Annotated in this window: 44 protein-coding genes and 1 pseudogene (1 of these 45 running past the window's edge); 20 read left to right on the top strand and 25 right to left on the bottom strand. The window is 39.8% G+C overall.

Annotated features, from left to right (window positions below; all coding sequences use genetic code 11):
• From AACZ87_RS18965 to AACZ87_RS18915, 11 genes are all read left to right on the top strand, one after another.
• On the top strand, window positions 1-261 hold the final stretch of the coding sequence (locus AACZ87_RS18965) for a TonB-dependent receptor (protein ID WP_339869512.1). It extends 2,142 nt beyond the left edge of the window; only the last 261 of its 2,403 coding nucleotides appear in the window; its start codon lies off the left edge, out of view; it ends in the stop codon at window positions 259-261.
• Between the two features lies 1 nt (window position 262).
• Complete coding sequence (locus tag AACZ87_RS18960) at window positions 263-1,099, top strand: DUF4249 family protein (protein WP_339869510.1); 837 nt, start codon at window positions 263-265, stop codon at window positions 1,097-1,099.
• Between the two features lie 47 nt (window positions 1,100-1,146).
• Window positions 1,147-1,485: a metalloregulator ArsR/SmtB family transcription factor gene (locus tag AACZ87_RS18955; RefSeq protein ID WP_339869508.1), complete on the top strand. Its 339-nt coding sequence runs from the start codon at window positions 1,147-1,149 to the stop codon at window positions 1,483-1,485.
• 46 nt (window positions 1,486-1,531) lie between these two features.
• Complete coding sequence (locus AACZ87_RS18950; RefSeq protein ID WP_339869507.1) at window positions 1,532-2,002, top strand: DUF6428 family protein; 471 nt, start codon at window positions 1,532-1,534, stop codon at window positions 2,000-2,002.
• Between the two features lie 9 nt (window positions 2,003-2,011).
• Window positions 2,012-2,635, top strand: a complete 624-nt coding sequence (locus tag AACZ87_RS18945; protein ID WP_339869505.1) for a protein-tyrosine-phosphatase — start codon at window positions 2,012-2,014, stop codon at window positions 2,633-2,635.
• A gap of 119 nt (window positions 2,636-2,754) precedes the next feature.
• Window positions 2,755-3,126, top strand: coding sequence for a BlaI/MecI/CopY family transcriptional regulator (locus tag AACZ87_RS18940; RefSeq protein ID WP_339869503.1), 372 nt, complete (start codon window positions 2,755-2,757; stop codon window positions 3,124-3,126).
• Entirely contained in the window at window positions 3,126-4,472 is a 1,347-nt protein-coding gene (locus AACZ87_RS18935; RefSeq protein ID WP_339869502.1) for a M56 family metallopeptidase, read from the top strand. The genes AACZ87_RS18940 and AACZ87_RS18935 overlap by 1 nt, the downstream gene beginning before the upstream one ends.
• Before the next feature lie 83 nt (window positions 4,473-4,555).
• Complete coding sequence (locus tag AACZ87_RS18930) at window positions 4,556-4,981, top strand: energy transducer TonB (protein WP_339869500.1); 426 nt, start codon at window positions 4,556-4,558, stop codon at window positions 4,979-4,981.
• A 103-nt stretch (window positions 4,982-5,084) separates the two neighbouring features.
• The gene (locus AACZ87_RS18925) at window positions 5,085-5,522 is read left to right on the top strand and encodes a hypothetical protein (RefSeq protein ID WP_339869498.1); all 438 of its coding nucleotides are present in this window, start codon (window positions 5,085-5,087) and stop codon (window positions 5,520-5,522) included.
• A gap of 256 nt (window positions 5,523-5,778) precedes the next feature.
• Entirely contained in the window at window positions 5,779-6,543 is a 765-nt protein-coding gene (locus AACZ87_RS18920; protein ID WP_339869496.1) for a DUF1080 domain-containing protein, read from the top strand.
• Window positions 6,544-6,617: 74 nt separating this feature from the next.
• Window positions 6,618-7,958 (top strand): Gfo/Idh/MocA family oxidoreductase, encoded by a 1,341-nt coding sequence (locus AACZ87_RS18915; RefSeq protein ID WP_339869494.1) that lies wholly within the window; start codon window positions 6,618-6,620, stop codon window positions 7,956-7,958.
• A 94-nt stretch (window positions 7,959-8,052) separates the two neighbouring features.
• On the opposite strand, the gene AACZ87_RS18910 is transcribed toward AACZ87_RS18915, so the two are convergent.
• The 4 genes from AACZ87_RS18910 to AACZ87_RS18895 all read right to left on the bottom strand — a co-directional run bounded on the left by AACZ87_RS18910 (window position 8,053) and on the right by AACZ87_RS18895 (window position 10,342).
• Window positions 8,053-8,442, bottom strand: a complete 390-nt coding sequence (locus AACZ87_RS18910; protein ID WP_339869493.1) for a hypothetical protein — start codon at window positions 8,440-8,442, stop codon at window positions 8,053-8,055.
• Window positions 8,443-8,467: 25 nt separating this feature from the next.
• The gene (locus tag AACZ87_RS18905) at window positions 8,468-8,857 is read right to left on the bottom strand and encodes a hypothetical protein (RefSeq protein ID WP_339869492.1); all 390 of its coding nucleotides are present in this window, start codon (window positions 8,855-8,857) and stop codon (window positions 8,468-8,470) included.
• A 170-nt stretch (window positions 8,858-9,027) separates the two neighbouring features.
• Window positions 9,028-9,522, bottom strand: a complete 495-nt coding sequence (locus AACZ87_RS18900; protein WP_339869490.1) for a hypothetical protein — start codon at window positions 9,520-9,522, stop codon at window positions 9,028-9,030.
• Window positions 9,523-9,673: 151 nt separating this feature from the next.
• Window positions 9,674-10,342, bottom strand: a complete 669-nt coding sequence (locus AACZ87_RS18895; RefSeq protein ID WP_339869488.1) for a CAP domain-containing protein — start codon at window positions 10,340-10,342, stop codon at window positions 9,674-9,676.
• A 300-nt stretch (window positions 10,343-10,642) separates the two neighbouring features.
• On the opposite strand from AACZ87_RS18895, the gene AACZ87_RS18890 reads away from it, so the two are divergent.
• Complete coding sequence (locus AACZ87_RS18890; protein WP_339869486.1) at window positions 10,643-13,885, top strand: PDZ domain-containing protein; 3,243 nt, start codon at window positions 10,643-10,645, stop codon at window positions 13,883-13,885.
• Window positions 13,886-14,308: 423 nt separating this feature from the next.
• Complete coding sequence (locus AACZ87_RS18885; protein ID WP_339869485.1) at window positions 14,309-19,651, top strand: CHAT domain-containing protein; 5,343 nt, start codon at window positions 14,309-14,311, stop codon at window positions 19,649-19,651.
• Between the two features lie 6 nt (window positions 19,652-19,657).
• Here the strand turns inward: AACZ87_RS18885 and AACZ87_RS18880 are convergent, their stop codons facing one another.
• From AACZ87_RS18880 to AACZ87_RS18825, 12 genes are all read right to left on the bottom strand, one after another.
• Window positions 19,658-21,217, bottom strand: a complete 1,560-nt coding sequence (locus AACZ87_RS18880; protein WP_339869483.1) for a glycoside hydrolase family 99-like domain-containing protein — start codon at window positions 21,215-21,217, stop codon at window positions 19,658-19,660.
• A gap of 71 nt (window positions 21,218-21,288) precedes the next feature.
• Entirely contained in the window at window positions 21,289-21,828 is a 540-nt protein-coding gene (locus AACZ87_RS18875; RefSeq protein ID WP_339869481.1) for a GNAT family N-acetyltransferase, read from the bottom strand.
• A 230-nt stretch (window positions 21,829-22,058) separates the two neighbouring features.
• Complete coding sequence (locus AACZ87_RS18870) at window positions 22,059-23,027, bottom strand: transketolase C-terminal domain-containing protein (RefSeq protein ID WP_339869480.1); 969 nt, start codon at window positions 23,025-23,027, stop codon at window positions 22,059-22,061.
• A gap of 34 nt (window positions 23,028-23,061) precedes the next feature.
• The gene (locus AACZ87_RS18865; protein ID WP_339869478.1) at window positions 23,062-23,913 is read right to left on the bottom strand and encodes a transketolase; all 852 of its coding nucleotides are present in this window, start codon (window positions 23,911-23,913) and stop codon (window positions 23,062-23,064) included.
• A gap of 13 nt (window positions 23,914-23,926) precedes the next feature.
• On the bottom strand, window positions 23,927-24,376 hold the full coding sequence (bcp, locus tag AACZ87_RS18860) for a thioredoxin-dependent thiol peroxidase (RefSeq protein ID WP_339869476.1): 450 nt from the start codon (window positions 24,374-24,376) through the stop codon (window positions 23,927-23,929).
• A gap of 24 nt (window positions 24,377-24,400) precedes the next feature.
• The gene (locus AACZ87_RS18855) at window positions 24,401-26,275 is read right to left on the bottom strand and encodes a M23 family metallopeptidase (protein WP_339869474.1); all 1,875 of its coding nucleotides are present in this window, start codon (window positions 26,273-26,275) and stop codon (window positions 24,401-24,403) included.
• A complete protein-coding gene (locus AACZ87_RS18850; protein WP_339869472.1) occupies window positions 26,262-26,873 on the bottom strand; it encodes a fumarylacetoacetate hydrolase family protein in 612 nt (203 codons plus the stop codon). Before AACZ87_RS18850 ends, AACZ87_RS18855 begins: the two co-directional genes overlap by 14 nt.
• A 326-nt stretch (window positions 26,874-27,199) precedes the next feature.
• Window positions 27,200-27,883: a DUF4377 domain-containing protein gene (locus tag AACZ87_RS18845; protein ID WP_339869470.1), complete on the bottom strand. Its 684-nt coding sequence runs from the start codon at window positions 27,881-27,883 to the stop codon at window positions 27,200-27,202.
• A 232-nt stretch (window positions 27,884-28,115) separates the two neighbouring features.
• Window positions 28,116-28,844, bottom strand: coding sequence for an SGNH/GDSL hydrolase family protein (locus tag AACZ87_RS18840; protein ID WP_339869469.1), 729 nt, complete (start codon window positions 28,842-28,844; stop codon window positions 28,116-28,118).
• 10 nt (window positions 28,845-28,854) lie between these two features.
• Window positions 28,855-29,895: an LD-carboxypeptidase gene (locus tag AACZ87_RS18835; RefSeq protein ID WP_339869467.1), complete on the bottom strand. Its 1,041-nt coding sequence runs from the start codon at window positions 29,893-29,895 to the stop codon at window positions 28,855-28,857.
• A 362-nt stretch (window positions 29,896-30,257) separates the two neighbouring features.
• Window positions 30,258-31,550, bottom strand: a complete 1,293-nt coding sequence (locus tag AACZ87_RS18830; RefSeq protein WP_339869465.1) for a D-alanyl-D-alanine carboxypeptidase — start codon at window positions 31,548-31,550, stop codon at window positions 30,258-30,260.
• A gap of 2 nt (window positions 31,551-31,552) precedes the next feature.
• Window positions 31,553-31,954: a DUF423 domain-containing protein gene (locus AACZ87_RS18825; RefSeq protein ID WP_339869463.1), complete on the bottom strand. Its 402-nt coding sequence runs from the start codon at window positions 31,952-31,954 to the stop codon at window positions 31,553-31,555.
• Between the two features lie 650 nt (window positions 31,955-32,604).
• Between AACZ87_RS18825 and AACZ87_RS18820 the strand changes: the two genes are divergently transcribed.
• The 3 genes from AACZ87_RS18820 to AACZ87_RS18810 all read left to right on the top strand — a co-directional run bounded on the left by AACZ87_RS18820 (window position 32,605) and on the right by AACZ87_RS18810 (window position 39,332).
• Window positions 32,605-33,414 carry a polysaccharide biosynthesis/export family protein gene (locus AACZ87_RS18820; RefSeq protein WP_339869461.1) on the top strand — a complete coding sequence of 270 codons (810 nt, stop codon included), beginning with the start codon at window positions 32,605-32,607 and terminating at the stop codon, window positions 33,412-33,414.
• A gap of 6 nt (window positions 33,415-33,420) precedes the next feature.
• Window positions 33,421-35,868 carry a polysaccharide biosynthesis tyrosine autokinase gene (locus AACZ87_RS18815; protein WP_339869459.1) on the top strand — a complete coding sequence of 816 codons (2,448 nt, stop codon included), beginning with the start codon at window positions 33,421-33,423 and terminating at the stop codon, window positions 35,866-35,868.
• 2,294 nt (window positions 35,869-38,162) lie between these two features.
• Window positions 38,163-39,332, top strand: coding sequence for a glycosyltransferase family 2 protein (locus AACZ87_RS18810; RefSeq protein WP_339869457.1), 1,170 nt, complete (start codon window positions 38,163-38,165; stop codon window positions 39,330-39,332).
• A 369-nt stretch (window positions 39,333-39,701) separates the two neighbouring features.
• On the opposite strand, the gene AACZ87_RS18805 is transcribed toward AACZ87_RS18810, so the two are convergent.
• The 4 genes from AACZ87_RS18805 to AACZ87_RS18790 are packed head-to-tail and all read right to left on the bottom strand — an operon-like array spanning window position 39,702 to window position 43,815.
• Window positions 39,702-41,030: an oligosaccharide flippase family protein gene (locus AACZ87_RS18805; protein WP_339869455.1), complete on the bottom strand. Its 1,329-nt coding sequence runs from the start codon at window positions 41,028-41,030 to the stop codon at window positions 39,702-39,704.
• Window positions 41,027-42,163 (bottom strand): glycosyltransferase family 1 protein, encoded by a 1,137-nt coding sequence (locus AACZ87_RS18800; protein ID WP_339869453.1) that lies wholly within the window; start codon window positions 42,161-42,163, stop codon window positions 41,027-41,029. The genes AACZ87_RS18805 and AACZ87_RS18800 overlap by 4 nt, the downstream gene beginning before the upstream one ends.
• A gap of 42 nt (window positions 42,164-42,205) precedes the next feature.
• The gene (locus AACZ87_RS18795; protein ID WP_339869451.1) at window positions 42,206-42,814 is read right to left on the bottom strand and encodes an acyltransferase; all 609 of its coding nucleotides are present in this window, start codon (window positions 42,812-42,814) and stop codon (window positions 42,206-42,208) included.
• 2 nt (window positions 42,815-42,816) lie between these two features.
• On the bottom strand, window positions 42,817-43,815 hold the full coding sequence (locus tag AACZ87_RS18790; RefSeq protein WP_339869449.1) for a glycosyltransferase family 2 protein: 999 nt from the start codon (window positions 43,813-43,815) through the stop codon (window positions 42,817-42,819).
• Window positions 43,816-44,597: 782 nt separating this feature from the next.
• Between AACZ87_RS18790 and AACZ87_RS18785 the strand changes: the two genes are divergently transcribed.
• From AACZ87_RS18785 to AACZ87_RS18775, 3 genes are read left to right on the top strand one after another with little or no spacing between them, the layout of a single operon-like run.
• Complete coding sequence (locus AACZ87_RS18785; RefSeq protein WP_339869447.1) at window positions 44,598-45,836, top strand: glycosyltransferase; 1,239 nt, start codon at window positions 44,598-44,600, stop codon at window positions 45,834-45,836.
• Entirely contained in the window at window positions 45,833-47,089 is a 1,257-nt protein-coding gene (locus AACZ87_RS18780) for a glycosyltransferase (protein ID WP_339869446.1), read from the top strand. Before AACZ87_RS18785 ends, AACZ87_RS18780 begins: the two co-directional genes overlap by 4 nt.
• 27 nt (window positions 47,090-47,116) lie before the next feature.
• A complete protein-coding gene (locus AACZ87_RS18775) occupies window positions 47,117-48,268 on the top strand; it encodes a glycosyltransferase family 2 protein (protein WP_339869444.1) in 1,152 nt (383 codons plus the stop codon).
• Between the two features lie 32 nt (window positions 48,269-48,300).
• Here the strand turns inward: AACZ87_RS18775 and AACZ87_RS18770 are convergent, their stop codons facing one another.
• The 5 genes from AACZ87_RS18770 to AACZ87_RS18750 form a co-directional block, all read right to left on the bottom strand.
• The gene (locus AACZ87_RS18770; RefSeq protein WP_339869443.1) at window positions 48,301-49,722 is read right to left on the bottom strand and encodes an O-antigen ligase family protein; all 1,422 of its coding nucleotides are present in this window, start codon (window positions 49,720-49,722) and stop codon (window positions 48,301-48,303) included.
• A 29-nt stretch (window positions 49,723-49,751) separates the two neighbouring features.
• Window positions 49,752-51,680: a hypothetical protein gene (locus AACZ87_RS18765; RefSeq protein ID WP_339869442.1), complete on the bottom strand. Its 1,929-nt coding sequence runs from the start codon at window positions 51,678-51,680 to the stop codon at window positions 49,752-49,754.
• Between the two features lie 125 nt (window positions 51,681-51,805).
• Window positions 51,806-52,567: a TolC family protein gene (locus AACZ87_RS18760; protein WP_339869440.1), complete on the bottom strand. Its 762-nt coding sequence runs from the start codon at window positions 52,565-52,567 to the stop codon at window positions 51,806-51,808.
• The gene (locus tag AACZ87_RS18755; RefSeq protein WP_339869439.1) at window positions 52,564-53,760 is read right to left on the bottom strand and encodes a sugar transferase; all 1,197 of its coding nucleotides are present in this window, start codon (window positions 53,758-53,760) and stop codon (window positions 52,564-52,566) included. Before AACZ87_RS18755 ends, AACZ87_RS18760 begins: the two co-directional genes overlap by 4 nt.
• Window positions 53,757-54,158, bottom strand: coding sequence for a response regulator transcription factor (locus tag AACZ87_RS18750; protein WP_339869438.1), 402 nt, complete (start codon window positions 54,156-54,158; stop codon window positions 53,757-53,759). The genes AACZ87_RS18755 and AACZ87_RS18750 overlap by 4 nt, the downstream gene beginning before the upstream one ends.
• A 646-nt stretch (window positions 54,159-54,804) precedes the next feature.
• On the opposite strand from AACZ87_RS18750, the pseudogene AACZ87_RS18745 reads away from it, so the two are divergent.
• Window positions 54,805-57,671: pseudogene (locus tag AACZ87_RS18745) on the top strand (hypothetical protein); the annotation flags it as partial.

Raw genomic sequence — 57,671 nt, 5'->3', positions numbered from 1 at the left:
CCAGATTATCATAGAATGGATGCGTCTATTACCTGGAAGAATGCTGACAAAGGAAGGAAATGGAAGGGAAGTTGGAACTTCTCAGTTTACAATCTTTATGGTCGCAAAAATCCCTTTGCTTATGAATTCAGAGAGATTTACAACGATGATTTCCGATACGACAGCGGTGAAGATGGTCCAATAGAATCCACCCGTCAAGGCATAGTGATGACTTACCTCTTCACATTTTTGCCATCAATCACTTATAATTTTCAGTTTTGACATGAATAGATTTTGGATTGTGATACTAGCCTTAGCTGCTTTTTCCTGCCAGGAAGAAGTGTACTTGCCTTTGGCGACTATTGATGGGGATGTGCCGGTGATTGAAGCAGTATGGACAGATAATACGTATTATAATGAGGTGAAGATTTCACTGGCTGAGGATTATTTTGACACCTTGGAGACTCAATTAATATCTGATGCTGAGGTGTTTATCTCTGAAGAAGGAAGCGCTCGTAAAATCCCTTTCGCTTATAATGTGTATTCAAATAGCTATTTGCCACTAAATACCGGAGAGAAAGCAGAGGTGGGGGAGAAGTATCAACTGACTGTGCGTTGGAATAATAATGTGTTTACGTCTTCGGGGACACTTTTGGCGCCACCTACAGTCGATAGTGTGACCTATGAATATCAGGAAGATAGGCTTTTTAGAGACGAAGGATATTACATTAAAGTCTATGGAGAGATTCCATTTGAAGAAGACAACTATTACCGAATTCGGGTGATAGAAAATGACACCTTAAAAAATGACCGGGATGACTATTTACTATTCGATGATACATTTGGATTGAGGTTTTTTGAGGAGGGATTGGAGCTGAATTATTCCTTTGACGAAGGCGATAAGGTCAGGCTTGAACTTTTTCGGCTGAACCAGAAAGCTTACAATTATCTCTCGCAACTGGTCAATTTACTCTATAATGACGGTGGCCTATTCTCTCCGCCTCCCCAAAATCCTGTTTCTAATATCACGGTGATTCAAGGTGAATCTGATGTGTTGGGATATTTCAATGTAACTTCAGTGCTGAGCAGAACTGTGTCGATAGAACCGGAGGAAGATTGAAGATTTTTTGGATAGAATTAATTTAATCGTAATATTGCAATGTAATTATGGGAATAACTAAATCAGATCTATTTACAGCTCAGCAAAACGAACTTTCGCAGCTGGCAAAAGCTATGGGCCATCCAGCTCGGATAGCCATTTTGCAGTATTTGCTTGCTTCAAAGGTGTGTGTGAACGGCACCTTGGTTCAGGAACTGGGGTTGGCTCAGGCTACCATCTCACAGCATCTTCGAGAACTGAAGGAAATAGGACTGATCAAAGGAACTGTGGAAGGAGTGTCTGTGAGCTATTGCATCAATTCAGAAAAATGGGAATCAGTCAAATCTTTGTTCAATGGACTATTCGATCAGCATACAACAGTATGTGTTGATAGGGATTGCTGTTAAAAAAATTTGACTTTATATATCGTAATATTACAATTAAACAAAAACCATGAAATTATCAGAGATTAAATCGACGCTTCCTGATCTGGGAGAACTTCAGTTTGTTTTGCCATCGGGGGCTAAAGTTCCTGCTCATTTTCACATCACCGAAGTAGGGCAGATCAATAAGAAATTTATTGATTGTGGCGGTACTGTTAGAGATGAGAAAGTTATCAATTTTCAATTGTGGGAAGATGGTGATTTTGATCATAGACTTGGTGCAAAAAAGCTGTTGGACATTATTGCCCTGTCCGAAAAGGTACTTGGACTAGAGGATCTGGAAATTGAAGTGGAGTATCAAAGTGATACGATTGGTAAGTACGGACTTGATTTCGACGGCGAATCTTTTGCTCTGACCACAAAAATGACAGCTTGCCTAGCTAAGGAATCGTGTGGTATTCCACAATCTAAACCTAAAGTAAGGTTAGGTGCTTTATCTCCAAAAGAAGCTTCCTGCGCTCCTGGTTCAGGTTGTTGTTAAGTTAATTCTATGGTTGTATATCCAAAACTTGAAGCTGTCATTGAGGGCTTTTCAGCGTATACTCCTTCCAAAGATCGGGAGGAGATACTTTTTTCGTTAGTCAATTACCTTGTCTCAAAAGTAAAATCCAACGGTAAAGCGTCTCTTAATTTTATATGCACTCATAATAGCAGGCGAAGTCAACTTTCGCAGGTTTGGGGACAGACCCTATCGGATTATTTCAAAATTCCTGTCAAGTGCTTCTCAGGAGGAGTGGAGGTGACAGCATTCAATGAGCGCGCAGTGAAGGCTTTGGAGACTTCGGGGTTTCATATTGAAATGGAGGGATGTGAGAATCCCATGTATTCTATTAAATCTGGCGCTGGAGAAGAAGTTATCAAGGCTTTTTCCAAAGTCTATTTCGATCAGAGAAATCCAGATCATGACTTCGCTGCGATCATGACTTGTGATCATGCAGATGAAAATTGTCCATTTATTCCAGGAGCAGATCTGCGAATTCCTTTGAGGTATGAGGATCCTAAAGCCTATGATGATACGGATTTAGAAACTGAAAAATATCTAGAAAGATCTTTGGAAATAGGTTCTGAGTTATTTTTTGCTTTTAGTAGAGCTAGTCAACTGCTTGTAAAATAATAGTTTAACTAATAATTCTTTCTAAGAGATAGGGTTGTTTTCCTGTCTTTCATATTCTTTTATCGTTACAATACGAAAAAATCGTAGGATTATTAAAAATTCGTTTATACATTAGACATATGAACGAATTAAATAGCAACGAAGAAAGGATTATGCGGATTTTTTGGAGACTCGAAAAAGCGCTTGTCCGCGATGTACTTGAAGAGCTTCCTGAGCCAAAGCCACCCTATACAACCTTGGCTTCTTCTATCAAACTATTGGAGAAGAAGGGGTATTTGGATCACAAAGCTTACGGCACCACACACCAGTATTTTCCAATAATTACACAGGCTGACTACAGCAAGCGAAGTGTAAATCAATTGGTAAAGCATTATTTCGAAGGTTCGGTGGGGAATTTCCTGTCATTCATGGTGAGGGAAAATAAGATTTCTGACAAGGAAATTGAGGATTTGCAGAAGATGATCGATGACATGGACAAGCCTACAGAATAATGGATGCTATACTACTATACCTCCTCGAAGCCAGTATTTGCGTTGCAATCACCGTTATCTTCTATAGAGTGGTCTTGAGTGAATTGACTTTTTTCACGCTGAATCGGGTGATTTTAATAGGAATGCTTATAGGTTCATTTATCATTCCTACGCTTTCTTTCAAACTGGGACTTTCCACACTAGCTACTCCTGAGATTCTCCTTCCGGAATTTTTTGTTGGAAAAAATGTGCCACAAAAGGCTGCCGGAATCACTTGGCAAGAGATCCTGTTTTACACTTATTTGGCTGGAGTTGTTGTGATGACGGTACATTTGATTCTTGGATTTTTCACCTCTCAAAGATTGCTTGGTAAATCACGATTGATGCGCTACCAAAACTATTGGATTGCAGTTCATCCTAAGTTTATTCCAGCTTCTTTTTTCAGTTACATCTTGCTTCCTGATTTTGATCCGAATAGATCCGAGCAAAAGCAAATTGTGCTCCATGAATCAGTTCACGTGCGCTTGAAACATAGCTGGGATTTATTGCTAATCCAGTTTGCCAAAATCGTCTTTTGGTTCAATCCACTGATCTACAAATTTGAAAATTCACTTAGAGAAGTACACGAATATCAAGCGGACCAAGGGGTGACTTCTTCCTATTCCAAGAAGGAATATTCCGGGCTTTTGCTCCAGATGATCACTGGCGGCCAAGGCTGGCATTTCATGAATAACTTTAACCAATTTCAAACCAAAAAACGAATTATTATGATGAGCAAACCACAATCTCAGAAACGGGAAATGCGCAGATTTTTGCTGGCAATTCCTGTACTGGCAGCCTTATTCTTTGTGTTTTCCTGTGAGATCACACCAGAAGAAGACATAGACTCACCTACTATGATGGGAGAATCGAAAGCGACCAAGATCGGACCGGCTGACATTTCAGCTAGAAAAATGGCTAAAGATGGAGAACCAATTTTTGATGTAGTAGAAGAACAGCCTAGCCCTCCTGGTGACATGGAAGGATGGAATCAGTACCTAAGTGAAAATTTGACTTATCCGGCTCAAGCTAAAAGTCTAGGGATAGAAGGAACTGTTATCGTAGTATTCGTAGTGAATGCAGATGGTAGCCTTTCAGACGTAGAAGTCCTTAGAGGGATCGGCGGGGGAGCTGATGAGGCGGCTGTGAGAGTTGTTCAAAATTCTCCTGATTGGACTCCGGGTAAGCAGAGAGGAAATGCGATAAACACACGCATGAGATTGCCAATCAGATTTAAGCTAGATGGTGGAGAATCTAAAAGCACAGTCACTCAGACAAAGCCCGCCAATGACTTTCCGGAAACTATCCAGGTTCCGGTCTCCATCTAATTCGCTAAAGAATATTTAATTCAAAATATCTACATGTCGAATTGGATTTTAGATTCTTACAGATTATTCCTAAACCAAAGACTATGAAACTATCAACCCAATTTCCTACTTGGAAAGCAGTGCCTTTCCTTTTGTTGGCCCTAATTTTCACCACTTGCTTTTCTATTTCCGATGCATCTGCTCAGACGGAATCAGAAGAAGTCTTTTTGGAAGTGGATAAAATGCCTACTCCTCCGGGTGGAATCGATGGCTGGACGAGCTACCTCGCAGAGAATATGAAGTATCCAAAAGCTGCGAAAGATGCTAATGTACAAGGGACTGTAATGGCCACTTTTGTAGTGCTGGAAAACGGAGAACTATCCAATCCTGAAATTTTGAGAGGTATTGGGAAGGGGTGTGATGAAGAAGTACTTCGTCTTGTCAAAGCATCAGCAAAATGGACTCCTGGTGAAAAAGACGGAAAAATTGTTAAAACTCAAATGAGACTTCCTGTAAAGTTTCAATTGTAAGCGTTAAGTTTTAATTAGTTGAAAAACATCCGGAGGGTCTTCGGATGTTTTTTTGTTTCTAGGCAAATATCTAGTTTAGCCGATCCAAAATTTATCTCAAGCAATGAAGAAATCTCGAGCAGGAAAATATACTTCTATGAATCAGATTCTACTGGTCTCGCTTCTTTGCCTTTTTTCCTGCAGCGGTGGTTTGGAAGGGGAATTAGTCGGGAATTGGAAGGGGACGGATCATTTATTTCGCAGAACTGAAGGGCCTGAAGTAGTAGTGACAGTCAATGGAGGTTTAGAACAGCATCTGAGAAGTAAGCTAATTCTAAACGATGACGGGACTTTTCAAAAGTTGGTTGGTGAATACGATAACGGAAAAGGAACCTGGACAGTAGAGAAGGACAAGTTGATTACCATGCATGAAAATGGAGATGAACTGATCTATACACTGCTTAAGGTCACGGATAAGGAATTGATCACGCAGCATGAGGTAGAATTAAATTCTCCTGAAGGAACCTTGATAGGAGAAATTATACTTTCCTATAGTCGATAAAACTTTTGCTAAAAAGAGGGTGAATTTGATTTGGCTGCCACTATTTTAAATTCATGGAATTGCGTAAACTTTTGGTCTGAGCATCATAAAATCCATCAACGGTTTTTTGATTGAGGGCAAATTGGAGTAATTTATCGCTTTAAGTTCTTTTCCCTAAATAATCTATCCCTAGAAATCGTGTATCTATCCAGACCTCATACTGAGGATTCTCAAAGTGCAGGATTCCTTACGGACATCAAAATTAAATTATACCCCTATGAAAAAGAGAATTTTCTCGCTAGCTATTACTGCTAGTGCATTGACTTTGAGTTCAATAGCAGTTGCCCAAGATAAAACACCACCAGCTATGAAGCCCGAGGCAACGGAATTTTACACTCCCGTTCCTCCAAAAGTTACTCCAGGTGCCAACAATACAGCACCACCTTCAGATGCCATCGTACTTTTTGACGGTACTAGTCTTAATGGATTTGTAAGCGCAAAAGATGGATCTCCTGCTGGATGGACCATTGAAAATGGCGAATTGGTAGTTACCAAAGGTAAAGGTGATATTCAATCTAAGTTGCCTTTTGGCGATGCACAATATCACGTAGAATGGTCAGCCCCAACTGAAATTGTGGGTGAAGGTCAAGGCAGAGGGAACTCTGGTTTTTTCTTGATGGGAATGTATGAAGTGCAAGTTTTGGATAGCTACGAAAGTAAGACTTATACAAATGGGCAAGCTGGAAGTATCTACAAGCAGCACCCGCCACTTGCGATGGCTTTGAGACCGGCAGGTGAGTGGAATTACTACGATATCATTTTCAAAGCGCCTCGCTTCAATAAGGACGGAATTTTAACTTCTCCAGCTACGGTAACAGTCTTGATGAACGGTGTGTTGGTGCAAAATCATGTGATACTAAAAGGTCCAACCGAATACATCGGTATTCCGAATTATAAAGCACATCCTGAGAAGTTGCCTATCAAGCTTCAGGATCATGGCAATCCAGTTAGATTTAGAAATATCTGGGTTAGGGAGCTTTAATCCATTTCATTTTGAAGAGCAGGTAAGTTGATTATCTGCTCTTTTTTTGTCTATACTCAATAACCCAAAATACTATGTCATCAAGAAGAAAATTTATCCAGAACACCATGTTGCTGGGAGCAGGTTTGGGCATGCCTCAGATTCTAACTGCCTCAGATTTTGGTCTGTTTACCAGAAAAATCAAGCCATCTGATCAACTTAACTATGGCCTAATTGGCTGCAAAGGCATGGGATGGTCTAATATGAATGCTCATCTCAAAATGCCTCAAGTGAATTGCGTTGCCTTGGCAGATGTGGATCAATCGATTCTAGATCAAAGAACAGAGGATGTATTCAAGCTTAGAGGCACCCGCCCAAAGCAATACAAAGATTATAGGAAGCTGCTAGAGGATCCGGATATTGATATCGTGATCATTGGCACACCAGATCATTGGCATTGTCTGATCATGTGTGATGCTGTGTCAGCAGGAAAAAATGTTTACGTAGAAAAGCCAATTGCAAATACCATTGAAGAATGTCAGTTGATGGTAAAAGCTCAGGAGCGTTATGGCAAAGTAGTTCAGGTAGGGCAATGGCAGCGATCAGGATCTCAGTACGCAGAAGCAATTGATTATGTCAAATCCGGTAAACTAGGTCAGATTCGATTGGTGAAATGCTGGGCATACCAAGGCTGGATGAAACCGGTTCCCGTATTGCCAAACGGTCCGGCACCAGATGGAGTAGACTATAAAATGTGGCTAGGACCCGCGCCTGATCGACCATTCAATCCAAATCGCTTTCACTTCAATTTCCGATGGTTTTGGGACTATGCTGGAGGGTTGATGACCGACTGGGGAGTACATGAGATAGATATTGCGTTATATGCGATGGGAGTTTCTGCGCCGAAATCTGTAATGGCCTCAGGAGGTAAATTTGCTTATCCAAATGATGCATCTGAGACGCCTGATACCTTGCAAACAGTTTATGAATACGACGGCTTTAATATGCTCTGGGAACATGCTACAGGTATAGATGGAGGGAATTATGGAACGACAGAAGGCATTGCATTTATAGGGAATAATGCCACACTGGTGGTGAATAGAGGAGGGTGGAAGGTGATTCCTGAAACGGAAACCAAGGATGGAAATAGAGTCCCAAAAGTAGAAGAAGTACCGCATACCAAAGGTGTGGGGAATGCTTTGGATTTACATGCTGTCAACTTCGTGGAAGCTGTTAAGGCCAATGATCCAAGCCTTCTCAATTGCGCGATTCAGACTGGAAGTGTAGCGGCTATCAATGCCCAAATGGGAAACATTGCCTACAAAACCGGAGAGAAAGTATATTGGAATGCTGAGAAAAATCAATTTACCTCATCCGCTGCGAATGACTTGATGAAAGCCCATTATCATAATGGCTGGGAACTTCCGAAAGTTTAGTTGAAAATCTGATAGTCCTCAATTTCTTCTACTTTGAACAAAAAAGCCATGAAATCACATTCCATGGCTTTTACTTTTTTCAGTAGCAAACCCTTTAAAAGGCTAGGGCAGCAAGCCCAAGTTTACTTTTAAGTGGATTAATAGATTTTAGAATCTGTCCAGAATACTTCTTGAATAAATCATTTCCTAAAATGTCTGTGAGGATTTTAGCATGCTTGCTTTTCAAGCCTAGAAATGCATCTTTCTTATCATCATCAGATTTTCCGCTTTTGTCGATATCCATCAGTTCATCTACAAAACTGGAGTTTTCCTTAGTCAGCTTTGATTTCTGATCTGATGATAGATCGAGCCCATCCGTATTATTCAATATTCCCAATAACTGAGAAGTTAGATCCATTTTTGGCACTTTCAATCCTTGGGCATTAACATTTCCAGCTAGGATAAAGAGCAATGAAAAACCTAGGATAAATTTCAATTTGTGCATAATAGTATGTTTAGTTAAAATGTTTTTACAGGACAAACTTAGCCAATTTGTATTTTGTCGTAAACGGACGTATTTGTTTTTTTATTTTTTTGCGGTATTCCTTAACGGTTTTTTCTCCAAGGATACTTTCAAACATAGAATTTTGCTCTTTTGCCAGTCCAGTGATCTTGGCTATCTTTTTATCATCGGATTCATCACTTCCTGCTATGCCCGTTACCTTGTCGAAAAAGGAAGAGTTGCTTTTGCTCAACTTATCTTTTTGATCTTTACTTATTCCTAGATCGTCGCCTGGAGCGAAAGCCCCCAGCATATCTTTTTTGAAATCAGGGGAAGGTAACTTGATAGTTTGCGACGAGGCTTGAAAGCTGATAGCCGCTAAAAGAAAGATAAAGGCTGTAATTAAGTTAGTTTTCATAAGAATTAATTTTATGTATATCCGCTTTTATGCCCTTATAAAGTCAAAAGCGAAAAGGATAGGTTAAACTTAAGAATTGAGGCCGCTTCAGCCTGTCCCGCCAGTGCAAGAGTTTTCGGTCATATTTCTTCAGACCGTGACTGGCATCATCGCGGATAATCTTTTTTATTTTACTTAAACAATCCCTTCCCCATGTCCATCAGTCCGCCTAGATCCATTCCTCCTTTGCTTCCGCCACCAAGAAGTGAGCCTAGCAAATCCGATGTCCCAACTTTACCTTGACCTCCCTGAAGTGAGGAAACAATAGACGACATGATGTCATTGTTGTCCTGAGGTGCATCATTTACACGCTTGTTGAAGAAATTCATAATCATAGGAAGCGCAGCTGCTGCTATTCCCATAGCTTGCTCCTTAGAGATGCCCAGTTTGTCCATCAGGTTTTGAGAAACATCGCCTTGAAGACTATTGATGACCGGGGCACCTGGAGAGGTTTCTTTTCCAGAAAACATTTCCATGATGGCATCTGTATCTCCTGATGATACTCGTTTCTGAAGGCTACTCGTGAGAGAATCTTTGATGGCTGAGGCGCTGGCCTTATCTTGATTCATTCCTTCAAGCATTTCTTGAAGCGGACCTTCCGCTAGTTTTAACAATTGATCTAACATGATTTCAAAAATTTGTTTGATGTAATTTCTTTAAAATGGACTTAGATTCCAATTTAATTCCTTTTTAAAACATCTAAATTCTAGGAATGCTTACATGAAAAAGAAATGACCAAGCGTAATGGATGGCTAAATACTGTGGAATTAGTAGTGTTTATTTTCCTCCAAAATTCTGAACTCCGATAAGGTAAGGTACATTGAAAAATTCCTTGTTTCCGTAAACACTTGCTCCACATCCTAACTTGGTGAAAAGGGGGTTTAAAATGCTCTTCCGGTGGCTGGGAGAATTCATCCACATCCTTACTGCTTCTTTTGCATAACTTAGATAAGTATGTGGCAAAATCACCTCCCGCTTTGAGCTGGCATAAGTATACATTCCCCCGGACCTGGGGATATTGATTTTTCTTCCGTCCTGATACTGCAAGCCAATACTTGAGCTAATATTTTCACCTACTAAGACTGAGGGTAATCCTTCTAGTGCAAATCGATCATTGACAGTTTTTTTGCCTTTTACCTGACTTACATGGGAATAGAATTGGAAAGTAACCATATCGGCAGCGTGACCTGAAGCAACTCTTTCAATAGCATCCGAATGCTCAAAGGGAGGTAAACCATGTTTGATTCGTTCCAAATTGGTTACATGAAACATCGCCGCTTGCAGTAGTCCTCTGTCCATCTTCTTATAATTGATGGTTTGATGAACCGCAGCAAGCTGTAGAAACTCTGTTTGGGTAAAGCGATTATAATCGGATGGGATCCAGTTCTGAGCTGCTAAGGAACGGGCAAATAGAACAAATACTAGGAACAGGAATCGGGTACGCAAGGAATACTAGTTTGGCAATTGTTACGGGAATATTCTGTAGAATAGACGATCACTAAACCAAAATATTTTATAGGAATAGGTGGATTTGTTTGATATCGAACAAAATCTCTGTTCAGAATCGTAACACGATGTTTTACTGGGTTGTGCTTAGTGTGCTATTGTTCAATTACTTATATTGTATAATTCCAGTTGGTATTATTTTTTCTAATTTGAGCCCGGCATTTATTATGTAAATGCCTGAATCTACTTCATAGAATAGTTTTCAACCTTGATAATTGTCACAATCTCTTTCAAATAGCTATGAAAAAACTACTCCTCGGACTGTCGTTATTGGCAGTTCCTTTTTTGACCGATGCTCAAACCGATGCGCGGCTTATGCAGCTGCCGGATGTCTCAGATACTCAGATTACCTTCACTTTTGGAGATGATATCTGGGTGGTGCCCAAAGAAGGCGGAGTTGCGATTCGACTTACCTCGCCTGTTGGCCCAGAGATGTATCCTCGTTTTTCTCCAGATGGAAAGCAGATCGCATTTTCTGCTAATTACAATGGGAACTATGATGTCTATGTCATGCCGACTTCAGGCGGAGTTCCGGTACGATTAACGTACCACGGCATGCCTGATATGGTTCAAGGTTGGACTCCCGATGGTAAATCAGTGCTTTTCACCTCAGGTAGAGAAAGTGGGAAAGAGCGCTTTTCCCAGTTTTATACAGTTCCTGTTACGGGAGGTCTTCCAAGCAAATTACCAGTACCTTATGGAGAGTTTGCATCCTATTCTCCCGACGGAAAAAGATTTGCATACACAGATCGGAGTCGCGTAAATAGAAATTGGAAAAGGTATCGTGGAGGTACGGCTCCGGATATTTTGCTTTTTGACCTTGCAGGATATAAAACGGAAAATATCACCAATAATGCAGCAAATGACGAGCTGCCGATGTGGATAGGAGATGCTGTATATTACATGTCAGACAATGGGCCCGAGAAGAGAAATAACCTCTGGAAATATGATCTGAAAAGTAAGCAAAACACGCAGCTAACTGAATTCAAAGATTTTGACATCACCTTTCCTTCGAATAGTGCAATGGAAATCGTCTTTGAAGCAGGCGGAAGTCTGTATCTGTTTGACATAGCTACTGAGCAGTCCAAGCGTGTGGAAATCCAGATTATTTCTGACCAAAAAGGAATGATTCCAAAGATCGTGAACGTAGGCTCTGAACTTCAAGCTGCCAGTATTTCTCCTGATGGAAATCGAGTGATAGCTAATGCTCGGGGTGAGATATTCAATTTGCCTGCAAAAAAAGGCTTTGTAACCAACCTGACAAATACTTCGGGAGTAGCTGAGCGCTATCCTGAAATTGCGCCGGACGGAAAGAAAATAGCCTACTGGTCAGATGCTACCGGCGAGTACCAACTTACTGTAAAAACTTTGGGAGCAGATTCTCAAACTAAAACCCTGACTAAATTCAAAGATGGCTTTGGATATAACCTCTTTTGGTCACCGGACAGTAAGAAAATAGTAACTGTGAATCAGGCGATGGAAGTGATGCTAATCGACGCAACTACTGGGTCATTTTCTATTATTGATCAAGGTAAATACATGTTTGAGGGCAACCTCCAATCTTTTGGTGTTACCTGGTCTCCAGACAGCCAATACATTGCTTATAGTCTTTCCAAAAAAAATAGAGCCACTTCGGCACTTTACCTTTACGACACGAAGGCTGGAAGCCTATCGCAATTCACTTCAGGATTCTATGCAGATCAAAATCCGGCTTTCAGTGAAGATGGGAAATACTTGTTTTTCACTACCAATAGAACCTTTAGTCCTTCCTATTCTGATCTAGATAATACCTTCATTTATGCTAATTCATCAGGAGTGGCTGTGGGTACTTTGAACCCGACGATTTCCTCATTGATCTCTTTGAAAAATGATGAGATCAAAGTGGAAGAAGAAAAATCAGAAAAAGAGGACGATAAAAAGGAGGATAAGACAGAGGAGCCAAAGAGTATTGATTTTGAAACGGCCAACTTCGAAAACAGGATAGAAATGCTGGAAATCGAAACCGGTAATATCGGTGGACTTGCAGCATTGAAAGGAAAGTTACTTTACGTTCGCCATCCAAATACAGGTGCCGGGAATGACTCCAAAAGCAGTCTGCAGTTGTATGATTTTGAAGAAAAGGAGTCTAAAACAGTAATCGATGGAGTCAATGGTTTTTCTCTTTCAGCTGATAAGAAAAAAGTAATGATTTTTTCCATGGGCAAACTAGCAGTGATCGATCCAGCCCCTGGGCAGAAAATCGAGGATGCGGTCCCAACCAATGACATGCAAATGACTGTGGTGCCAGCTGAAGAATGGAAGCAGATTTTCAACGATGTTTGGCGATTTGAGCGGGATTACTTCTATGATCCTACCATGCACGGCGTGGATTGGAATCAGATGCGCACCAGATATGGTGGGTTAATAGATCAGGCTAATTCCCGGAGAGATGTGAATATTATCATCGGTGACCTCATCGCTGAGTTGAATGCTTCCCATACATATAACAACGGAGGTGATTTGGAATCAGGTCCGTCTATGTCTGTAGGGCTTTTGGGCGCGAACTTCAAACTTGAGAATGGCACTTACAAAATTGAAAAGATCATCCAAGGAGCGCCTTGGGATGTGGAGGTTCGTTCTCCGCTTCTCAAACCAGGGGTGGATGTGAAAGAAGGCGATTACATATTGGCAATCAACGGTGAACCTATTGATACTAGTAAATCCATTTATGCAGCTTTGCAAGGCTTAGCTGGGAAGACAATTCAGTTGACTGTGAATAGTTCTGCTTCTATGTCAGGTGCCAAAAATGTGTTGGTTGAGCCATTAGGATCTGAGGCCAGGCTACGGAATCTGGCGTGGATCAATGAATTCCGCAAGCGAGTGGAAGAAGCAACTGATGGAAGAATTGGATACATCTTCGTCCCAAGTACTGGAGTCGACGGCCAGAATGAGCTTTTCCGACAGTTCTACGGTCAGATGGAAAAAGAAGGAATGATTGTAGATGAGCGATTCAATAACGGTGGACAGATTCCTGATCGATTCGTTGAACTTTTGGATCGTAAGCCTCTGGCATTCTGGGCAGTGAGAGATGGGCAGGACTGGGCATGGCCTCCGTCAGGTAATTTCGGTCCAAAAGTAATGTTGATCAACGGGTTCTCAGGTTCTGGAGGAGACGCCTTCCCTGATTACTTCCGCAAAAGAGAGATCGGTCCATTGATTGGTACACGAACTTGGGGAGGATTGATTGGGATTTCCGGCGCACCAAGTTTGATTGATGGTGGCTCGGTGACTGTGCCTACGTTTAGAATGTATGATCCAGATGGCACTTGGTTCAAAGAAGGTCACGGTGTAGATCCTGACATCGAAGTGGTAGAAGACTTTGAAAGCCTTGCCAAAGGAACTGATGCACAGCTGGATGCAGCAATTAAAGAAGTTATGAGGCTGCTGAATAGCAGTGATCGCTTCAAAGTTCCGGCAAGACCAGCTTACGAGAATAGAGATTAAATATACTAGTTTTTAGACTAAGATCTCCCCGAAGTAAAAGTCTTTGGGGAGATTTTTTTATTTTCAAAGAAATGCAAGTGGACTTTTATGTTGGGTCCACTAGTGAGTAACCCTGTTTTTCCATACAATAAGGGATTTGTTATTAACTGGTTTTCTTGTTTTTTGCTTTTGTTTTGTTACAAGTTATTTGCTATAACTGCCAGATTATTTGGCATTAATGACATATTTTAAGCAATAAATTTTAATTTGTAGAGAGTTTTCTGATTGGACTGTCTGACGAAAATGTCCCGATTTTTCAATAGGTTTTCGAAAACTCTCAGATGATTTTTTTTCATCTCCAGCATATTACAAGGGCTATGCATCATGAATGCCTGCCTTCCTAATTGAAATGTTTTAGTACCCTTAACCAAACAATTTTTACCGATGGCTAATTTGAAAATCAAGCTTAAAGGACAGGATCATACTTCATTCCATACTGGATCTGATAGTGGGTTTGAGTTGTATCAATTTGATCAGGCTTACACGGTGGAAAGTCCCACGCGCGGCGACGTCCCTGAGCAAATTCTGGAATTAAATGATGACCATATTTTAGAGTTTGATTTTGAAGATCAGACGGTTTGGATGGGTGATAATGAATCGCTGAAAACGCTTTTCCCCCAGAAAATAAAGCGTTCAGCTGATGGTGATGAATTGTTTCTCCCAGACGAACTGGAGTCTGATGAGCAGGATAGAGGAATTGTCAAAAAGATAGCGATTAAGCTGGTAAAGGTCTTTGTCAAAAAGAATATCATCCAGCCAAAGATCAGAGAAATGGCCAGAAACTTGGAAGACAAGCAACTTGCTTTTATTGGAGAGGATTTTAAAAAAGTTGATTTTGGAGTCTTGGCTGCATGTTCTGCTACTATGGAGCTGAAAACTTTGAAATTTAATTCTGCAAATGAAGCTGAACTGGATGTGAAAAGTCGTCATCTGCTTCTTTTACATGGAACTGGATCTTCCACTGTAAGTTCATTTGGAGAACTTAAAGATTCAGAAGAATGGAAAAAGCTATTAGCTAAATACGGCGACGATCACCTCATTGCTTTTCAGCACAGGACATTGACCACTAGTCCTCTTGAGAATATTTATAGGTTGATTTCTAGCCTTCCTTCTGGAATAGAATTGGACTTGTTGAGTCATTCGCGTGGTGGATTATTAGCAGATCTAATGGCTAGATTCTCTACCAATGCGAAGGGATTTGATGATTTCGAAAAGGCTCTTTTAGATAAACATGACAGGGATTCAGACCTGAGAATGATAGAGGCAATTGGAGCCATTTTGAAAGAAAAGGATATCTCGGTGAGATCCATGGTGCGAGTAGCTAGCCCAGCCAATGGAACGACACTGGCATCGGGTCGCTTGAATATTTTCTTGAATGTGACCTTCAATTTGATTGGTTTGGCTGTAGGACATGTGGGAAATCCGATCTATGTCGCATTCAAAGAATTTATCATGGAAGCGATTTCTTCCAAAGATGAGGTGGATATCTTGCCAGGATTGGAAGCGATGAATCCAAAGTCTCCATTCATCAAGGCCTTGAATTATCAAGCTTCAGAGATAGAAATCAAGTTTCCACTTTTTGTGGTGGGAGGAAGCAGCGAATTGAGTTTGAGTTTCAAGACACTCGTGGTTATTCTCGGCAAGTTTTTCTTCATGAGAAATAATGACCTAGTAGTAGATACGGAAAGTATGAAATGGGGTGCTAGACGTACCGCTGGAAACGTGGCTGTATTCATAGAGAAAAGTGGTCAGATCAACCATTTCAAGTATTTTTCAAATCCTGACACAGTAAAAGCGCTGGTGTCCGGACTTGCAGCTGAAGTTGGAGACATTCCGGATAGTTTTGAACTCAAACTTGTTGACAAAGAAAGAGGAGGAATTGAAACTGGAATTTACAAAAAAGAGAAGGTCTCTGGAGATCGCCCAATTGCCATCATAATTCCGGGAATAATGGGCTCAAACATCGGAGAGAAAGATGAATTGCTTTGGATAAATTACTGGCGTTTCCTCAAAGGCGAATTGAAAGGTCTAATCTACGATGAGGGTACAAAAGCCAAACTCTCTGCACATTCCTTGATTAGAACATCCTATGGGAATCTGGGAGAAAGGCTTGAAGAAACCTACGATATAGTCACCTTTCAGTTTGATTGGAGGAGGCCACTAAAGCAATGCGCTAAGGATTTCAAAGATAAAATCACCGAACTTCTGTCATTCAATCAACCCATCAAAATAGTGGCTCATAGTATGGGAGGAGTTTTGGTTCGGGACTTTATAGTTTATCATCCAGAAACCTGGCAGCAGCTCAACAACTCCTTAGGATTCCGGGCAGTCTTTTTAGGTTCTCCACTCGGTGGATCCTATAGAATCCCTTATGTCCTATTTGGTAAGGACAGTTTGATCAAACTTTTAGGTAAAATAGATATCAGGCATTCGACTAAGGAGCTTTTGGAGGTTTTCTGCAATTTCCCGGGCATACTGAACCTGTTGCCTATAAGCAATAACAATAGGCATGATTTCTCAGACAGGAAACTGTGGGAACGAATGCGTGCCGCCTCTGGCGATGATTCCTGGCCAATACCGTCAGCCAAAGTGTTGGATGAATTCGGTAAGCATCAGAAATTGGTCTTGGATACCATTGACGGGATTGATTACTCAAATATCACCTATATCGCAGGGCAGAGCGGGAAAAAGAGCTTTACCATATCAAATCTCGAAATAGAAGATGGGGAATTGGTATTTTATGCTACCAATGCCGGTGACGAAAGCGTGACTTGGATGTCGGGAATACCGAAGGGTTTCCATGATAAGAACCAAGTTTACTATGCCAATGTAACGCATGGAGGACTTCCAAAAGAGAAGAACCTTTATCCTGCTATCGAGGATTTACTTGTTTTTGGAACTACGAAAAAGCTACAAAATAGCCTTCCAAAAACGCGAGGAGATGAGAAGGATTTTGCGCCGTCAGAAACTGAGATTTTTGATATCAGTGAAGAAAAGGTGATTGATACAATTTTGGGTGTAGAAGAGCAGGAAGAAAAGTGGCAGCAGGAGAAGCCAGTGCTTATTACTGTCAGTCATGGAGATTTGAAATATGCTAAATACCCGGTGCTTGCAGGTCACTTCGAATTTGATGCCATTCTCACTACCGAGCTGGCCATTGACCGGCAGTTGGATGGGGAGTTGGCAAGGCTACATGGACTAGGTTTGTACCCAGGGCCAATTGGAACCAATCAGATTGTATTAAATGAAAACTTCACGAAATCTCCCTTCAAAGGCGGGCTGATCATTGGTCTTGGGGTTCCTGGTGAATTGTCTGGATTTGCTTTGATGAATTCTGTGGAGAAGGGAGTAGCGAGGTACTTGACTATTAAAAAAGGAAATACTAGCGCTCAGACTGGTGGAAATAGTGGTGGCACTGTTGGAATTTCAGTGATTGCGATAGCGAACTCCTATGGCGGATTATCTACAGAAAGCTCTATTCGTGCTATTATTTTGGGAATACAGCGAGCAAATAGAAATATTTATTCAGTTTACAATGGCAAAATAAAAGGAATAGAGGAGATAGAAATAATCGAAATATTCAATGATAAAGCACTTTCCATCCTGAAAACTATTCAGAGGCTGGAAGTAGATGATAGCAAGGAATTTAATGTTGCTTTCAATGAAAAGGGCCTCAATTATAAGTTGGGAAGACGCTGGAGGATCCCTTATGATAATACAAATGATTGGTGGACCAGAATAAATGTCACTCACGAATTGAAAGTAAAAGATACAGATGAGGTGGAAGAGGCAATCCGAATGTCTATTGCTTCCAACGGAGCTAGTGAAAAAGTGGAGCATATGCCAGCAAATGATAAGACCCTTGAAGTTTTGCTGAAAAGAATGACCCTTGAAAATCAGTATTCTCCTGAAATAGCCAAGACTATGTTTGAGCTTTTGATTCCTTATGAGTTCAAGGAAGAAGTGAAGCGCTTGAATAATGTGTCTTGGATCTTGGACCCTGCATCTGCGGAGTATCCTTGGGAGATGATCCAAGAAGACATAGATGCAGTGCCACTATGCGTGCACACAGGGATGATACGTCAGCTCTCGACTATGCAGTACAGAAAAAAAATAGCGCGTATTACCGATAATACGGCACTTGTAGTAGGAGACCCGGTGCTTGACAAATTTATGCCACAGCTAGCTGGAGCCAAACGTGAAGCTGAAACTGTTGCGAATATTCTTCGAAAAAATGACTTTCAGGTTCAGAGTTTAATCAATAACACGGCTTCAGAAATTATTCTTAAGCTTTTTTCCAGAGATCATAAAGTAATCCATCTAGCAGGCCACGGTGTATTCAAGCATGGACCAAATCGGTCTACAGGGATGGTGATCGGGAATGATACTTTTCTTACTCCAGCTCAGATTGCAGGTATGAGTTCCTCCGCCGAATTGGTGTTTGTGAACTGTTGTTATCTTGGATTGATGGATAGGGAGTCTGAGGAAAGAAGCCAGTACAGAAACAAATTCGCCGCAAATATTGGTACACAGTTGATTAACAATGGTGCGCGGGCGGTTATTGTCGCTGGATGGGCAGTGGATGATGCTGCGGCATTGGAGTTTTCCAGACACTTCTATCAGAATATGTTTGAGGGACTAGGATTTGGCGAATCTGTGAAGAGGGCAAGGAAGTGCATCTATCAGGATTTTGGCAGGCGTACGAATACCTGGGGTGCATTCCAATGCTATGGTGATCCATTTTACAAACTCTCAGAAAGCGGATCATGGAGTGCAGGTGATGATGATCTCTTGGTGTGCGAGGAAGTAGAGATTGAACTGCATAACACACTGGAATCTATGGATGCCAATGAGTATAACCAGGATTGGGTACTCAGTAGGGTGGATACGATTTATGAGAAAATGCTTAGTAAAAGCATGCTCACAGATAGAATCCAAGAACTTTCAGCTAGTATCTATTCGGGATTACAGGAATATGAGAAATCCTGCGCTTGCTATGAGCAACTGCTCAAATCTAAGAAATCAGCTTTCAGTATTAATAGTTTTGAAAGGCACTGTAATACCCTCGCTAAACTGGCCTTGCAGCAATATAGCTTGAAGAAAACCGACCTAAAAGATTCCGTGAAAATGATTGATAAGGTCATCAAAGACCTTGAAGGATTGACATCACATTTTGGAGAAAGCGTTGAGAGATGGAGTTTGATAGGAAGCGCTTATAAGCGAAAAATGCATTTACTTCGCGACGCTTCCAAAGAGGAATTGTTGGATGCTCTTTCTCATTCAGTTCAGGCGTATAAGGAAGCAAGTAAATTATCAGCCTATCAGGATGCTTATCCGCTCACCAATTGGCTAACGCTCGCTCAGATTGAATTGCTGATTCAAGGTAAGAAAGGTCTCAAGTTTATTGATTTGGAAGCTAGAAAAGCAATTCAAAAGATTTATGATGATTTGAAAGAAAGAGAGTCGAAGGCGGATGATTTCTGGGAGATGGCACATTTCGCAAATATTATGTTGACCCAATACTTGCTGGGGATTTCTACTGCCAAGAAAGAAGATATCACTGCAGAATACCTGAAACTGTGGAGTCTAGCGGGCAACAAAGGTCAGAAAATAGGAGAGTTGGAGCATTTTGAGATAATTTGCACCGCACTCACACAAGCCAAGAATCAGGAGAAAATGATTGATGATTTTAAGGAAATCATGAAAAAACTGGAAGATGCTTTCTAAAACCAGCTAGTCTCCAAAAACATTCTTAATTGCTTCCAGGTAATCGAAGCCATGCCCCTCGGTAGGTTCGATATAATTGCCTTCCAGATATTCGTTCCAGCAACAAACCATTACCGTGTTTCCGTTGCTGGAACGATATTTTTTTGAAGTTTGCTGCGCTTCTGTGAGCATGGCCGTAAACGAGCTTTTATCGCTGTGAACCCGATCTTTTTGCGGTTCACTTGGGAAGCCTGAAGGCTGAGGCCAGGTGCCACCAGCAGGTCGCATATCCCAGCCCATTGCCGTTGGGACCTGGTATTCGAAGTTTGGGTCGTTTTTGAATTTATCGCTCCACATATTCCAATGCCCCTTATACGTCTCCCGCATATCTGCAAAAGACTTATTGTCCTTGTTCATAAAGTTGTGGTAGACATAAGCCGTCATGCCTTCAAAGCCCATGCTTTTCAATCTAGGAACATATTCCTGGAGCAACTGCTTTTTCTGATACGTCCCGCCTTCCCATGGTCTTTGAGGGTTATTTGCTTTCCAGAGGGTAGGTAGACCATAAACTCGCTCGTTTTCTAGCATAGGCCCAGCGGTAACTGCGATGAACTTTATTCCAGGTAAACCAGATTTTTTAGCGATGCTTTGAGAAAGGTCCAAAAGGTCTTTGAGCTTCAATCCATAATATGCGGCTCGTGATTCTGCATCCTGTGGGAAATAGAAATAGACGATTGGTCGCCCATCTTTTTCTTTTAAATAATCCCCTCGACCAAAGTATTCGTCGATCCAAAGTTGGGTGATTTTCTCATGAACTTTCAAATACAATTCCTTATCAGGCTTTTCGCCTGGGTAGTTTGCTTTCCTCGCCATTTCATCTGGAGATCCTACTTTGAGCCAAGCCATCCAGCGTTCGTTGCTGTCATCGCACCAATTAAGTGCCCATTTCATTTGCTTTTCGGCAGGCAAGCTTTCATTCACTTCCAGCATTACTTTGAGCTGATCTCCCCATTCCACTAAGCCAGGAACGGCTACACGTCCGGCATTTGCGGGGTCCTTTTTCCAGCCTTTTGGATAGTAGATTTTTGATTGAGGCGCAAAGTCCAAATGGTAATAGTAATTCCTACCGTAAAACCAGTCGTACGCAAAGAAGTCAATTCCGTAGCTTTTCATGTACTCCAGCTGCTTTTTGATAACTTCTGGATCATCTCTTTTATAAAAACCCTTAAGTTCCTTGATTGGCTTTCTGTCCAAGTATGGGCCCTCGTATGGATATTTAGCATTGTATATTCTTCCTTTTGGACCCCAGATACCTGGGTTTTGTAGGCTAGAGCAGTCTCCTCTGCCGGTAAGGCAAGACCAGAAACTATCCCGATCCTTAGCTGGGTCTGCTGAGGTATTCCAAGATGGCATAAAGAAGACGCCTACTTGTTCATCACCTTCAGCAAGAATAGAGTTATTTGTGTTGGTGAAACTGGCAAAACTTGCTTGTTGACCAGAGGGGACTTCAGTGTTTTCTTTCGTTAAAAAAAGAATTAAGGAAACAAGTATGATCGCAAAAAGAGAATAGAGGGCAGATTTTAGCATTGTGGCTTTTTCTTAAAAATAGCTCATTCTCCTTAGATTTTAAAACCGGAAGTGGGGCTCCAATTTCAAATTTATGTCAAGGTTTTTCTTAAAATCTGAATTCCACGATATTTTGGAAGGAGGTTTTCGTACTCAAGGTGATAGGTGAAAAGCCACTCAAACCCCATTTTTCTATAGAATTTCTGAGCTTGCAACTGGGTGTCCATCACTTCCAGCCACATGTATTTTAGTCCACGCTCTCTAGCTGTAGATTCTACCATTTTCATTAAGGTAGCTGCGATACCTTTTCCTTGAAATTCCTTGCTGATATAGATTCTGTGGAGGTGCAGGGAGTTAGGGAATTCAAACAATGCCGGAGATTCTGGGTAGTTATATTTCAAAATTCCGATTTTCCACCCTTCAAAGAGTACAAAATAGTAGTGGCTAGCTGGGTTTGCCAGATCTTTTTGATAGACTTCCGGATTATACATTTGCTCCAGATACCAGTCACCCGAGTCCGACCAAATATGTTTGTATGAAGGAATATAAATATCCCGCATCAACTCAATTAGCTCAGGCTGGTCATCAGCGGTGAGTTTTTGGATACTGATATCTTGAGTAAGCTTAATCATTCGGAAAGACGAAAGTAGGTTGGGTTGGAATGAACGACAAAATTGGGTGGTGAAAAGCTGTTAATTCTTATTCAAAGAAATGTATTTAGGCGGTCTTGCCAAAATAATTGGGGAGAGAATTTTTTGGGATTTTGAAACAAACAAAATAAAACAAAAACCACAGCCTCTTTCGATGCCGTGGTTTTATGCATTGTTATGCTGCTCCTCCAGAAGCAGCTACTTTGAGAATCTTACTTTCTAGCCAATACTTTCTTAGCTGCAGCTACAATATTCGCAGCATCAAGTCCGTATTTGTCCAACAACTGAGTAGGAGTGCCAGACTCACCAAAGCTGTCATTTACACCTACATACTCTACAGGAGCTGGGTTATTTCTAGCTAGAGTTTGGGCTACGCTATCTCCTAATCCGCCATTGTATTGGTGCTCTTCAGCAGTTACAGCACATCCAGTTTTAGCTACTGAATCGAGAATCGCTTCCTCGTCAAGTGGCTTGATCGTATGGATATTGATCACTTCTGCGGAGATTCCTTCAGATCTTAAGATCGCTTCAGCTACTACCGCTTCCCAAACCAAGTGGCCGGTAGCAAAAATAGTCACATCAGTTCCCTCGATCATTTTCCAGGCTTTTCCTACCTCAAACTTCTGAGCTGGATCAGTGAAAATAGGCCAGGATGGACGACCGAATCTTAGGTAAACAGGACCTTCGTAATCAGCAATTGCAATCGTAGCAGCTTTGGTCTGATTGTAATCACAAGGGTTGATCACCGTCATGTGAGGAAGCATTTTCATCATGCCCACATCTTCCAAGATCTGGTGAGTTGCCCCATCTTCTCCAAGTGTCAAACCTGCGTGAGAAGCACAGATCTTTACGTTTTTGCCAGAATAGGCAATAGACTGACGAATCTGATCGTATACACGACCTGTAGAGAAGTTGGCAAAAGTACCTGTGAAAGGAATTTTGCCATTGATAGTCATACCTGCGGCGATGCCCATCATATTTGCTTCTGCGATTCCTGTCTGGAAGAATCTTTCCGGGAATTCCTTCTGGAATGCGCCCATTTTTAATGAACCGATCAAATCGGCACAAAGTCCTACCACATTGGGGTTTCTTCGGCCAGCTTCTAAGAAGCCATCACCGAAACCTGAACGTGTATCTTTTTTTTCTGTATAGTTGAATTTTAAATCCAATGTCTTTTCCATGATTTCTTTTGAGTAAATGGTCTAAAAATGTGGATTAAAAATCCCCGATTGTTTCTGGAAGTTGTCCCAAAGCGTTTGCAAGTTGCTCATCACTAGGAGCAATGCCATGCCACTTGTGAGTGCCTACCATAAAGTCAACGCCAAAGCCCATTTCCGTGTGAAGCAAATTCATTACTGGCTTTCCTTTTCCACTTAGGCTTTTTGCTTTTTCCAGTCCTTCTACTACAGACTTCATATCATTTCCCTGAAGTGTGTCGATAACTTCCCATCCGAAAGATTCATATTTAGCTCTTAGATCGATCAAGTCCATGATCTCAGCCGTAGGGCCATCGATCTGCTGTCTGTTCAAGTCAATGGTCGCAATCAAGTTGTCCACTTTCCAGTGAGCAGCATACATTGCCGCTTCCCATACCTGACCTTCTTCCTGCTCTCCATCGCCCATCAATACAAAGACAGTGCTGTCATCGCCATCAATTTTCTTCGCCTGAGCTGCACCAATTGCTACTGACATTCCTTGTCCCAAAGATCCAGATGCAATTCTGATTCCCGGAAGACCTTCTTCAGTTGCTGGGTGACCTTGAAGTCTTGAATTCAGCTTTCTGAACGTATCCATTTCCTCAGGAGAGAAATATCCTGATCTGGATAATACACTGTACCAAACTGGTGAGATATGACCATTGGAAAGGAAAAATAAGTCTTCACCTTTTCCTTCCATTTTAAAATTAGGATCGTGATTCAACTGGTTGAAGTAAAGAGCTACGAAGAACTCAGTACAACCTAGTGAAGCGCCAGGGTGTCCTGACTGTACCGCATGAACCATGCGGAGAATGTCTCTACGTACCTGAGAAGCGGTACTTTCGAGCTGTTCGATTGATTGTTTTTCCATTAGGGATATAGGTTTAATTTAGGATTTGTGCTGTATGATCTTTTGTATTTACTTTTTCGATGATTTCAGAGATTTCACCTTTTTCATCGATGACAAAAGTGGTTCGGACAGTACCCATATAGGTTTTTCCGAAGGTATTTTTTTCTTGCCATGTACCATAAGCCTCGTGTACTTTCAGGTCTGTATCAGCAATCAAAGAAAATGGAAGTGCTTGCTTTTCCTTGAACTTCACATGGGATTTTTCCGCATCTGAACTGATTCCAAAGACCACATAACCTGCTTTTTGTAAAGCATCGTAGTTATCTCTCAGATTACATGCTTGAGCAGTACAACCTGGCGTAGCGTCTTTTGGATAAAAATAGAGAACTACCTTTTTTCCTCTGTAGTCAGAAAGCTTGATCGTTTCTCCTGTTTCAATTTTTGCCTCAAAATCTGGGGCCATTTGGCCTTTTTCTAATTGCATATGCTTTTGTTTAGGGCGCCTAATTTAACCAATCGTTCCTTTCCATTCAGCAGTATTGCTAGCTTTATCGGTAACTTTTAGCAAAACTTCTCCTTTGAACGGTAAATTTTCGAGTTTTTCGGACCAAATCACGGCTTGCTTGTACTCATATCTCATCAAAATCCATTTGCCATTTACAAAGGCTTCATAGCTATCGATGCCTGATAAATTATCCCGGATCACAAAGCGCAAATCCGATGAGTTGGCTTTAATTACCTGGATCGTAGGCTTAGTATTATCTTCCAAAATAGAGATTTCACCCAAATAGCGAGACCCAAAATTCAGGGTATCCCCATTCCAGGTTCCACCCAAAAAGGATTTGCCTCCACCTGAAGTGTAATAAGCATGAGAGCGATCTTTATTTCCTGAGTAGCCAGGCACATTCCAAAGAATATTCACGGCATTCCAAAGGTATTCCCGGCTGCTATTCACTAGCAATTTTGGAGCGGAGGCTGATCCAGACTTTGAAACTCTCAGGAATAAATCATCCAAAACAGTTTCATGATTGAAATTCATTTGCACGTTTTGGTCTGAATAAGTGGTCTCTTTGCCAGCTGGAATCAAGGCATTGATGCCAGGGATTAACACCTCTGTGCACACATCGATTTCTTCAGGTATTCCAAATTCCATGTCCCAGAGATAGGTTCTGCTGTTTGCATCCTGATAGGCTGGAAGCATCTCAAAAGCATGTGCACCCACATAGAATTTAGCTAATCCACCTTTCGGAGATACAGGAGCCTTGATTTTAAGAATATTATTGATGTAATCTAGGGATACCTTTGAAGGTGCAGCGCCATCATTCACATTGGTTTCCAAATCCTGACCTTGCAGCGTAAAGCTGATCTGGCGCTCATTTCCGTAAGCATCTCGAAGTTTGAGCTTGTAGTCTTTTTTTACTCCTGGCTCCAATGCCAAATGTCCGGCGTCTTCGGACTTTGGACTGATAAACTCAAACTTGAGGTTCTTCTGAAAGTAAAGTTTGGAATAACGATTTTGGTACGTGTGCTGAAGAAATTGCCGGGTGAAATTGAAATCAACCTTGTCCACAGTCAAATTGAACACGGTGCCTTTTTCATCCGTCAATTCAAATGTAGGAAAACCATTCTTGTTGCTTGCTCCATCCAATTGATCATAACTGCGGATTTCTATACCTACTTTCCCCGTGATTTTGATGTCACTAGGTAATTTATAATTAGATCCGCTTGCTACCGGAGTAACTTCAAGTCTTGCGAATTTCCCATTCACTCGGGAATCAATAGCCAATGGAACAATAGCGATGCTTTGCGGAACAGGCGCAGTTTTATCAACGATATCGGTAAATCCAAATAGGAGAGGGTCCATTGCACGGTCCAGACTGTCGCGAATCTCAAAGTGCAAATGTGGACCACCGGAACCACCTGTGTTTCCGCTATCCGCGATTTTTTGACCCTGCCTCACCGGCAATTCTCCCGGCTCTGGGTAGATCTCCAAATCAATTGCCTTCGCATCATACATCTTCTTGCGCATGTAGTCGCTTAGCTCCTTGTTGAAATTCCGCAAGTGACCGTAGAGCGTAATCATCCCATTTGGATGTTTTAGGTAAATAACGTTGCCGTAGCCAAATGAGGAAATTTTGATCCTGTGAACCCAGCCATCAGCAGCTGCTAAAATCGGAAGGCCTTCCTGACCACCAGTTTTGAAATCCAATCCTGTATGAAAGTGATTGGGCCTCAATTCTGCAAAATTCCCTGCTAGGTAATTTCTCGTGCCAGGATTAATTGGATTTTTGAAGTAGTTCTTATCAACAGACTGAGCTCTAAGCTCCAGTACGCTGATCAATCCAAGGAAAAGAAATGCGAATCGTAGCTTACTTAACTTCAAAATCCATCAACTTTTCCGTCCCAATAAATCCTTCTAATCTGTCCCCAATCTGCACCGGGCCCACTCCCGCTGGAGTACCTGTGTAGAGAAGGTCTCCTGTTTTTAGCATAAAAAACTGGGATACATATTCTATGATAGTCCCAAAGTCAAATAACATCAGCGAAGTATTTCCTTTTTGACGTGTTTCCCCGTTGATGTTCAGCTGAAAATCTATGTTTTTCAAATCTTCAAAATCACCCACAGACTTAAATCCTCCTATAGGGGCTGCGCCATTGAATCCTTTGGCAATCTCCCAAGGCAAACCTTTGGCTTTACACTGATCTTGCAAATCTCTTGCAGTGAAATCAATTCCAAAACCAATCTCATTGAAATAGCGATGGGCAAATTTCTTCTGTATGTATTTTCCCTGCTTAGAGATTTTCAGAACCAGTTCAGCTTCGTGATGGATGTTTTTGGAGAAATCAGGATAGAAAAAAGGTGCCCCATCTTTTAATTGGGCAGTGTCTGGTTTTAGGAAAACAACCGGATTTCCTGGTGTTTCATTTTTTAATTCCTCTATATGAGCCGCATAATTTCGGCCTATGCAAATGATCTTCATGGTTTTTAATTAGTTGAGTATCCGTTAAACTGCACAAATAGGCACGGAATCAATGCTTAAAATTCAAATTTGGCAATTCCCTCCGCCGCGGCAGAGGGAAAGGGGGATTTTTCAAGGCTGAAACCAAAATTAATTCAAATAGCTAAACTCTTGCGGATATAAATTTAATATCTCCCTGCTTTTCAGGCCCTGATTAAGTCAAAAGAAATATATATTCAGAATAACACTAAAATTTGGGTCACTTCCGTCTCCCGTCTTCTGTCTTCCAGCCAGCCTGCAAAATAAGTTTCCGATGGCAGCTAAAATAGAAGACAATCATGATTTTTTTAATCTACAGCTTGGAAACTCATAAGCCTTTCCCCATCCTCATTCAGCAGGTAAAGTTGGTTGTTTTCTATGGTATATCCACGTGTATTGATAAGCGCTTCAGAGATTGCTTTTTCAGCGCTCATATCAGGACAAGCCATCATCGTGGCTGCTCCAGGGCCGAGAAGTAAGGTTTTCCCATCGTTTTCCTTGATCTCTCCACGCACTGAATTGCATCCCATGTTACCTACATAGGTTTTTTTGGATGCGTTAAACTCGAACGTCAGGGCTTCTTTGGATTTGAAACCTGTTGGGTTTTCGATTTCACCTACTTTGATGACCTTCCAAATGTTTGTTAGTTGCAGTGCCGGATCGGGTTCTTTGCTCATGATTTCCACTAGTTCATAGGTTTTAGATGAAGCATCCGCGGGAATGGGTTGCTGCTTGTCTGTTACCTTTACCTTGATTTGGTAAATATTACCAGGCTCAAATTCGAAGCCCTTAATGGAGCTGTAAAAAAACTCCCATGCTCCGGGATCAATCTCTGTTCCCTTTTGTATTTGCAAGCAGGACATGGGACCAACTCCCACACAGTCCATTTTGGCAGAATTGATCCACCAGATTTCTGTGTTCTCTTCATTGTCACGCTCGCAAGAGACTGCAGCAAGTATAGTGCTGATGAGTAGAAATAGTATAGTTTTCATTTGATTACAATTTATCTTTTAATTCTCACATTGTCTGTCCCGATTTTAATTCGGGCGAATCTCACAATGTGATCCCAATATTTATCTTAAGGACATCCTTTTTGGTGTAGTCTCGGACATATTCGGTTTCTTAAGTTTTTCTTCTTGACTCTTGGTTCTAGCTTCTGATATCTTGATACTTAAGTCTTGCTACTTACGTCTTACTACTTACGTCTTACTACTAAATAATCCTCTAGTAAACCGTCCTCACTTCTTCAAACAGCTTTTCAGTCCACAATCCATACATTTTTGCACTTGGATGCAAACCATCTGCAGCAAGCATATCCGGCTGAGCACCCAAGCTTCTGTATTGCGCAGTGATGTCAATGTAGGTGACAGCGTGCTTTTCGCAGATTTTAGCTTTTATACGATTATAGGCGTCGATTTCTTCCGCAATTTTGCTTTTGTCTCTGCCACTTTGAGCAGCAAAAGGAGTTACTCCCCAGTCTGGAATGGATAGAACAACCACGTGTTTCGTGTTCACACCTGCAAAGCTAATAGCACGCAAAAGCATCTGTTCAAACTCGGTTTCGAATTTAGCGATAGGGTAGCCGCGATACTGGTTGTTCACGCCAATAGAAAGCGTTACCAAATCGTACGTTTTCCCTGCTATGTCCGCAGCATTTATCCCCTTATCCAGCTCATCCACGGTCCAGCCTGTCCGGGCAATCACTGTGGGTGTAGCCCAAGATTTCTCGGTTTCAGCATTTAGCTTCGTGATCAGTTGGCTAGGATACCTGAATGCATCGCTGACACCTTCGCCGATTGTGTAGCTATCGCCAAGTGCCAAATAAGTGAGTTGATCTGGATTATCAGTTGAATTTTCGTTCATTGGTTTGTCAGGATCATCTGGAAGCATGCTATTGGAACTTTTGCAGGAAAATATCCCCAGAATCGCGAATGTGATTAGTGAAAGTTTCATACTAATTTTTTCACTGAAATACGGAGTCAAGTAGGCTAATGGTTCCTTTGTCTGCATCTATTTGTACATTAGCACCTACCGGAATAATAAATTGCTTGGAAATATGTCCAATCATCGCGCCAGAGTATGCAGGAATATTCAATGGTAAAATATAATCATCGAGCACCTGATCCAAAGTCAGCGAACCATAACCACCGCCAGGTTCACAGTCGGAGCATTGGCCAAATACAAAACCCTTAATTTGATCCAGCGTACCGTTGAGTTTCAACGTGCTCATCATCCGGTCCATTTTGTAAGGATCTTCTCCCACATCTTCGATGAAAAGAATGGCATCTTTGAAATCTGGATAGTAGGGTGATCCCGAAATAGCTGTCAAAACAGACAAGTTTCCACCCAGTATTTTCCCTTCAGCAATTCCTCCTTTGAGCGTTTGGATGCGGTTTGATTTGACTACCAAATCATCGCTTTCAGCATGAACATTCTCAAAAGTGACTTTTTCCTGCTCTATAAAAATCTTCTCAAATTGGTCCACGTTGAAGCTGTTCCAACTTCCTGAACCCATAGGTCCGTGGAAGGTGATTAAACCTGTTTGGGCATGAATGGCACAATGAAGTGCCGTGATATCAGAATAGCCAAGAAGGGGTTTGGGATTTTTTGAGATAGACTTATAATCGATCAGCGGCAAAATCCGAGCTGCACCAGATCCACCCCGAATGCAGATAATTGCTTTGACCTCATTATCCGCAAACATTTCATTTAGATCACTTGCTCTTTCTTCATCAGTTCCAGCGAGATGACCGTATCGCTTTTTGAGGTTTGTGCCCAACTTCACTTGAAACCCAAGTGCCTCCAAGGCTTCCTGCGCAAAAGTAAATTGCATTCTATCTGCCATAGCAGCCGACGGAGCTACCAATCCAACCGTGTCGCCTTTCTTGATGGCCTTCGGCAAAAGTGTAGAAGGATCAAAAGCTGGATGAGCTGAATCCCAGGAAACTAAGGGGAAAGAAGCAGTTAGAAGTCCGAGGGATTTTAGGAACGCGCGTTTTTGCATCGGGAAGGTTGGTTTATTCTATGACGTGAAAATAAGGCTTTTTTATTTTGAAGTAAATGTCTCCCGCTAAGGCCCTAAGGCGCAAAGAAAAATATTAAGAAAGGAAGTGTGTGTGATTAACCTTTGAGGTTTCCAAAACCTCGAAGGTTTTATTTTTTGCTACACATCCTGTTTTTTACCGAAGAACGCGGTAGGGGCGAAAAAACTTTCGCCCCATTTTTATTCAAAGAAGAATTCAAAATCTACCTACCAGCTTTAAACCATAAAGCATCTGTTTATTCGAACCTAGGTGCTTTAATTAAAGTTGGAGGTTCCTAAAATCTCAAATCTCAAATCTCAAATCCGAAATCCGAAATCCCAAGTCAAATCATATCCCTAACCATCACCATCACCTTTTCCATTTCTCTTCTCACTTCAGAAGCTTTCCATGGATAATTGGAGTTCATAAAGGCAAAGCAATAATACCGTCCGCTTTTTCCCTTGATCAGTCCTACAAGGCTGTGGTTATTACTCATCGTTCCGGTTTTCGCAAAAATGTACGGTTGCTCTGATTTGTAGCTGTTTTCTAATGTTCCGGATTGCCCTCCAGCAGGTAGAAGTTCAAATAGCTGCTGGTCCGGCATCATTCTATAGATTTTCTCGAACAGCCCCACCATTGCTCTAGGTGTGATCAAGTCGTGTCGGCTAAGTCCAGAGCCATCCACCCATTGAGGTTCGTCAGGAAGATCAAAAAGATAAGTTTTAAGCATGTATTCAATTGCGCGCTCTGTATCCAATCGCTGAAAAAGCCGATCCGAAACCATCAACATGAGTTGTTCTGCTAGAAAATTGTCACTTTCCAACATCATTTCTTTCAGGATAGGGAAGAGAGGGGAAGCTCGAAGAATTTCGTGATTTCCCGGTAAACTATCTGCTTGATAGATCCATTGCTTGCCAGTGGCGTCTGAAGCAAGTTTGACAAATAATTCTGGGCTAGAAATAAAAGGGATGAATTCTTCCCGAGCTCTGAAGTTGCTTGGATTGTAATAAAATTTGTTGGAATGGAAATCTCGTTCCAATTCCCGAATCGTACGGTTGGTAGGAAATACATCGGGCTGGAAACTAAGAGGGAAGACGGTAGGGCCATTTCCTACTTTTTTCACCTGAACAAGATTACCATAAATAGGGAGTGAAGTGCGCTCAGCGGAGTAATTATAATAATAGTCATCCCATTGCCAGCCGTAGCCAAAAGCAGGGGACATCATATTTGCATCAGAAAAGATGACTTGATCGTATGGGGCAATTAGTTTTGATATTCCAGGGTCATCAAATTTCTTGTATTTCCAGCTGGGATCTCCCGAGCCCCAAATTCTGATTGTGTTGCCATCTCGTACATAGCGTAGAGTTTGAGTACTGTCTCCCAGTACGACTAAGGATGAAAATAAGGTAAATAGCTTGGTGGTAGATGCAGGAATAAATCGCTGATGACTGTTTTTTTCATACAAAACGCTCTGTGAATCCAGATCGTACAACATAAAACCTGTCAAATGCCCACTGAAAAAACTACCATCGCCCAGGGCCGCTTCAAGTTTTAGGTATTGATTTCTATGGAGTTGAGCAAACAGGCTAGAATTAAAGCTTACTATAAGGAGTACTCCGGTGATCAGTTTACGCATACTTAGTTTTTTGAAGCTGCTACAACTACCAAAACCCACCCAGCTATAAAGGCTAGTCCACCGATCGGAGTGATAGCTCCCAGCCAGGTGATGCCCGTCAGAGAGAGTACATACAATGATCCTGAGAATATTAGAATTCCCACTGCCATTAAGATTGCTGCTAAGTCTAACTTTTTCCATTCTGGCTTTACCAAGGCCAAAATTCCAAATAGTAAAATGGCGAGAGCATGATAGAAGTGGTACTTTACCCCAGTTTCAAAAGTTTCAGATCTGCCCGTCTCTGTCAGTATTTCCTTTAATCCATGGGCTCCAAAAGCTCCTATTCCTACGGCACATGCACCAAGGATAGCCGCTAATTGTATGATTTTTTTACCAGTCATGCTATGGTCTTCAAAATTCCACATTCAATGTTCAATATTCGAAATTATGAATATCAACTTAACTTCACCTATGTAATTTTAATTAATACTTAAGGTTAAGGACTCATAATTCCCTTCAACGCGGCGAAGGGAATTGTGGATTTTGTCACACCGAGTCTTAAATATTCTGCGAACATACAAAAAGGGGGATGACAGATGTTTATTCTGGAACCATAAACGTAGTCACCTTGAGCGAAGTCGAAAGGTCCTCGACTCCGCTCGGACTGACCCGTTTTCCGTGTCCTCAAATAAATCTATCACACCTAGCGAAGTGGAGATGTCGCATAATGGAATTTGGCTACTGGCAGAATTGCTTATATGCATTATAGAATCTTCACCTAGTCCAAACATGGCGTTTACCTCGTTTATCTAATATAACCTTTATGGAGCAGTAAAATCACTGGCCGTTGAAATTTTTATGAATAATAAAGAAATTAAACTAAGTCTTTATATTGTCAAAAGAACCTTTAAAAACCAGAAAATTGTAGCTGAATATGGAAATTGCGATCTTAAACAGGAGTAATGTTCTTATGAAAACACATAGGTTTTTTACCATTGTGTTAAAAATACTCTGGATTTAAGGTTAAATGCTTAAGTTTGCCCAGTTTTTGAGAGAAAAAATTAAAAATTACTATATGTGGAACTTCTTGAAGGGGCTATCTTTTGCCCTAGTATTTTTCTTGGCCTTCGGCTGCATCTCGAATGAGAAAATCATTTATCTGCAGAATTTGGAGGGAAATTCCCTAATAGAAGATGATGAGCTGATCACCTATAAGATTCCAGAATACAAGTTGCAATACAATGATATTATTGACGTAAACATTCAGACTGTTGATGATATGACGCAATTTGGCTTTAATAATAAACCTCCTCAGATGAATCAGCAAATGGGCAATGTTTCTGCCCAAAGTGGTGGTGATATCTATTATATGACGGGATATTCAGTTGATGAAAACGGAAATATTCGGCTTCCTATAGTGGGAGAGGTGTATGTTAGGGATAAAACTTTGGATGAAGCAAGGATTGATGTAGAACAAAAACTTCGTGAGTATGTGAAGTCCGAATTATACGTAAAAGTTAAACTGGGAGGAGTACGGTATTCTGCTTTGGGCGAATTCAGAAGACCTGGTAAATATGTGGTTTTGCAGGATAGAATGACGATTTTCGAAGCAATTGCAAATGCTGGGGATCTGACTACTGTAGCTAAAAGAGATGAGGTATTAATGATCAGACAGTATCCTGAAGGGACAAGATTACATAGAATAAATTTATTGGATAGGCAGATTGTAGCCTCTCCTTATTATTTCATACAGCCTAATGACCAACTTTACATTGAACCTATGAAAGTCAGGGAAACAGGTACTGGTGAAAATACAGCCCAAACCTTGGCTTTAGTTTTTGCAGGAATTTCTTCTGTTGCCTTAATCTTAAACTTACTCAAATAAGCATTTATGTACCCGAATACCCCAAATTCATCAAATTCAGGGCAAAATCCTTTTATGGTGCAAAAGGAAGATGAAATTGATCTTAAAGTGCTTTTATTTAATTACCTGCAGTACTGGGTGGTAATTTTAGCCTGTATGTTTATTGGAGTTGTAGCCGCTTTTTTGTTCAACCGCTACGCAACTAATATTTTTAAAGTGGAATCAAGCATCCTTGTTGAAGATGAAGAACCCTCATTGGGTATGGATTTGTTTGAGTCTTCCGGTTTAGGTATGCTTGGTGGGAAGAGTAATATTGAAAATGAGATAGGTATATTAAAGTCTTTTTCTCTAGCAGAAGAGGCAGTTACTGAACTGAATTTAAATGTGCAGTATTACGAAGAAGGTTTAATTTCCACTACCCAGATCTATGACAAACTTCCAGTGCTCGTATCTGTTGATTGGAAGCAGATCCAGTTGGTAGGAGGTAGATTTAGATTGGAAGTATTGAATGAGGATTCTTTCGAACTAAGTATAATAAATGATGAATTCAGGATTTTTAATCCTAAAGATCCTTACTACAAAATTGAACCTGAGGAGGATGTAGTTTTAGACAAGGCAGTTTATAGCTTTGGTGAGTTAATTCAAGGTGAGAATTTTTCTTTTACAATCAACCTAATTGGGGCATTGCCTGAAGATATTGTACTTTTTAATTTGGTGGACACTCCTTCCCTTGCACTGATATACAGAGAGGAATTGGCAGTTGCCCCTATCAATAAGCAGGCTTCCATTCTTTCCTTGAGTTTGGAAACCCCAGTGAGAAAATTGGGAGAAGATTACATCAATAAGCTGATGGAGATGTATTTAGACCGGGAGTTGGAGGAGAAAAACAGAGCCTCGGAAAATACAGTGAAATTTATCAATGAGCAGCTCTCTGGAATTTCGGACTCCCTGAGATTCTCTGAAAATAAGTTGCAAAAATATAGAACCGAGAATAAGGTTTTTAACCTTTCGGAAGAGGGTTCGGTTATCTTTGAAAGACTTCAGGATCTGGAGACAGAAAAGGGACAGACAGAAATTAGTTTAAAGTATTACAAGACCTTACGTAATTATTTGGCTAATGATCAGACAGGGGACATGGTCGCTCCATCCGTAGTGGGGGTGACTGATCCATTATTGAATTCTTTGGTTCAGGCTTACAGTGAATTACAAGCTGAGCAAGTAAGATTATCTGCGAATTTCACAGAGCAAACTCCCGCAGTTCGTGAAAATGCCACTAGGATTCAAAACATTAAAAAACAACTTCAGGAGAATGTGAACTCAGCTTTGGCAAATACCGAGAATTTAATTGCTGATTTGAATTCTCAGATTCGTATACTTGATATAGATGTGAACTCTCTACCGGAAACTGAGCGTAATCTCATAGGTATTCAAAGACAGTTCACAATCAACGAAAACATTTACATTTACTTGCTTGAGAAAAAAGCAGAAGCTGAAATTACCAAGGCAGCTAATATGCCAAAAAACAGTATTCTGGATTTTGCTAAATCTGGGCAGTTACCAGTTGCTCCAAAGAGAAATCTAAACCTGCTTATTGGATTAATATTAGGTATGATACTGCCTATTGGCTTTATTACGATTAAAGATTTTTTAAATACCAAAATTGAGGATCCGAAGGAGCTTGAAAACCAAATTAAAGTGCCTTTGATAGGTATGATAGGAAGAAATATTTCAGAGGATGCTATTCCTGTAATGAATAACCCTAGATCCACAGTGACTGAGTCATTTAGATCCCTAAGAGCGGATATGTCTTACTTGAGCCCTCATAGAGATAACTTAACCATACTTTTTACTTCATCCATTTCCGGAGAAGGAAAGACTTTTGTTTCCATCAATGTGGCATCGGTGTATGCGCTAATGGGTAAGAAAACATTATTGATTGGATTAGACCTTAGAAAACCAAAGATCGCTGAGGATTTTGATTTGACAAATGATAAGGGTATGAGTACCTGTCTAAGCTCGGATATTTCATGGAGAGATGTAGTAAAAGCCACAGGTCATAAAGATATGGATGTAATCTTATCCGGACCTATACCACCAAACCCAGCTGAATTACTACTTCAGGATAAGTTTGGGGAAATCATCAAGGAAATCAAAGCAGAGTATGATGTGGTGATTTTTGACTGTCCTCCGGTAGGATTGGTTTCTGAAACCAAGGAGCTATTTGGCTTTGCTGATATTAGTTTCTATGTATTCCGTCAAGGCTATTCTATGAAAGGAAATACACAAATTTTGAATAACCTGGTAGAAAAAGGTGGGGTTTCTAAGATATATGGTATCCTGAATGATGTGCATATAGACAAGGGCTATGGCTATGGCTACGGTTATGGTTACGGTTATGGCTACGGCAATAATTCCTATGGATACCACGAGGAAGTGCAGCTTCCTTGGTGGAAGCGGGCACTGAGAAGGAAATAAATCTGTATCAAAAATTATATTAAAAAAATCGCAGTCTAAAACCTGCGATTTTTTTTGCTCATATAAAACTAGCGTTGTCCTGCTTTTCCAGAAGCAGGACTTATCTATTACAATGAGAAAGGCTAGACCATTATTATTTACCAACCTTAGATCTAGATTCCTTGCTAAATTCAAACAACGAACAACCACCAACCAACAACCACCAACCAACACCGGACATCCGACATCCTACATCGGTCACCTAACATCCAACACCAGTAATTCCTCATCTTGCTGGTACTGTGCCTTCGTCTCCGAATTATGATCTAGGTCCAGCGCTGGTGAATAATTATATTCCTAAACCCCGGGTTAAAACCCGGCGCTACAAAGCTGTCACCCCTCTGGGGTTTTCCCGCTGTTCGATAGTTGCAATGTCGGACTCCAACCCGTAGGATTTTTAATCCGTATCACGCCAGCTGATAACCGCCAACCGCGAAATGGAATTTCAATGATAAAACCGGCGCTATTCGTAAGGGCGCGTGGGAAAGCTGAAATAGCGGGGCAGGCGGCTGGAATGCGGGTGGACGCATTATTTCAGCACGCCTTTTGGTTACTTTTGGGCTCAAAAGTGACAAAGAAGATCCACCTTAATGTAGTTCCACTAAGCCCATTCTCCCCTTTAGGAGTCGGGGGTGACACCGGACATCTTCTCACCCAATTTTAAATTTTAAATTCCTCCATTTTAAATTCTCCCCAACTTTCCGTTTCCATCTTGCTGGCAACTGGTCTTCGTCTCCGAATTATGATCTAGGTCCAGCGCTGGTGAACAATTAAATCCTAAAACACCGGGTTAAAACCCGGCGCTACAAAAATTCCGCGGCTACAGCGCTTTGGCTATTTTTCACAAAGAAAGTTGGCTATTATTACTAGTGGAACTAGAGCGTTCATATTCAGCACCCTTGATTTATCGTTAGGAAACGCCATTGGGGCTATTAGGTTTTTGAAAAGCGGTCTAGGCCGTTAAGAAAATTGGCTAGCTCCTGAGTGGGCGAAATAACAAGCCGTCGAGAAATCTTTCTAAGAAAGATTTTAGGCTTGGGTAAGCTTGAAGGGTGGGGCCAATTTTTAGGCTTAGACAAATTTCAAAAATCAAATCGGTGCAATACCATTTTCTTTTCCTGTTCATTTCACCGATTTGATGAATAGACTCTGGCAAGGGCTTTTGGATACTTTTGGCCTTCAAAAGTATCGAAGAAATGACATTACCATTATCAGTATAGGAAAGACAACCAATCTTAGGCTTTTTAATGCAGATTTACATAAAGGACAATCCAAATACCAATTGATTCTCTTTTTCACCTCCTGCACTAACCATCATTTCCAAGCGATACTCCAAGGCAGGAGCAATTGCTTTTTGGTCTCTTTTGACCTAGGGTTCCTCCCTTCGTTCCTCAGGTCTCCACCCTAGGCTACAGACCAGGCCTGCCTACAGCATGCTCCTTTTCTCAACTGCCCAGCTGTTTCACATTTGCACTGTCGGACCACAAACCCTTGAGTTTTAACTCGTGTTACCGCCAACAGTAAACTATCACCAGCCAACTGATAACGGCTAACTGCTAACCGATACCCGCCAACCGCCAACCGATTTCAATTTGACCACAGCCAAACAGCATCCACTTACCAAACTCCCCCTTCACTCTTAGTTTAATTTTGGAAAATAAGAAATAATCAAAGGGGGCAAGGGGGATTTGTCACGATCACCAGCTATTCGGAATTTGTAATTCCGAATTCTTTCGTAGGATTTTTAATTTGACAATTAACAAACGCTGTGCACCTCCTCGGGACAAGCCATTTTCTTATCAACATGCTTAAAAATCCGAGGCAAAGGCAATTTTGTCTCTTTTTACCCCGGGTTAAAAGCCACCGCTACAAAAATTCCGCGCCTATAACGCTTTGGCTAATGTTATCTACTAACTGTCAAATGCCCCCTAACTATGGAGACTAACTGTAGTGCACTAAATATAGTTGACCGTTTTTGGACGTTGTTTATTTTGAGTTTGAATTAGTTCGAATTGGTTTCGATAAACTTTTACCAATAAATATAAAAATAGTATTCTGTGTAGTGTGGATTTCTATATTTCTTCGAAATATTTGGTGAATGAATACTAACTTTCGAAAATGACAATTCTCTAGCCTTACAAATTTCTTGAGAGTAGACTGGATTATTTTTAATTTCTTGCTTCTATTTTGAACTTTGTTTAAATGGATTCTGGAATTATACATATTCGGATTTGAAAAATGAACCTTTAAATTAAATGGAGTTGACTTTTCTCCTTCTTATTCTCTTAATTTTCTATACCTATATTGGATATGGAGGGTTGGTTTTTCTGTTAGTAAAACTAAGATCTAAAGGGAATTTTTCTTATCACAATCAACATTTACCTTCAGTTTCACTGATTATCCCGTACTATAATGAAAAGGCAGGCCTAAAATCAAAAATTGAAAATACACTTCAGCTTGATTATCCAGACGATAAACTTGAAGTTATTTTTATCAGTGATGGGTCAGATGACGGTTCAGAAAATTTTTTAAAAGGTAATCGTAGCATAAAATCAATACTTATTCCTAAAAGGGGAGGGAAATTTGTTGCTATGAAAAAAGCAGTAATGTTATCTAGCGGTTCTATTCTTGTATTTTCGGATGCTAATACCTTGCTTAATCAGTTAGCAATCAAGGAGCTTGTACTCCCATTTCAAGATAGAAAAGTAGGGGCAGTGACAGGAGAAAAACGTATAATCACTTTGAAGTCAGATGGAGCCACTAGCAAAGGGGAGGGGGTATATTGGAAATATGAATCTTTTCTCAAAAGGTTTGATAGTTATTTCAATACCCTTGTTGGGGGAGATGGCGGGCTGATGAGCTATAGAAGAGAGCTTTTTGAACATCTTCCAGACGATACTATACTGGATGACTTTATGCTTTCTATGCGCGTCGCAGAAAATGGTTATTTGGTAAAATACGCTCCTAAAGCTGAAGCTCAGGAGTACAGTAGCTCATCTATAAATGAAGAGATTAAACGGAAAATCAGAATAGCAGCCGGCGGATGGCAGAGTATCTTTCGCCTTTCCAAAGCAATTAATCCATTTCATGACTTTAGACTTTTTTTTCAATATATAAGCCATAGAGTATTAAGATGGGCAGTTTGTCCCTTACTTCTTCCGATCATCTTTTTACTAAATCATCTTTTAGTTGTAAATACAGAAAATATACTTTGGACTGTGTTTTTAGTAGTTCAGTATCTTTTTTATACATTGGCTTTATTGGGTTTTTGGGCCAAGAATAAAGCTATTCCTATAGTTGGCTTTTTTATTCCTTATTATTTCTCAGTTATGAACTATTGCGCTATCCATGGATTTTTTAGATGGATTGTTGGTGGCCAAGCCGTTACTTGGCAAAGAGCTGAGAGGGCAAATGAAAAGGGGTGATTTGAAATTGTTTTAAACTTTAATTCGACAATGTTTGTCTCTCCTTAGATATATTAAAAAGTCTAATAATTTGATAATTCTAATTTTTATTGCCTATCCAGACTCTCTGAATTACCTAATGATTCATCAGGAAGATTGTATGAGGAAGTTAGGTGTATAGTATACACTTGTAAAAAAAAGTTAAGCTTTAGTGGCTATCCTTTATAGGGATGGTCGGGATAGAAATGAATTTTTCTTAGAAGGGAGAATGCTTTTATTTTTATGCCTTTTTGCGGATTCTATCAACTCTCTAAGGAGCCACTTATTTTGAAAGAATTTCTTATTATTTCTAAAAATGTAAATACTACACGCACATCAATTGCTTTATAGCTATTGTGCATGTAATTTTCTCCATACCACTTTCAATATCAGAGGGTAGTTATACAATGCCTGTTTTAAAACGTTTAAATAGTTGATTTGTAGGAATCTATTCAATAGTAATACTTTGATTAATGCGGTAATAACCAGTGTAAACACTATTCCATAGGCTCCCCCTATCAGTCCATAGTTTTTAATTAAATACCAAGAGAGCAAAGCTGATGATATCATATTGGTAAAAACCAAAACCATGTTGTAAGCAGGCTTACCAATGGCATCTAAAAAAACTCCTGACTGCCTATCAAAAGGCCGTATCAGGGCAAGAAAGGATATTATTTGCAAGTAGGGGACAGCAGCCAGATACTCTTTACCTACAATCAGAAGAATTATAGTTTTGCTAAATATCAGTACTATGGTCAAGTAAATTAAGCTAAAGCTTAGCATAGCCCCTAAGGTCAGTTGATAGATTTTTGCCACTTCATCAGGATGTTTTCTTTCATGTGCTTCAGACGCTTTAGGAAAGGAAATTGAAGCAATTGAGTTTATCGGAATATCCAGCATATTAATGACTCTTCCGGCACTATTTGCCATCGCTACCTGGACCGGAGATAGTAACCCTCCTAAGAGAAATTTGTCCATACTGGTAGAAATCACAGAAAGTAAATTTGTACCAAATACATATATTCCAAAACTATACAGTTTTACAAACCATTCTCTATGCCAACCCCAGGTTAATTTGAAAAATTTCCTGACTTGTACCTGTGAGGAAAGTAAAGCTAGAATTATACATAGGTGATAGAGCCAGCCCAGTTGGACTAGATCGATTGAAAAATTATTTATGTATATGATTGATATGAACAAAAAGAAAGGCACAGTTTTGCTTATGCCTGCATAGAAGTAGGCTCGGAAATTAAACTTTGCCTGCATAAGGATTAAATTATGTGTATGTAAGATCAAGAAAGGTGAGAAAAGGACATGTAACCGCATGAGTGCCTCAAGACCTGGTGCATTTAATTTTGATTCTGCATAAGGAGCCAAAAAATAAGTAAGGCACATTAGCACGATTGATAGGGCTATATTTTGCTGTAGTGAACTTAGTTGTATTTTCCCTTCTTGCTCTGAATCTGATCCTAGGTATTTAATCAATCCGTTTTGTAAAAAACCATTTCGTGAGATTTCAATAATTGTGGTTATAGTTATAAATAGTACCCAAACCCCAAATAAATCAGGTGAATAAATCCTAACCAACATCATGAAGCCTAAAAATCCCACAAGAAAATCAATACCGCGGTGCATCATCGTAAAAAAACCACTGTTCAGCCAATAGTTTTTAGATTTCATCTTTTTTTCCGTTTGACAGAGTTATAGGTCTCCAATACAGCTTGTGCACCTGTAAAATAACTAAATTGTTTGGACCGCTCAATTCCCTTAGCTATAAGTTCTTCCCGAAGGTTTTGGTCTTTCTTCAGTCGTAAAATAGCTTCACTGATTGTAGCAGGTTTTTTCGGATTAATCAGGATAGCCGCCTTTTTTGCTATCCCAGGCATAGATGAAGTATTTGAGGTGATTACAGGGCATTTACAAGCCATGGCTTCTAAAATAGGAAGGCCAAAACTTTCTCTTAATGAGGGATATAAAAAAGCTAATGCGCCACTGTAAAAACAGGGGAGTTCCTCATTGACAATGTATCCTGGCAAATGTATCTTTCCCAATAGTTGTATTGCATCTATGCTGCTTAGCATAGTTTCCAATTCCTCAATGCCAAAATCCAGAATTACAATCCCCATAGTAAGTTGCTCCTTATTGTCTATTTGCAATAGCGCCTTAAGTAATCCCAGCATGTTTTTTTTAGGATCAGCATTTCCTAAAAAAAGCAAATAGGAATCAGGGAGTCCGTATTTCTGTTTTATCTTATCGACTAGGTTGTCATTCTGAGGCTTAAAGTAGGAGGCCACTCCATTGTTGATCACCTTGACTTTTCCTGACTGAAAGTTAAAGTGTTTCTCAATTACCTGCTTTTCAAATTCAGACACGGTGTATATGGTGTGACAACTTTTTACTATCCTTGGCACCACCCATCTTCTATACAGATTTCCTATCCGCTGATACCATGTTCCGGATTTTAGGTGAATCTGTTCTAGGTAAATAATGTCGTGGAGAGTAAGTATCAATGGTGTCTTTATACTTATTGGTGCGGTGTTACTTGTACAATGCAATAAATCAAGTTTGTAGTCATACGAAGCTTTTCGCAAGTAGTATTGCTCCCATATTGGATATGGGCTTTTTTGCAAAAGGATTATTTTGAAATTAGCTGTAGGATAAATCGTATTTATATCGACATCTGGATTAACAAAGATGAAATACTGATTGTGATGGTCTAAACGCTGTAAATTCTTGATCAGTTGAACGGCTACCAAATCCATTCCATGCTTGTTTTTTCTGAATATCCGCTGTGCTTCTATACCAATTCTCATAATTCTAAAGTTACTGACTTATGGGGTATATGATTTTATACGTTAATTTAGGTCTCTGATTACTTTTGCGGGCACCCCGCCTACAAGTGTATTTGGAGGCACATCCTTTGTTACCACAGCCCCAGCTGCTACTACTGAGCCTTTTCCTATGCGCACACCTTTCATTATCATACAGTTCATCGTTATCCAGACATCATCCTCAATCACTATAGGTTTTTTATAACTTTCCCCGCTTCCTGATCCTACTGGATGAAAATCATCATCAATGATTACAGAATATGGGCCAATATTGACATTTGATCCTATGGTAACTGATTCACTTACAGATATATGTGCGCCATTGATAAAGGAATTGGCTCCTATCTTCAGGCAAGCATTTCTTTTTACGAATAGTTTGCTCTGCTGGATTATTGACCAGATTTTAACATGATCGCCGAGTTTAATGTCTCCATAATTTTGCACCAATGGCCTTCCTTTTACCATCATTAGCCTCCCGGAGGTGGTTCTCTTGGTAAAGTACCATCGGCCTAACAGTACTTGGACTACACCGGAAAAAGCCAGCTTCACAATAGAGAACATGCCAGCAGGTTCACCATCTCTTATTAGTTTTGCTTGCTTTTCTTTTAATTTTAAATACAATGACTTTAACATATTCAAGAGTTAGAAAAATCTAGAATAGTAGGTTTCCTATAATCATCAATTATCTGATAAGATCCATCTTCTACTTCCCTTAATTTAGGGTGACCATATATAGCACGGTTCTGTAAGTTCCACTTACAGGCAGAAATAAATGCCCTTGCCAATTCCCACCTGCCTTTTAATAAATAAAGAAGAAGATTTTTAGGGAAAGCAACAATACCAAAAAAAAGTAAGCTTACTAATTTATTGAGACCATGCCTGTTTCTTCTGGTAAAGATCAGCCGACCTCTAGTTTGATAGTAGATTTTAACTGGACTGAATTCACCTACTGTCATTGATTCCTTATGATAGACGGTGGCATTGCCTACATAATAAATGGAATATCCCTCCCTTTTGATCATTTCAACCCAGTCATGCTCTTCATAATACAGAAAATAGATGTCTGGAATTAATCCAACTTTTTTGATTACCTCAATAGGCACCATCATAGCAGCTCCATGTACCAGCTGAGTCTCCATTATCTGATTACATTGCCCAATATCCACTTCTTCTCCACCATTTACTTTGCCTCGTACAGTTATTTTACTGACGCCTTCTGATCCACCCCATTGTATTGTATTCTGGTTAGGACTATGGTAATATTTTATTTTAGGCGAAGCTGCACCTATTGATGGATTTGTTTCAAAGACTTCAATTAATGGTTCTAAAAATCCGGGTGTGACTTCAGTGTCATTGTTGAGAAACATTAGGTATTTTCCATGTGCCTCTGCAATTCCCAAATTGTTCCCTCCTGCAAACCCTAGATTTTCCATACTTTTGACCAACTTCACATAAGGGTATTTTTTCTGAAACCCAGCAATATCCCACTTACTAGAGCCATTGTCTACTACTATTATTTCCAAATTAGAATACTTTGCCTGAGCTAGAGAATTTAGTAGCTCTTCGGTAAGTTTCGACTGATTAAAATTGACGGTAATGACGGAGACAAGAGGTTGAGGTAAGTTTGTTGACACGGTCTAGAATAATATTCCAATCTGAAAGTATTAAAAAAATGAGTAGTTCGCCCTATTATCTCTGTTAATAGATAAATTTGTGCATGAAATGTATCTATTCTATAAAATTGAAGTATTTGCCCCTGTGAACTTTCGGACTATGAATTTAACCCGAATTATGCATTAGAATCTGTTTTGAGAATCAAAAATATAAGAAAATCAAACACTTTAACGAATGAGGCATAGCACAGCTCGGGTGAATGAGTTAAGTGGTTCGAAGCGTTTGATTTGGATTTTGAAATCTAATGCAGATTTCCGGTTTAATGGACCCAGGTTACTAATGAGTATTCTGAAAAGCTAATATAGTATTTACCGGCAGGAAAATATCCCCTTATTTGGTAGTCTGGAATGAAATTGCTTTCCTCTCATTTTACTTAGTAAGAAAGTGGGGATTATCCTTAAACCATGGTTTCAGCTCCTCATTAAAAGTAAATTTAGCTACTTTGTTTGCACTATCTGGATTAGAAGATTCAGGAGATTTTAATTTAGCAGTCAATTTCTCGTTTTGTTTACAAATTATAGCTTTTGGTGAATTTTAATTCAAATGTATTTTGCAACCTTTGAAATAACACCCAATTCGGTGCGATTGCTTTTGCCAGAAGCAGTTCTAGGTTTGAAGTTTAGGAGGTGTTTTAATATTCTCAGTTACTTAAAAGTATGGCTACAGCAGCATACATTCGGATGAGTAGAAATGAATCGTGCCCAAAATTATTTGTCTCTATTTATTTGGAAAATTAATACCTATGATTCTATTGACATCATTGTTTTTTGTACTAGCTATTTTACTCCTATTTTATGCTTCTTTTGTTACGTTTTCTATTTTGGCTATGATGATACTCCCATCCTCAAAGTCAAAAAAAAATCTCAAGGCATCCAAGATAGATATAGCATGTGTCATTACTGCATACCAGGACCTTACTATTTCCATCCCTCTTTTAGATTCTGTTCTCAATCAAAATTATCCTGATTTTCATATTTACTTAGTTGCTGATCGCTGTGTTCCTCATCCGCATTTACCAGCAGACAAGCGGCTCACTGTTATCTATCCTGATAAGCCTTTAGATTCCAAAGTGTCATCCTTAAAGGCTGGACTAACCCACAGGAAGAGACATCATGATGCTGTTCTGGTTTTGGATCCTGATAATCTCCTTCATCCGGATAGCTTGGCTTATCTCTCTCATTCTTTCCGTAAAGGAAATAATGCTGTGCAGGGTAGACGTACAGCAAAAAACCTGGATACCCGTGTTGCCTGCTTAGATGCATTAGGAGAAATTTACTATAATTTTATACACAAGGAACTTCCAGATCGCTTAGGCTCATCGGCTACGATTTCAGGCTCAGGAATGCTTATCGAGGCAGGTTTATTTGAGCAATATCTTGCAGATTTTGACATAGGGAAGTCCCGACTGATTTTGGCAGAAGATAAAATATTACAAAACACCTTAGTGGCCAAGGGCGTTAGAATTGCATATCAAAAGAATGCCTTGATTTTTGATGAGAAATCAAGTGATGTTGAACAGGTACAAAAGCAACGTACCCGATGGCTTAAATCGTATTTTGACCATCTCAACGACATTTTTCATTTGTTTTTAAAAAAAATTGCAATTTTGGAGTGGAATGGAATTTATTTTTCTATCATGACTTCCACACCCCCTCTCATATTCTTGACTTTAGGGGTATTGCTTTCATTTTGCTATGGATTTTTTCTCAATTATTATATTTTCTTAATTTCCGCCACAGTGATTATACTTACGGGCATAAATTGGTTCTTGGCTTTGATTTTTTCTAATACTCCAGCCTCAATTTGGAAATCGATTCCTTTTATTCCCTTATTCGCAGGAATACAAATCCTTTCTCTATTAGGCTTCAAGCAAGCTAAGACTGATTTTTTGGTTACTAAACATGATAAATATCTTAATTATAAGCAGGTGTGGGAGGCAAGAAAGAATGATTTTCCTGATTTAAAGGAGAACAAGCCATGAAAACAGCTTTGGCATCAAATAAACTTAGGGATCTTCCTCTAGTCATTATATCCATGTCCAGATGGGATTCCCCAATTTCCTCCGCATCTTGGTCTTTAGCCAAAGAGTTTGGTAAGAACAATAGGGTGTATTATGTGGATTACCCATACACATTTTCAGAATGGTTTAGAGGAAGAAATACCCCACCTATCCAATCCCGTACTAATGCATTGATTAAAGGGGATTTGCAAATGAGAACTATCCTAACAACTAAAAAAGGGATAGTCAAATGCATAACACCGAGGATAGTTTTTCCGGTAAATTGGCTTAGAAAAGGTTGGTTGTACGATATCTTTTCCGCTATTAATAGCAAGATTATGTCAAACGCTATTCTCAAGTCTTTGGCTGAGGATAAGATTGATGAGTTTATCCTGATAAATTCCTTCAATCCAACTTTCTTGTATAACTACCAAAAATATTTGTCACCTTCCTTCGCTGTCTATCAATCCAGAGACGCTATAGGAGCTATTAATGCTTATACCCGAAAGCACGGTTCCTACAGAGAAATTGAAGCAATTCGAAACTATGACTTGGCTATAGCAACATCCCAAAATTTATCGAAAGATCTGTCTAAATCAAGTGGGATACCAGTACTGATTTTCCCAAATGGGGGAGATACCGATCTCTTTAAAACTGCTTGGGAGATGGATGGCCCCATCCCATCAGAGATGGAGAATATCAAGACTCCTATTATTGGGTATATTGGGAATATATGCCAACGAATAGATTATGTTCTAATTAAGAAGGTAGCTGAAGCCCATGCCGACAAGACACTGGTGCTGCTAGGTCCTAGGGAGGATAAGATTCATTCCGAAATTAATTTGGATGCTATTACGAATATCGTATTTGTAGGGCCCAAAAAATTAGAAGAGCTGCCGAGGTTTCTACGATATTTTGATTGTGCAATTATTCCCTTTTTGATTAATGATTTTACAAGAAGTATCTATCCTTTAAAAATAAATGAATACTTAGCTTCTGGGAGAGCTGTCGTGACCACAGATTTTTCCCCTGATATCTCTGATTTCAGTGAGCATATTTATCTTGCTTGTGACCACGGACAATTTGTAAGTATGATTGATCTAGCAATCAAAACCAATTCTAAACCTGACTACCAGAAAAGGTATTTAGCAGCCAAATCCAATTCTTGGGAGCTTAGGGTTGAAGATTTTTGGAAGCTCGCCACTAATACCTACGAAAAATCAATTCAAAAATAACTCATGGTAGAAAACTGGTTTATAGCTATGTTATTAATCACATTTTATGCCTACCTGGGCTACGGTATGCTGATATACCTGTTGGTGAAAATCCTTGGAAAAGATAAAATGGTAAAATCTTTTGAATACTTTCCTTCTGTATCTGTTATTATTCCTTGCTACAACGAAGGACCGGCTTTACGAAATAAAATTAGAAACACCTTAGATCTTTCCTATCCCGAAGGCTTGCTTGAGATCATATTTATCTGTGATGGATCAGAAGATGGATCGCATACCATTCCTATGGAATTCCCTACAGTCAAAACCATGTACTCCGAAGAAAGAAAAGGAAAACTTTCAGCTATGAAGAGGGCTGTTAGACAAGCTTCAGGAGAAATTCTTGTGTTTTGCGATGCAAATACAAGGTTAAATCTAAAGGCAATTGAACATATTGTTCAGCCATATCGAGATAGAAGGGTTGGAGCAGTTTCAGGCGAGAAGGCCATCTTATCCAGTCAAAGACAAGGAGCTAGTGAAAGTGGGGAAGGGATGTATTGGCAATATGAGTCTTTTCTTAAGAAATATGATAGTCTCCTATATACCTTAGTAGGTGCGGCAGGCGAATTGTTCAGTTGTAGAAGGGAGCTTTTCCAGGAGCTTCCTGACAATACTATTTTGGATGATTTTCTTTTGTCAATGAAAATTGCAGAAGAGGGCTATCGTGTCATATATGTTCCTGAGGCGGTTGCCTCTGAATATGCAAGCGCGAATATAGGGGAAGAGGTAAAACGAAAAATCCGGATCGCAGCTGGAGGTTGGCAGAGCATGTTCCGACTGCGTAAAGCTATCAACCCTTTTCAAAACCCTATGCTAACTTTCCAATACGTTAGCCATAGGGTGCTTAGATGGGCACTTATTCCATTTCTATTAACAGCAATCTTTTTTCTCAACCATTATCTTGCAATCCAGACTCAGGAGTTGCACTGGTTTGTAATCTTGGGAATGCAGTATATGTTCTACCTGTGGGCATGGCTGGGGCACCAATTGCAACACAAAGATGTATCAATTAAGGGGTTTTTTTTACCCTATTATTTTACAGTAATGAATCTCTGTGCAATTTTAGGTTTTTTTAGATGGCTAAGAGATGCACAGCCATCCACATGGGAAAAGGCAATTCGTGCAGATGATTTGGCTGATTGATTGTTGTATAAATTTACATTTCATTCTTTAAATTATTCCTCAAGTATCTTGTCTTTCGTATCCCAACCCGAAACTAAGAAGATTGCGGCCCAGGTAAAGTATAGGATTATGTTGATTGGAAACTGGCCTATAATAGGGTTCCCATATGCGGCAACAGAAATTCCAGCAAATCCTGAGTGTAAGGCCATCATGTATTGCTTTAATATAGGGTCATGAAGGCTGAATATAACTGCGAATCCTTTATATAGTATAAACAATATCATAAGTAGATGGATGGATAGACCAATTATTCCTGTTTCAGCCCATATTCTCACATACCAGCTATCATTGGGGGTATCAGCTAATACCGTATTAGGTGAAAAGCGCTGTCCCCAGGATCCTGAAGTTCCTATTCCTCCTCCTAAGGGTCTGTTTGATAAGTATTTTTTGAGTTTTAGTTGGTTTTCAAAACGTACCTGCAATGAAGCGTCCTGAGGATCCAGTGCCGTTCTCATCCTTCTAAGCTGATAATTACTGTTGCCGATAGTCGTAAATTTTAGAAAGAAAAATATCCCAAAAAGGAAAACTGCCCCCACAATCATACTCTTAAAATTTCTTGTGGCAACCAAATAAGAGATTGAGCCCCCAATCACTACAAAAAAAGCCCCCCTGGTACCACTTAAGGCCATTGCATATAGACTAATTAATCCGATTATAAGGAGTATTAACTTCCTTTTTAGAGTAAAAGGACCCAATGCAAGCAAGAAAGCCACTATAGCTCCGTATCCCATTGTTGCGCCAAACTGACCTGAATCGGAAAGGAAAGAAAATGCCCTTAAGACACCAAATAATATGTGTGTCCTAACAGGTCCGGATGCTAGCCACCTGATTTCCCATTCATCTAATCCTAGAAATATTTGCTTAAAACCCCAGAAAGCCGCTACTATGCAGCAAATAAGAGTAAGATTTGTAAACAAATAGACTTGTTTTTTTTTCTTTAGAAAAAGTAGCAAAAAGAAAATGCAGAATAATTGATACAGAGAGACTGCTCTTACGGCATAAAACCAAGCAATTTTACTTACAGCCTCAGGGTTAAATATCTCTAGGATGGTGAAAGCCAACCAAAATAAGGTGATGTAGAGTATTGCTGAATTCAGATTTTTGAAAGCAGGCTTTTCTCTGGAGAATAGAGCGATAAGAGGACTTGCAAATAGCAGAAAATCTACACCTAGACCTAATGGGAGTTCTAAGTACCGAATGAGCCCATTTGCAATAAACGAATAGGCTAGTGTAAGATATATTCCCATGATAGGCCTGAGATATATAAGACGCCATATGAATATTAGAACTACTAGCCCAAGAAGGAATGCCAATACTAAGATTTCAAATCTGAAAATAGCATAACCTATTCCTCCAGCTACAAGTGCCGAAATAATAGAAAATTTTAAAGTAGGATAGAGCTTTATATACTCCACATGTTGGCCTATTAAGGTAATAAGTCTAGTTATGCCCCTGTATATTCTTTTACAAAGATAGAATCGACGTTGCTCAACAACATATCTGGTTTAAGTCCTGTGGATGATTGAATCATATCCACAAATTTTGAATAATTGGGTTTCCAGACCACTTCTGCATCTATCATTAGGAGATTCCAATCACATGCTTGTAATAAGCCAAAGGAAATATGTTGCTCTTTCCAATAGGGATGGATAAGCATAATAATATCAAATTCCTGGGTAATACCTAATTCCTTTGGTTCATTTATTTGATGATAGGTTGCTTCATCATAGCTTATGCCTCCTGAAATATACCCTGGATGAAGGATTTGTATTCTTAACTGTTCTTTTTCAAGATAAGCCATAAGGGACTGTATAATGCTTAAGTTAGCTCCATTTGCTTCATTGAGCAATATACCAATCAAATATGGGCTCTTCTTTTTGCCTTGGCTTCTCCTCAAATTAAGTTCATTAAGAAAGTACTCAAATACAACCTTTTCCAACTTTTGAACTTTGTTTTTACCCGTTTTGGGGAAAATTCCAGCCACCTTTAGTCCCGTGATTTCTTCTGCCCTTATCGGGTGTTGTACGCTTGAGTCGGTTATTAGAAGGATAGTTATAAATGTTAATACTAAGATATTGCCGAATAAAAAGCTTGCAATAACCAGTATTTTTCTTTTAGATTTCCGTGCATTTGAGGGTAAGTAGGGTGGATCTACAACCACTTGCGATTGGGAAAGCTTAAAATTTTCCTTTTGAATTTTAGCTTGGTTCAATCCTGTTATAATTGCTAGATATTCTTTTTCATGTATAGAGACTTCCCTCTCCAATCTGTTTAACTCAGCTCCTAATGGCGCAAAGCTGTCTATTCTTTCATCTATCTTTTTCAAATCATTCAGCATCACATCTGATGCTGTGAATTGCTTTTCTTTTTCTATATATAATTTAAGCCATTCTTGAAGAATATCATTCATTGGTACTCCATCTACACTAAAATCCTGTTGATATAGATGGGATACTTTTTGGTTTATGGCTTCATTCGTCTTAAAAATTTCATCCTTTATCTGTGCCGCGTTCCCTGTTTCGCTGCCCGCTCTAGTATTTAATTTTATACGTAATTCCGAAACATGATTTCTTAAAATGGAAATACTGTCCAGAATATACGATCTACCTATATTTTCCTTTAGCTGTGCTTCCAATTTGATCAGGCCAGCTTCCGCTCCTGTAGCAAGTTGGTATGCATCACTCTGATCCGCTTCTACCTCTTTCCTATATATATCAAGACTTTTCCCCTGTTCATAATAATTCATTATCCGGTTTTTGGATATAAATTCTTTCAATCTTTGCTCTGATTCATTGAGTTCTGTCAATACTACCTCCAATTGTGACTGGAAATACTCCACACTGCTGGCAGTTTCATTGTATCTAAGTTCGCTATACTGCTTAAGATAAACCTCTCCCAAAAATTTAACTGTGTGATAGACAATGCCCGCATCATCTTGATAGTAAGATATTTCTATCATATCACTATTTTTTTTACGGCTTACCTGAACCCTCTGAAGGATTTCATCTACCCCATAGTGAGGATGGTGCTCTAATAGGTAATGAAAGGGGCTATCATAATTATCCTTCATATAGCTGCGGATATTACTAAGAGTCTGCTCAGGGTTTCCGGCTACAGCCACTTGGGATTTAAGTTTGTCCGAAATATGGAGCTTTAGTTCCTCCATACTCTTTTGGGATAGTATGGAAGGATATTGACCCTCTAGAGAAAGATGCTGAGACAGCAATTTAAGACTTACTTCTTCAATCGATTTTCTGGAACTGATCAATGAAATGATATTGTCCATTAAATTATTGGAGGTGAAAAAATCAATTTTTAAAGATTCGGTTAAATCAGCGCTTTTCCTGGTTGATATACCGGTGTAGATCACCATATGGGAATCATAGATCTTCGCAGAACCTGCAGTTAGCAAGATCACTACTCCGGCTGTAACTATTGGGAAAATAAGAAAAAGATAATAGTATTTTTTCAGATACCAAATCAGATGCTTTATTTGGATCATAGCTTTAAATCATAAAGTTTAGTACCTAGTAAACTCTCGAGATTATGAAAAGCTACCATAAATTCCCCATAAGACTCATAATATTTTTGGCTCGCAATAGATTGGATTTCTGAAATCCTAGTATACTCAGTAAAACTCACCTGATTATCCCGGAGTTTGCGCTCAGCAAGCTGTACACTATTTTTTGCCTGCTCTAAATAGTTATGTTGATCGATCATCACTTTTTGAGCCACTATAAGATCAAAGTAGTTCCTAATTACTAGTTGCTCCACTGAAAGTTTGATTTCTTCAGCCTTACTCTCAAACGTTCTGATTTCCGATTGGGCCAGTTTCACACGGTTAGATCTTGAAATAAATTCATATAACGGCAAATTTACACTTAATCCATATCTATAACCGTTAGAGAGGGTATTTACCGTCGATTCATTTACCCCGGCAATATAAACTCCCTGACTCCCCGTAGCGATATTTCCAAATAAAGATATGTGATTGGTCCAAAACTTCTTTTGTAGCTCAAGTCGTTCCTCTTCAGTTTCGCTCTGGTAAACCGCTGTCTTTACACTAGGACTATAGGAAATAGCAATGAGTATTAAACTGTCTAATGTTGGTAGCTGCTCAGATATATCCTGAAATAAATTAAATCCCTCAATCCCTTCTTCTATTCCTACACTTTTCGATTGCTGAGCCTTAAGTTGTGTCGGCAATAGTATTGCCAGTACACAAAAATAAGCCTGTACTATACTGATGAATCTCGTCATACGTTTTCTTTCTGAAATAATGCTGGTATCGTCATTAACAGAATTTTAAGGTCTAATTTCAAACTATAATTATCTGCGTAATGATTGTCTAACTCAATGCGCTCTGCTTCTGACATACCTCCTGCTTTTCCTCTTTTAGTAACTTGCCATAACCCAGTAATTCCGGCAGGAGCAAAAAACCTTTTAGAAAATTCGTCTGTAGTTAGTTTTTCAGCTTCATATATAGGAAGTGGTCGATTACCTACAATGGACATATCTCCTCTAAATACATTTAATAGTTGGGGTAACTCATCCAGACTACTATTTCTTAGGAATTTCCCCAAGCTAGTGATCCTAGGGTCCTGTGATAGCTTAAAAAATGCTGACCCTCCATCTTTATAGTAAGACCTATAGGAAGTTTCACATATCTGCTGCCCTATATCATTATAAAGCGGACTTTCGCAAGGTTGATTAAAATGCATGCAAGTGTCACATTTTTCAAAAAGAAATATAGGTACTTTTGCTTCACTTTTCTCATTGGTTTTGGCATATTGGTTCAGATGTCCCAAGTCTTTTAATTTTTTATCTGCATCAGGAACCATAGTCCGGAACTTGTAAAATGATATGAGGTCCCAGCCTCTACCTACCCTATTAGACTTATAAAAAATAGGCCCCTTTGATTCTAAGCGGATAAGAACAGCTATAGTAAAGAATACAGGTGATAATATGGCGAGTGCCACCCCGGATACAATGATGTCAAAGATCCTCTTTCCGGTTGGGGTTCTATATTCCTGATCGATTGGTGGAGCTAGGTTTTCCTGTAAAAAAGACCGTCTCATGGGAGGGGAGGAAATTAATTTCTGTATTGTCGAAACCACCTCTGCAGAGAGAAACTGATCATTTGTAAATAAGCTGCTAATCCCATTCTTGACGGCGTTTTTTTTATCATCAAAATCAAAATCCTTGCTTACAACTACTACTTGAAAACCATCTCGAAATGAATAATTGCCAATCTTTTTAAGTACGTTGATGAATTCTGTCTGCTTTAAATTGCCATAAATGAACAGAATGGATACGTTTGAATTGGTTCTGATAGTTTGCACAAAAGATAATACATCATTATAGCTTTCAATGTCAAACTCGCATTCCATAGACTCCATGAGTCCCTTAGATAAATATAGGAATGGATTTATGAAGACTAATTTGTCTTTCATAACTTGTCAAATTTGTATCTTGTGAAAAATCTTTCAGTTCTAATCGACAGCTCAGCAATGTTGAATGGTTTGATAAGGAAATCATCAGCACCAGCATTAAATGCATCGATTCTACTTGCTGCAGATTCCTCCCCGGAGAGAACTATAATTACTATTTGATGTAGGTAGGTAAACTTTCTGATTTCCTGAATAAATTCAATACCTCCCATTACAGGCATATTGAGATCCAATATCACCACATCAGGTACATTACCATCAAGAATATAGCTCAGTCCTTCCAAACCATTGAGCTTTACAGCTACCTCATATCCTAATTTAAATTTATTTTTTAGAAGCACTCCCATCAATGGCTCATCATCAATAAGGAGCAATTTTCTTTTTTTAGCTTGAACTTCCATAGTTGATAGCAGGGATTAAATAGATGATTAGCTGAGCGTTAAAAGATGAAAACCCAGTCAGCTTGAATCTGTTTTCATATCAAAGCTGAAATAATTTATCCAAGCGGTAAATATATGTTTTATTAATATAAAAGCCTCAGCTGTCTTGGCCAGTGCCCTGATTTGCGACTCAAATTTATGAGGAGGATAAAGGTTTATGAAGGCATTAAAAAATTAATTAAACCATTTTTATTTGTAACTATATGGCTATAATTGGATTTATTTTGTAATAAAAGAGATTTTACTTATCCTAATTTACAAGCTTGGATTCTATATTCTTACATTTCTCTTCTCCCATTTCCTCTCTTAAATCTGAATTTCCTTTCAATTTTTTTTGTAGTTCATAATATGCCGTTCGTGTTTTGTAATATGATTTTTGCAGCCAAATAATCTGAAACATTTAATTATTTAAGAAGCTTTTTTTCAATTTCTTTTATAATTATATGCATTTCATTTACATGATTACGCTTTATATTAATATGCAACCTTTTAAATATATTTTTAAAATTTAAATATCTAGTTTTATTCTTCATCATTGTTTTTGTGGAACATGGTGGTATGGCCCCGTTCCGGTTTTTTTTATAGTAAAATCCAAGTCGAAAGTTTTATGAAGCTAACTTTTATCCTCAGTTTTCTCTTTTGGTTTATCGGTTTTCCAAGTTTTAACGTGCAAGTTGAAGCCGAGGAGGTAAACACTACTTTTGTAGAAAATAATGATTGCGTCCCTGCACAGTCATCAGATATTCAGGGTTTTGACGATTATACATTCTGCCCAGGAGAAGAAGCTCTATTGAAAGTTTTTAGTAATTCTGTTGATTCCCCTGTTTTTACGTGGTATGCCGATCAAGAACTTACTGTAATTATTTCCCAAGGTTCAGAATTGATTTTGGATAGTTCCATTTCTCTGGAGAAGGTATTTGTATCAGTTGAGGGACCAAACACCTGTAGATCAGAAGTGGGGGAGGCTAAGCAAATTGATGTAGGATATTATTCAATTTCAGAGCCTTTACTTCCCAAGGGAATGTCATACTTTTCACCACAAGGCTTTGGAGTGGATATATTAGCCGAATATCCCGATCTGGCTCAAGCAGACAATTTTGAGTTTCACTGGTTCGATGAAGATGGTTCATTGATGGGGATTTCACCAGTTTTTATGGTGGATAAGGAGCTTCCCCGAGGATTTTACCAATACAGTGTAGCCTCCAAAAATACTCTTACTGGCTGTTTAAGTAATAGGCTTGAATTTACTGTGGTGGTGGACGATACAGAAATTCCATTGGATAATTGTACAGTTGCAGGATCATATACTATTTCTAGTAACATATGCCCCTCCTGTACTGTTGACTTACCTGACAATGCTGTCGATTATAATACGGAAAGCTATTCCGAGTTACGGGCTGTAAAAAATGTCTTCAATGGGGGATTTATAGGTCAAAATCTAATATTCCCCATTGTAGGGAATAAGGGAGACAGTGTAAGTGTAAGCATTTCTTTACCTACTTGGAACGGACAGCTTGACAAACTTTCATCTATTAGCCTTTCTTTATATAATGGAACTAGGAAAGTAAGTTCTGAATATTTTTTGAATACTGATGCTGTGCATATCAAGAAAGCAGGAGACATATACAAATTTACTGTAGCTGCTGATTTGCAGGATAATTCAGAGTCATATGTCAGTGTCTTGGTGAAAAGTTATACAGCTCTTCCTGATTTTTTTGCCAATGTTAGAGTACACGCGGCAGAAATGATTTTTGCCATTCCTACCTATCCATCAGATCCCTTTACCACTTGTGAGGGGACGAATACTCGTATCTCAGCAATTCCTGGAGAAAATACTTTTTTAAGATGGTACTCCACTGAAACTGGGGGACAAGAATTAAGTTCAGGAAATGGCTACACTACCCCAAAGCTATCCGAACCTGGTGAATACATTTACTGGGTGTCGGTCTTTAGGTCAAATTGCGAATCATATGCCAGATACCCCGTAAGAGTAAGTGTTACTGCCAGGCCTAAAGAATCAGATCTTGAAGTGGACGGTGGGGGAGAATATTGCCATGGTGATATTGTTATATTGAAACCTGGTATTCAAAAGGAGAGTCAGTTTAGTCAGGATGAGATCAAATTCCTTTGGTACTATGATGCTTTAGGGGTAAATAAAGTGACTCAAACTGATAATATTAAGCTATCTACGGAAGGAGATCTAACCTTGCAGGACTATGAACCAGGAGAGTATGCTTTTTTTCTCAGCGCAGAGTCCAAGACCTCCTGTATGCTTTTGCCTCCTGACTTCAAAAAAGTGCAATTCAAAATTAGGGAAGAAATACAGCCACCAGTTTTTAGTAATGTAGAAATTGAATTATGTAGCGAACTGAATCCTACTTTGGAGACACTAAAAGCTACTGGTAATGTTCAAGTTAAATGGTATCAAGATCAGGGCTTGCAAAGCCCCCTTTCCCATACGACTCATTTAGAGGATGGAGTCACCTACTATGCGGTTACTTTAAATCAATATAATTGCGAAAGTATCCAATCAGCTCCTGTGACTGTTAGATTAAAAAGTTGCGCACCTGTACTTTCTATTACAAAATCACCTTTAGGCACAGCCCCCCATTCAGTTACTTCAGGAGAGGAAATGCAGTATTCAATTCTAATTAGAAATGAAGGTATATTTACCGCCTACAATCTTCTTCTGGAAGATCCACTTCCTGCAGGGACCAGCTATGTGTCTTCCACACCGGAAGGGCAGTTTGATTCTGAAAAGGTAAGTTGGACTCTGGATAGCCTACCGGGAGGAGAAAGCCGTGTTTTTGAACTTCGCCTGTTGGTCTCTCCTTCACTGGAAGAGGGCACCATTCTGCGCAACACGGCCTACCTGACTGGTCCAGACGGGGAATTGGAGGATGAGTCTGAACCTGTAACTGTCCGTAGTGAATCTTCACTTAGCATAGAGAAAGAGCTACTCAGCGCTGCCTCGGTTTATCCGGGAGATACGGTTCGCTACAGCATCAGTGTTCAGAATTCCGGTCCCAGCGAAGCTTTCCAGCTTCGTGTGGTAGATGACCTTCCTGATGAGTTGGAATATGTGGGAAGTGAAGGAGGTGTGTACCAGTCTTCCACGCATGAAGTGGTGTGGGAACTTGACAGACTCGGAGTTGGAGAGCGGGTCTCCTTTGAGCTTATCACCCGGGTGTCCCTTTCCAAAGAGCCGGGTTTGGTACGCAACGCTGTGACTGTTCTGAACAGAAGAGATGAAGAGGAGGATACAGATACCAATGAAGAGGTAGAGGTAGTCCCACTTGTACCGGGGCTTTTCTTGAAAAAGACACTTCAGGGTGATACAGAGGTACTGGCAGGGAGCGAACTTATTTATCAGCTTTTAATAGAGAATCGAGGAAGAGGTACCGCCTACAATCTTCTTTTGGAAGATCCACTTCCTGCAGGGACCAGCTATGTGTCTTCCACACCGGAAGGGCA

The organism is uncultured Algoriphagus sp., from assembly GCF_963974365.1.
Classification (GTDB): Bacteria; Bacteroidota; Bacteroidia; order Cytophagales; family Cyclobacteriaceae; genus Algoriphagus.
Note: the sequence above shows the minus strand (reverse complement) of the source record. Positions and strands in the feature narration are given on the sequence as shown.

Excerpts from the sequence above, each read along its gene's own strand:
- AACZ87_RS18960 (WP_339869510.1), top strand. The coding sequence starts at position 263 with ATGAATAGATTTTGGATTGTGATACTAGCCTTAGCTGCTTTTTCCTGC.
- AACZ87_RS18955 (WP_339869508.1), top strand. The coding sequence starts at position 1,147 with ATGGGAATAACTAAATCAGATCTATTTACAGCTCAGCAAAACGAACTT.
- AACZ87_RS18950 (WP_339869507.1), top strand. The coding sequence starts at position 1,532 with ATGAAATTATCAGAGATTAAATCGACGCTTCCTGATCTGGGAGAACTT.
- AACZ87_RS18945 (WP_339869505.1), top strand. The coding sequence starts at position 2,012 with ATGGTTGTATATCCAAAACTTGAAGCTGTCATTGAGGGCTTTTCAGCG.
- AACZ87_RS18940 (WP_339869503.1), top strand. The coding sequence starts at position 2,755 with ATGAACGAATTAAATAGCAACGAAGAAAGGATTATGCGGATTTTTTGG.
- AACZ87_RS18935 (WP_339869502.1), top strand. The coding sequence starts at position 3,126 with ATGGATGCTATACTACTATACCTCCTCGAAGCCAGTATTTGCGTTGCA.
- AACZ87_RS18930 (WP_339869500.1), top strand. The coding sequence starts at position 4,556 with ATGAAACTATCAACCCAATTTCCTACTTGGAAAGCAGTGCCTTTCCTT.
- AACZ87_RS18925 (WP_339869498.1), top strand. The coding sequence starts at position 5,085 with ATGAAGAAATCTCGAGCAGGAAAATATACTTCTATGAATCAGATTCTA.
- AACZ87_RS18920 (WP_339869496.1), top strand. The coding sequence starts at position 5,779 with ATGAAAAAGAGAATTTTCTCGCTAGCTATTACTGCTAGTGCATTGACT.
- AACZ87_RS18915 (WP_339869494.1), top strand. The coding sequence starts at position 6,618 with ATGTCATCAAGAAGAAAATTTATCCAGAACACCATGTTGCTGGGAGCA.
- AACZ87_RS18910 (WP_339869493.1), bottom strand. The coding sequence starts at position 8,442 with ATGCACAAATTGAAATTTATCCTAGGTTTTTCATTGCTCTTTATCCTA.
- AACZ87_RS18905 (WP_339869492.1), bottom strand. The coding sequence starts at position 8,857 with ATGAAAACTAACTTAATTACAGCCTTTATCTTTCTTTTAGCGGCTATC.
- AACZ87_RS18900 (WP_339869490.1), bottom strand. The coding sequence starts at position 9,522 with ATGTTAGATCAATTGTTAAAACTAGCGGAAGGTCCGCTTCAAGAAATG.
- AACZ87_RS18890 (WP_339869486.1), top strand. The coding sequence starts at position 10,643 with ATGAAAAAACTACTCCTCGGACTGTCGTTATTGGCAGTTCCTTTTTTG.
- AACZ87_RS18885 (WP_339869485.1), top strand. The coding sequence starts at position 14,309 with ATGGCTAATTTGAAAATCAAGCTTAAAGGACAGGATCATACTTCATTC.
- AACZ87_RS18880 (WP_339869483.1), bottom strand. The coding sequence starts at position 21,217 with ATGCTAAAATCTGCCCTCTATTCTCTTTTTGCGATCATACTTGTTTCC.
- AACZ87_RS18875 (WP_339869481.1), bottom strand. The coding sequence starts at position 21,828 with ATGATTAAGCTTACTCAAGATATCAGTATCCAAAAACTCACCGCTGAT.
- AACZ87_RS18870 (WP_339869480.1), bottom strand. The coding sequence starts at position 23,027 with ATGGAAAAGACATTGGATTTAAAATTCAACTATACAGAAAAAAAAGAT.
- AACZ87_RS18865 (WP_339869478.1), bottom strand. The coding sequence starts at position 23,913 with ATGGAAAAACAATCAATCGAACAGCTCGAAAGTACCGCTTCTCAGGTA.
- bcp (WP_339869476.1), bottom strand. The coding sequence starts at position 24,376 with ATGCAATTAGAAAAAGGCCAAATGGCCCCAGATTTTGAGGCAAAAATT.
- AACZ87_RS18850 (WP_339869472.1), bottom strand. The coding sequence starts at position 26,873 with ATGAAGATCATTTGCATAGGCCGAAATTATGCGGCTCATATAGAGGAA.
- AACZ87_RS18845 (WP_339869470.1), bottom strand. The coding sequence starts at position 27,883 with ATGAAAACTATACTATTTCTACTCATCAGCACTATACTTGCTGCAGTC.
- AACZ87_RS18840 (WP_339869469.1), bottom strand. The coding sequence starts at position 28,844 with ATGAAACTTTCACTAATCACATTCGCGATTCTGGGGATATTTTCCTGC.
- AACZ87_RS18835 (WP_339869467.1), bottom strand. The coding sequence starts at position 29,895 with ATGCAAAAACGCGCGTTCCTAAAATCCCTCGGACTTCTAACTGCTTCT.
- AACZ87_RS18830 (WP_339869465.1), bottom strand. The coding sequence starts at position 31,550 with ATGCGTAAACTGATCACCGGAGTACTCCTTATAGTAAGCTTTAATTCT.
- AACZ87_RS18825 (WP_339869463.1), bottom strand. The coding sequence starts at position 31,954 with ATGTGGAATTTTGAAGACCATAGCATGACTGGTAAAAAAATCATACAA.
- AACZ87_RS18820 (WP_339869461.1), top strand. The coding sequence starts at position 32,605 with ATGTGGAACTTCTTGAAGGGGCTATCTTTTGCCCTAGTATTTTTCTTG.
- AACZ87_RS18815 (WP_339869459.1), top strand. The coding sequence starts at position 33,421 with ATGTACCCGAATACCCCAAATTCATCAAATTCAGGGCAAAATCCTTTT.
- AACZ87_RS18810 (WP_339869457.1), top strand. The coding sequence starts at position 38,163 with ATGGAGTTGACTTTTCTCCTTCTTATTCTCTTAATTTTCTATACCTAT.
- AACZ87_RS18805 (WP_339869455.1), bottom strand. The coding sequence starts at position 41,030 with ATGAAATCTAAAAACTATTGGCTGAACAGTGGTTTTTTTACGATGATG.
- AACZ87_RS18800 (WP_339869453.1), bottom strand. The coding sequence starts at position 42,163 with ATGAGAATTGGTATAGAAGCACAGCGGATATTCAGAAAAAACAAGCAT.
- AACZ87_RS18795 (WP_339869451.1), bottom strand. The coding sequence starts at position 42,814 with ATGTTAAAGTCATTGTATTTAAAATTAAAAGAAAAGCAAGCAAAACTA.
- AACZ87_RS18785 (WP_339869447.1), top strand. The coding sequence starts at position 44,598 with ATGATTCTATTGACATCATTGTTTTTTGTACTAGCTATTTTACTCCTA.
- AACZ87_RS18780 (WP_339869446.1), top strand. The coding sequence starts at position 45,833 with ATGAAAACAGCTTTGGCATCAAATAAACTTAGGGATCTTCCTCTAGTC.
- AACZ87_RS18775 (WP_339869444.1), top strand. The coding sequence starts at position 47,117 with ATGTTATTAATCACATTTTATGCCTACCTGGGCTACGGTATGCTGATA.
- AACZ87_RS18765 (WP_339869442.1), bottom strand. The coding sequence starts at position 51,680 with ATGGTGATCTACACCGGTATATCAACCAGGAAAAGCGCTGATTTAACC.
- AACZ87_RS18760 (WP_339869440.1), bottom strand. The coding sequence starts at position 52,567 with ATGACGAGATTCATCAGTATAGTACAGGCTTATTTTTGTGTACTGGCA.
- AACZ87_RS18755 (WP_339869439.1), bottom strand. The coding sequence starts at position 53,760 with ATGAAAGACAAATTAGTCTTCATAAATCCATTCCTATATTTATCTAAG.
- AACZ87_RS18750 (WP_339869438.1), bottom strand. The coding sequence starts at position 54,158 with ATGGAAGTTCAAGCTAAAAAAAGAAAATTGCTCCTTATTGATGATGAG.